We start from the raw sequence: 55565 nt of genomic DNA, 5'->3' as shown, positions 1-55565 counted from the left end.
CAGTCCCTGAACCTCATCGAGGAGGAGAAGCCGGACTACGTGGTGGTGGTCGGTGCGGACCACGTGTACCGCATGGACTTCTCGCAGATGGTCGATGCCCACATCGCCTCCGGGAAGGCCTGCACCGTCGCCGCGATCCGCCAGCCCCTCGAGGAGTCGGACCAGTTCGGCGTGATCGAGACCGATCCGGCCTCGCCCGAGGTCATCTCCCGCTTCGTCGAGAAGCCGAAGGAGACCGCCGGGCTCGCCGACGACCCCAGCCAGGTCCTGGCCTCCATGGGCAACTACGTCTTCACGGCCGATGCGCTCGTCGAGGCCGTGACCAAGGACTCGGAGAACCCCGATTCGGCCCATGACATGGGCGGGGACATCGTCCCCTACTTCGTCGACCAGGGCGAGGCGGGCGTCTACGACTTCATCCGCAACGACGTGCCCGGCTCGACCGACCGCGACCGCGACTACTGGCGCGACGTCGGCACGCTCGACGCCTTCTACGAGGCCCACATGGACCTCATCTCGATCCACCCGGTCTTCAACCTCTACAACGAGAAGTGGGCGACCTTCGCGGGCACGCGCAACGTGCCGCCGGCCAAGTTCGTGCACGCCGGACCGGGCCGCGTGGGCTCGGCCGTCGACTCGATCGTCTCGCCCGGGGTGGTCGTCTCCGGTGCCCAGGTCTCGAACTCGGTGCTCTCCCCCGGGGTGCGCCTGCACTCGTGGTCGAGCGTCTCCGACTCGGTGCTCATGGACGGCGTCTCGGTGGGCAGGCACTGCCAGGTCCACCGGGCGATCATCGACAAGAATGTGGTGATCCCGCCCCGCACGCAGATCGGGCTGGACGCCGAGAAAGACCGCGCCCGCGGCTTCCACGTCACCGAGTCCGGTCTCACCGTGATCGGCAAGGGAGTCGTCATCACCCCGTCGTGATCCTGACGGTCCGCGCCGAGCGCCGGCCGGGGTCGCGTGGAGCGGCCGACGGCACCGAGCCCGACGAGACCGAGGAGAGCGTTGAACGAGTCCCCCGAGAACCCCGCGACCCCGTCGGCCCCCGCTGACCAGGGCCCTGAGCAGCACGTGCCCGCGCGGGCGCTGCTGGTGAGCGACGTCGACTCGACCTTCCTCACTCAGGAGGTCATCGAGCTGGTGGCCGAGCACGCCGGCACCCGCGCGCAGGTCGAGGAGGTCACCGCGCGCGCGATGCGCGGCGAGATGGACTTCACCCAGTCCCTGCACGCGCGCGTCGCGACGCTCGCCGGGCTCCCCGTGAGCGTGCTCGCCGAGGTCCGCGCCGCGCTCGTGCCCACCCCCGGCGCGCTCGAGCTGGTGGAGCGCTGCCGTGCGGCGGGCGTGGTGACGGCGCTCGTCTCCGGCGGATTCCACGAGGCGATCGACGAGCTCGCCGCCTCGGCCGGGATCGACCACGTGCTCGCGAACCGCTTCGAGATCCGCGACGGCCGCCTCACCGGAGGCGTGAGCGGGCCGATCGTCGACGCGCAGACCAAGCGCCGCACCCTCGAGGAGCTCGCGGCCCGCCACGGCGTCCCGATCGAGCGGACGGTCGCCGTCGGCGACGGCGCGAACGACGCGCCCATGGTGCGCGCCGCCGGCGTCGGCATCGCCTTCCGGGGCAAGCCCGCCCTCGTCGAGGTCTCCGACGTGCACCTGGAGGGTGAGAGCCTGCTCGACGTGTGGCCGCACCTCGAGAGGGTCCTCGAGCGCGCCTGAACGGTCCGGTGCGGCTCCCGGCTCCTCAGCTGCGGACGACGGTATGCAGCGTGAGGGACTCCTCCCCCAGGTCCGACCAGTGCGGGACGCTGCCAGAGAGCACGCAGAGCGCGCCGGTGGGAAGGCCGATCCTCGTCTGGGCGACGGATCCGGGGTCGGAGTCCTCCGCGGCCAGGCCGTGCGTGAGCGAGGCCATGGTCGGCTCGTGGCCGATGACCATCACCACGTGCTCGGCGTCGTCGGTGGCGCGGACGAGGTCCAGCACCTCCGCGGGCCCGCCCTCGTAGATCTCCGGGAGGAAGTCCACGGTGCCGTCGAAGCCGGGCATCGAGGCGAGCACGCACTCCCAGGTCTCCCGCGTGCGGACCGCGTCGGAGACGAGCACGCGCGTGGGCCGCACGCCCTGCGACTCGAGGTACTCGCCGGTCATCCGGGCCTGCGTGCGGCCGCGGTCTGTCAGCTCCCGCTCATGATCCGGATCCTGCGCGCTGTCCGCTTTGCCGTGGCGCATGAGCAGGAGCAGGCGACTGTCGGGGTCGGAGGGCATCGGGTCGAGTCACGCCTTCTGTCTGGGGTGTCCGGTGGCAGGGGTCGCAGGGGCGCCGGACGCACGGTCGCTGCGGGACTCAGTGTCCCATGCCCAGGCCGCCGTCGACAGGCACGACGGCGCCGGAGATGTAGGACGCGTCGTCGCTCGCGAGGAAGGCGGTCACGCGGGCGACCTCGGCGGGCTCGGCGAAGCGCCCGGCGGGGATCTGCGAGAGGTAGTTCTTCTGCAGGTCCTCGGGCAGCGCGTCGGTCATGTCGGTCGCGATGTACCCGGGGGCGACGACGTTCGCCGTGATCCCGCGCGAACCGAGCTCGCGCGTGATCGAGCGGGCGATGCCCAGCAGGCCGGCCTTGGACGCCGCGTAGTTCACCTGTCCCGGCGAGCCGAGCTGGGCGACCACGGAGCTGATGAGGACGATGCGGCCCTTCTTCCTGCGCATCATCGACTTGATGACGCGCTTCACGGTGCGGAAGGAGCCCGTGAGGTTCGTGTCGATGACCTTCTCGAAGGACTCGTCGCTCATGCGCAGCAGCAGCTGGTCGTCGGTCATGCCGGCGTTCGCCACGAGCACCTCGATGGGGCCGTGCTCGGCCTCGGCCTGCTTCACGGCGGCGTCGAGCGAGTCGCCGTCGGTGATGTCCGCGGTCACGGTGAGCGTGCCCTCGGGGCCCTCCTGGCCCGAGCGCGAGGTGATCGCCACGCGGTCTCCGCGGCGCACGAACTCCTCGGCGATCGCGCGGCCGATGCCGCGGTTCCCGCCGGTGATGAGGACGCTGCGGGGTTCCGTGCTCTCGAGGGACATGCGTGGTGCTCCTTGCTGTGCTGGGATGCTCTGCGGATGCGCGGGGCGGCCGAGGACGGCCGGTGCTCTAGCATACGTAGGGACCAGTGCACGGGGATCCGCCACACGCGGTCCCGGCAGGACGTACAGCATCCCTTCCGGAAGGTTCCTCCCTGATGGCTTACCGCTTCAACCCCCCGCCGAACTGGCCGATCGACGAGGAGGGCTGGACGCCGCCGCCGGGATGGCAGCCCGACCCCGCCTGGGGGCCGGCTCCCGAGGGCTGGAACTTCTGGGTCGCCGACGATGCGCCGCAGACCCCGACCGGTGAGGACGCCCCGGAGCAGTCCGCGCTCGACGACGACGCGACGCGGGTCTCGGGCACGTCGTCCGCGTCGGACCTCTCGACGGAGCGGGGCGCGGATCCGGAGCAGGGCGCCGTACCGGAGCAGGATGCTGCCCCGGAGCAGGGCGCCGACAGGACTGCGGGCACGGAGCCCGAGGCCGCGTCGTCCCCCGAGACCGCCGTGTACACGGGTCCGAGCGAGGAGGAGACCTCGGCCGCGCTCGCCAGCTCGGCGCCGTACGAGAGCGCCGAGCGCGAGAACGACGCGGCTGATCAGGCCCCGGCGGACGCCGGAGAGCCCTTCGCGCCCTCTGTGCCCGGGACTCAGGCCCCCGCCACCGAGCAGTCGGGAGCCGCGGAAGGCCCGCAGCCGCCGGCCGCCCCCGCGTACGGGGAGGCCGTCCAGGACGGGCAGGCCTCCCCGGCGGCGCAGGCCTATGGCGCCCAGGACCCGGCGGATCAGGGGTACGGCCAGGGATCACCTGCGCAGGGCTACGGTCAGGACACGCAGGGATACGGCCAGGCGTCGCCCGCGCAGGGCTACGGTCAGGACCAGCAGGCTCAGGGCTACGGCGCTCAGGGTTATGGCGCTCAGGGTCAGCAGGGCCAGGGGTACGAGGCCCAGGGGTACGGCGAGCAGGGATACGGCTCCCAGGCCGCGCCGGCGTACGACCAGGGCGGCGCGGCTCAGGGCCAGGGGTCGCCGGCCTACGGGCCCGCGTCGGCCGGAACCTACGGATCGCCGGATCCGGGCCCCGCGAGCGATCCGCAGGCCCAGTGGTCCACGGTGCCGAGCGCCGCGGAGCCCGCGAAGAAGGGCGTCATCGCGCGCTTCTGGTGGATCGGCTGCATCGTGCTGGTCGTGCTCGCGATCGTGGTCGTCCTCGCAGGCATCTTCGCGGTCCGCGCGCTCGGCGGCTCGGACGATCCGAGCCCCTCGGCCGGCGCGACCACCAGCCAGGACGCGACCTCCGAGGATCCCTCGCAGTCCGAGTCCGCGAGCGAGGACGCCGAGCCCACCGTCACCCCGTCCGTGCTGCCCACCGTCGACCCGTCGGCGAAGGAGATCGACGTCGTCGGCCCCGAGGGCAAGGGCAAGGTCCAGGTGTCCATGGAGTGGAAGAACGCCGAGGACCTGGACGCGAAGTATGAGATCGATGACGCGAAGTACGGCCCGTACCTCGTGGTGACCACCCATCTCGAGGTCACCGAGGGCACGATGGACTGGGCGAACTGGGACTACTCCGTGGAGACCCCGTACGGCGGGAAGGTCCAGTCCGACTCGAACACCTACTCACTCAAGAACTCCGGGATCGAGGGCAACAGCCCGTACGAGTTCTCCGAAGGGGACGAGTACTCCATGACGATGCTCTTCGCGGTGAAGCGCGCGGGCGGCAACAAGCTCGTCATGGACTCCGGAAGCGACACCTACAGCTGGGACATCAAGAAGTGACCTCGTCCTTCAATCCGCCACCCCACTGGCCGGAGCCGCCCGAGGACGGCTGGCTCCCGCCGGAGGGGTGGCGCCCCGACCCCCGCTGGGGCCGGGTCCCCGCCGGCTGGCGGGTCTGGATGGACCGGACGCGGGCCGGGGGCGCCGAGGACGGCCCTCTGCTCCTGTCCGAGGACGTCCCCGCGAGCGGCTCCCGCGTGCGTCGCCGCATCCCCAGCTACCCCGTGACCGTCATGAACCCCGGGATCTGGTCGGAGAACCAGCTCGAGCACGAGGACTACGGCTTCCCGGAGCCGGCCGAGCGCCGCGCACGGCCCCGCCTGCGCCTGGGCATGACGATCGTGGCGACCGTGGTCGGACTGCTGATCGCCGCCGGCACCGCGGTGCTCTTCGTGCAGCTCATGCAGTACGCGACCGATTCCCTGCCCGCGACGTCCCTGCCTGCGTCGTCCCTGTCCGCCGCGCCGGCCGCCCCCACGGCCCCGACGTCCCTCGCCGAGGTCACGACCGCCGCATGAGAATGGCCCTGAAGATCCTGCGTCGCCTCTGCACCCGCGACGCCCTGGGCGCCGTGCTCGGCGTCGTCCTCGCCGCCGCCGTCTGCATCGGCCTCGGCTTCTGGCAGTGGCACCGCTTCGAGGGCAAGCGCGAGAACGCCGACGTCATCGAGACCAACTACAGCGCCTCGCCCGTGGGTCTGGACCAGGTGCTCCCCTCCCCCGGCACGCCGCTGGCCTCCTCCGACCGCTGGAAGCAGGTCGAGCTGACCGGCAAGTACTGCACCGAGCCCGACTGCCTGCTGTGGGTGCGCAACCGCCCGCTCTCGGACTCCGTGGGCTTCTGGCAGCTCGTCCCCTTCACGACCGACCAGGGCACGCTGCTCGTCGTGCGCGGGTGGGTGGACGGGGCCGAGACCTCGTCCACGCCCGCGAGCCAACCGCCCGTGCCCGAGGGCCGCACCACCATCGTGGTGCGCATGCGCGTGGTCGAGCCGACCCTGGCGAACCGGCGGAATCCCCCGGGCCAGGTCCAGACCGTCACCCCCAGCGCGATCGCGCCCGAGCTCCCCGATCTCGGCGGCAGCGTCTACACGGGGGCCTTCGGCGAGCTGGTCTCGGAGGACCCGTCGGTCAGCCCGATGCCGCACGTCCTCGAGGAGCCCGACACGAGCCTCGGCCCGCACCTCTCCTACGCCGTGCAGTGGTGGCTGTTCGCGGCCTTCTTCCCCATCGCACTCGTGGTGCGCACGCGCCGCCAGATCCTCGACGAGGACGGCGGGGAGGCCGACGACGAGGCGACGGACGGGACCCGGAGCGGGAGTGCGGAGACGACACGGGAGGCCGCGCCCGTCGCCCCGCGCGCCGCCTCCGCCGAGCTGCGCAGGGCGCGCCCGCGCACACAGGACGAGGAGGAAGAGGATGAGCTCCTGGACCACGGACGCCGCTGAGCACGGACGGTTCCTGCCCGGGCCGCGGCCGCGGCGCATCGCCCACCGCGGGCTCGCGCTCGACGGCGCGGAGAACACGCTGCGCGCGTTCTCCGACGCGCTCGACGCCGGCGCCGACATGCTCGAGACCGACACCCGGGCCACGGCCGACGGGCTCGCCCTCGCCGTGCACGACGCCGACCTCACGCGCATCGCGGGCGACCCCCGGAGCATCGATGCCCTGCACGAGAGCGACCTCGAGGGCATCCGGGTGGCCGGGGAGGAGCCGCTCGCCCGCCTCGAGGACGTGCTCGGGAGCTTCCCGGACGTCCCGGTGAACATCGACGTCAAGGACGAGGCGGCCGTCGGCCCCGCGGTCGAGGCGATCGCCCGCACCGGCGCCGCGGGGCGCGTGTGCGTGACGAGCTTCCGCGACTCCGTCGCCTCGCACGCCGTGCGCGCGGTGCGGGGCGCGACCGGGGTGACTCCTGTGCGCAGCCCGTCGCGGGAGGTGATCGCGGGCTTCGTCCTCGCCCGGGCGCTCGAGCTGCCGGATCCCGCGCTGCGCGCCCTGCTGCGCCCCTACGGCGCCCTGCAGGTGCCCGTCTCCCAGTCGGTGCTGCGCATCGTCACCCCCGCGAACGTCGCCGCCGCCCACCGCGCCGGCTGCGAGGTGCAGGTGTGGACGATCGACGGGACTGCGCAGATGCGGGACCTGCTCGCGATCGGCGTCGACGGCATCATCACCAACCGCGTCGATCGCCTGAGCGCCCTGCTCGACGGGACGGAGCCGCCGGCCGGCGACGTGATGTGACCCACGCCGCGGCTCGGGAATGTTCCGTGCGCACGGGACGTTCTGGTCACTGTCGCGCCGCAGTGCGCGCACGACCGCCGCCCCCGGAACCGTCAGGAAGGCACCATCGGATGAACAGCCGCAGCCTGCGAGGAACCCGCCTCGGATCCTTCAGCATGGAGACCGACGAGAACGTCCTCGCCGCCCCGCGCCAGGAGGCCGTCTACGACTGCCCCAACGGCCACACGATCATCCTCCCCTTCTCCGTCGAGGCCGACGTCCCGGCGATCTGGGAGTGCCGCTGCGGCAACACCGCCGTCCTGCGCGACCACGAGAAGCCCGAGGAGAAGCCGGGCAAGCCCCAGCGCACCCACTGGGACATGCTCCTCGAGCGCCGCAGCGAGGAGGACCTGCAGGTGCTCCTCGACCAGCGCCTCGACCTCCTGCACGCCGGCAAGCTGCACCAGCGCCGGAACCTCTGACCCACGGGCCTGCGCGCCCGGCGGCTGCGACCGCCCAGCCGGCACCGCATGAGAAGGGCCCCGCGACCGTCATCGACGGCTGCGGGGCCCTTCTCCTGTGCGGTGCGGCGCTGCGGCACCTCAGTCCTGGGTGATCAGCGGCGGGCCGTCCGGTGACTGGCCCGACGAGGAGCCGCCGGAGGGCTTCTGCGGCGTCACCACGATCTCGCCGTCGATCACCCCTCCCGAGCTGCGCCGGAAGAGGACGCGATGCGCGGCGTCGCCGCCGCCGGAGAGGCCCAGCCCCTCGACCGTGCGGCGCTGGACGGGCGTCAGCAGAAGGATGATCCCGACGATGTCCGTGAGGATGCCCGGGAAGAAGAAGCAGGCGGCGGCCAGCACCGTGAACGCCGGGCGGCTGAGGTGCTTCTGCACGTCCCCCGTGCCGCGCAGGGCCCGCCACAGGGAGCGTGCGCGGGAGAAGGACTGCTGGCCCGCCGCGATCAGCAGGGCGACGCCCACGATCCAGCCGACGACGATGATGAGCAGCGACCACCACAGCGAGGACTTCACGCCGATGAGGATCAGCAGCGCGATCTCCACGATGCCCAGCGCGAGCGCCGCGTAGGGCAGCAGCGGGGCGAGCCGGGAGCGCCGGCCCGACGGCGGACGGCCCTGCGATGCGCCGGTCGACGAGCCGGCGGACGAGGCCTCGCTGGACGAGCGGCCGCTGGACGAGGAACTGCTGGGAGACGAGAAGGTGGAGCTCATGGGATCACCTGCCGGACGGGAGCGAACTCTCACGTGATGCGTGGCGTCCAGGGTATCGGAGCAGGGTGAGGAGCTGCTGGGAGCGTCGCTGCACTCCCCACCAGGTGACCCGCACGAGCGCCTCGCGCACGATCGCCGAGCTCATCTTGCTGGCGCCCTCGGTGCGCTCGTCGAAGTCGATCGGGACCTCGCGGACGACGGCCCCGCGCGCGGCGGAGCGCCGCGTCATGTCGACCTGGAAGCAGTAGCCCTGGGACGCCGGCCCGGCGTCGACCAGGACCCGCGCGAGCGGGGCGCGATAGGCGCGGAAGCCCGCGGTGGCGTCGTGCACCCGCAGACCCAGGGCGAGGCGCGCGTAGACGTTCGCGGCGCGCGAGAGCAGCAGGCGCCGCAGCGGCCAGTCGTGGACGCGTCCGCCCGGCACCCAGCGCGAGCCGATCGCGAGGTCCGCCCCGCCCTCGACCGCGTCGAGGAGGCGCGGGAGCTGCTCGGGACGGTGGGAGGCGTCGGCGTCCATCTCCACGAGCACCTCGGTGCCGCGCTCGAGCCCCCAGCGGAAGCCCGCGAGGTAGGCGGGGCCGAGGCCCTCCTTGCCCGCGCGGTGGAGGACGTCGACCTGCGGATCGTCCTGCGCGAGGGACTCGGCGAGCTCGCCGGTGCCGTCCGGGGAGGCGTCGTCGACCACGAGCACGTGCGCGTCCGGGACCGCCGCGCGCAGGCGCGCGAGGGTCGAGGGGAGCGTCTCGCGCTCGTCGTAGGTCGGGATGACGACGAGGACGCGGGGGCTCATCGGGAGCCCCCGCCGCGGGCGGCGGCCCGGTCCCGCCGACGGACCGCGGGGGCGACGGCCCGGCGTCCGCCGGCGCCCGCGAACAGGAGCCCGGCGACCGCGAGGGCGGAGAGCACGATCTCGGGCCAGCGGCCGGCCGCGACGGCGGGCGTGATCCCGGTGCGCAGCGGCACCTCGCCGATCACCGATCCCTGCGTCCAGTGGTCCTGGTAGTCCAGGGTGCGGCCCTCGGGGGTGAAGATCGCGCTCTGGCCGACGGTCGAGACGTGCACGACGCTGCGGCCGCTGACGACCGCGAACACCTTCGCCTCGGCGACCTGCTGGATCGCCTCGTCGGAGTCGCCGAACAGGGCGTTGTTGGACTGCACGACGATCATCTGGGCGCCGTCGTCCACGACGTCGTCCACGAGGTTCTGGTAGGCGATCTCGAAGCAGATGAGCACGCCCACGCCGTGGCCGTCGACGTCGAAGACGCCCGGCTGCGTGCCCGCCTTCATGTCGGAGGAGACGAGGTCGACCTTGTCGCTCAGGGTGCGGAAGAACGAGCGGTAGGGGATGTACTCGCCGAAGGGCACGGGATGGCGCTTGGCGTAGACGCCGGCGACGGTGCCGTCCGTGGTCCACAGCAGGGAATTGTTGTACCGGCCGCCGTCGTCCGTGGGGGTCTGGGTGCCGACGATGATCGGCGCCTGGGCGTCCTGCGCGGCGGCGGTGATCGCCTGGCCGCGGGAGGCGTCCGCGCGCGGGTCCCAGCCGGTGGAGTCCTCGGGCCAGACCACGAGGTCGAGCTGCCCGCCGTCCTCGCGCACCTGCCGGACGGCGTCGGACGTCGCCGTGAGCTGGTTCGGGAAGATCTCGGAGGGCATGGCGAGGCTCTCCGGGTCGATGGGAGGCACGTTGCCCTGGACGCCCGCGACGGTCATCGAGCCGTCGTCCGACGGGGCGGGGTTCTTGGGCAGCGGGACCACCATGGTGCCGATGACGACGCCGACGACGGTCGCCATCGGCCACACCCCGCTGAGCCCTCGCACGCCGCGATGGCGCCGTCCCAGCAGGGCGAGCGCTCCCCCGCACAGGAACTGCCCGAGCAGGGCGACCACGAAGGACAGGCCCGCGGTGCCGATCCACGGGCCGAGGTTCAGCAGCGGCGAGTCGCTGAGGGCGAAGGCGACCGAGCCCCAGGACAGTCCGCCCCAGGGGAAGGTCGAGCGCAGGGTCTCGACGGCCACCCAGAGAGCGGCCAGCACGATCCCGGAGCCGAGGCCGATGCCGCGGCGCACGAGCACGGCGCGCGCGGCGAGCCCGTAGACGACGATGTAGAGGGCCTCGAAGGCGCCGAGGGCGAGCCACGGGGCGGAGCCGGCGTAGGTCTTCGCCCAGATGGTGAGGGGGACGAAGAAGGCCAGGCCCCAGAGCAGGGAGGCCAGGGCCGCGACGTGCCAGCGCCGCGTGAGCACGCACGCGTTCAGGGCCGCGATCGCGAAGGGCAGCAGCATCCACAGGTCGTGGGGCGGGAAGGCGGCGAGGGCGCCGACGCCGCCGAGGACCCCCAGCACGAGCGCCGCGAGCACGGGCGTGGGCGCCACCTGGTCGCGCGGGGTGCGCACTCCGCGCCGCACCGCCGGGTGGGCGCCGCGGGCACCGCTCGTGGTCCGTGTCATCAGCCGAGGGCCCCCGGCACGTCGTGGACGATCTCCCCGCGCACGAGCGTGCGCAGCGCCCGCGGTGCGCCCTCGGTGAGGTCGGGGAGCATGGGGGTGCGCGAGCGGGGGTCGACGGACCACGCATTGGTGCGGATGTCCGAGGAATGGACGGTGAAGTCCCAGGGCTCCCACACCACGAGCGTCGCCTCGACGCCGAGGTTCAGAGCGCCGGGATGGGGCACGTCCAGCAGTCGCAGTCCCGCGCGCGTGGAGGCGAGGAACGCCGCCCGGTCGCTGATGCGCTGGGCGGGATCCCCGCCGTGGGCGGCGGCGCGCACCCAGCTCCACGGGTCCAGGGCGTCCTCGGCCCCGAGCGAGCCGAAGGCGAGCGGGACGCCCTGCGCGCTGAGGTCCTTGAGGGGCAGCGGCTCGGCGACGGGGCTCAGCACGCGCATGCCCTCGCGGATCCCCGCGCTCCCGGGGGCCGCTCCGGTGATGCCGCGGGAGGCCGCGGACGCGCGCCAGGCGTCGTCGACGGCGGCGCCGTCGGCCGTGGGCAGGCAGTCGACGAATCCGGGCGTGAGCAGGCAGCCGGTCGCGTCGATGCGGCGCGCACCGGGGTGGAGTCCCTCGGCGGTCTCCGTCGGCCCGATCCAGGCCACCACTCCCCCGGAGACGAGGACGGCGGAGGCCTCCGGATCCTGCGTGGAGTAGACGACGACGCCGGTGAAGAGCACATCGTCCTGCGCGGAGGTCGACGGGGCATCGGTGCCGGGCGCGGTCATGACCGGGGTCCTCCTTGCGGACGTGGTGAGAGAGGGGTGCTCGTGGTGGTCATCGCTCCATCTCCTGGGCGACGAGTCCGCGGCGCACGCCGACTATGGCATCCCTGGCTGAGAGGGAGACGTGCGGCGAGTCGGTGAGCTGCTCGAGCAGATCCACCACCTGGCGGCAGTGGCGGACGAAGTCCCCCGGGGTGAGATCCGCGTCCTGGAGGGCGGCGGCGAGGTGCTCGCCGCTCGCCCAGCGGTGCATGATCGCGCTGATCGCGGGATCGGGCGCCGCCGTCGGGTCGACGCCGTGGCGCTCCTCGGCGGAGCGCAGGTCCTTCGCCACGCGCTCGGTCGCGGCCAGGGCCGCGTCGAAGCGGGCGCCGGGAGGCAGCTCGGGCGCCTGCGGGGAGTCGCGCCGTGCCTCGTAGGTGCAGGCGGAGACCATCGCCGCGAGCTCCGCCGGGCGCAGGTCGTCCCAGGCGCCGCGCTCGAGGCACTCGGCGACCAGGAGGTCGCGGTCGGAGAACAGTCGGCGCAGGCGCAGACCGCGCTCCGTCGGCCGCAGGGCGCCGTCGGGATCCTCGGCGAGGTGCCCGAGCTCGGTGAGCAGGGCGATCAGGCGATCGAACTGGCGGGCCAGCGACGAGGTGCGGCCCTCGATGCGCCGCTGCACGGAGGCGAGGTCCTTCTCGGCGCGGCCGAGGCGCTGCAGCCACCGCTCGTGGGCCTCGAGCTCGGGGCAGGTGTGGCAGGGGTGGGCGCGCATCCGCTCGCGCAGCTCGATGAGCTCGGGATCCTCGGCGGCGGTCGACGGAGTGCGCCCGGCGAGACGACGGACCTCTGCGCGCGCGTCGTGATCGTGCCCGGCCAGGCGCTCGCGCAGGGCGGCGGCGGTGTCCTTGCGGACCTTCGCCGAGCCCATGCGGTCGGGCCGCGGCAGGCGCAGGGTGTCGATCACGGCAGGAGGGCTGGGCACGTCCCCGGGACGGAGGCTGCGGGCGCGGCCCTCCGTCGTGAGCACGTCGACCTGCGGACCGCCCAGGACCTCGCGGTCCACGTCGAGCACGACCGCGTACCCCTGGCGCCGGCCGCCCGGGAGGGCGATCACCTCTCCGCGCCGCAGCGCGCGCAGCGCCTTCAGGGTGCGATCGCGGTCGCCCGCGGAGCGGCGCTGGGACAGGGTCTTCTCGCGCTCGGTGATGCGGCGACGGATCTCCGCGTACTCGTCCAGGTCGCCGCGCTCGCAGACCGCCGCCTCGCGGTAGGAGGAGACGGTGTCCTCGAGCTCGCGGGCGCGGCGGGCGAGGCCCACGACGCTGCGGTCGCTCTGGAACTGGGCGAAGCTCATCTCGAGGGTCTCGCGGGCCTGCTCGAGATCGAAGCGGCTCAGCAGGTTCACGGCCATGTTCGCCGTCGGGTGGAAGGCCGAGCGCAGCGGGAAGGTGCGCCGGGAGGCGAGGGAGGCCACCGCGGAGGCGTCGAACCCGGGGCCGGCGACGACGATCGCGTGGCCCTCGACGTCGATGCCGCGGCGGCCCGCCCGCCCGGTGAGCTGCGTGAACTCCCCCGGCGTGAGATCGGCGTGCTCGACGCCGTTGAACTTCGTGAGCTTGTCCAGGACGACGGAGCGCGCGGGCATGTTGATGCCGAGCGCGAGCGTCTCGGTGGCGAAGACGACCTTGATCAGGGCCTCCTCGAAGAGGTCCTCGACGCAGGCCTTGAGCAGCGGGAGCATGCCGGCGTGGTGGGCGGCGAAGCCGTTCTCGGCGGCGCGGCGGAACTGGGCCAGGTGCAGGACCTGCTCGTCCTCGGCGCCGATCACGGACAGGCGCTCGTCGAGGAACGCGCGGATGCGCGCCCGCTCGGCGTCGGTGGTCAGGCGCACGCGCGACTGGTCGAGTCGGCGCACGGAGGCGTCGCAGCCGGCGCGCGAGAAGATGAAGAAGATCGCCGGCAGCAGGCCCTCGTCGTCCAGGATCGCGACGATCTCCGACTGCCGGGGCGGCCGCGGCAGGTGCGGGGCGTGGCCTGTCTCGCCGCGGCTGCTGCCGCGGTGCCTGTCCCCGCCATGACGGCCGTCCCCGCCGTGCCGGTCGTGGCCGCGCGGGCGGTGGCGTCCGCGGGTGCCGCGGCGGTCGCTGCGCCCGCGGCCTCCGTGTCCCCTGCCGCCGCGTCCTCCCTGACCGCCGGGGCCGCCGCGTGCTCCCCCGCGCCGACCGTCGATCGGGGCCGAGAGCGAGGACACCTGCTCGAGGTCGGGGTTGATCTCGCTGCGGCCGCGTGCTCCCGGGCCGTGGGAGACCACCCTCTCGCCGTCCTCGTCGACGAAGAGGTCCATGAGCTCGGTCCCCACGAGCACGTGCTGCCACAGCGGCACGGGGCGGGTCTCCGAGACGATGATCGCCGTGCTCCCGCGCACCTCCTGCAACCAGGTCCCGAACTCCTCGGCGTTCGAGACGGTGGCCGAGAGGGCGACGAGCTGCACGGAGCGGTCGAGGTGGATGATGACCTCCTCCCAGACCGGGCCGCGCAGCCGGTCCGCGAGGTAATGGACCTCGTCCATCACGACGAAGCCGAGGCCGTCGAGCAGCGGCGAGCCCGCGTAGAGCATGTTGCGCAGCACCTCGGTGGTCATGACGACCACGTCGGCCTCGGGGTGGAGGCTCACGTCCCCGGTGAGCAGGCCGACCCTCTCGTGGCCGAGCCACGCGCGCAGCTCGTCGTGCTTCTGGTTCGACAGCGCCTTGATCGGCGTCGTGTAGAACACCTTGCGCCCCTGGGAGAGGGCGAGATGGATCGCGAACTCGCCGACGATGGTCTTGCCGGCGCCCGTGGGCGCCGCCACGAGGACGGAGTCGCCGTGCTCGAGGGCCTCGCAGCCGTCGACCTGGAAGGGGTCGAGGGCGAAGTCGAATCGCTCGCGGAAGACGGCGAGCTCGGTCCCCTGGCGCCGCTGCTCCGCGCGGAACCGGGCGTAGGCCTCCGAGGGCGAGGTCATCATTCCCTCCCGTCCATGTGGGAGAGGTCGGCGAGGATGCGCACCGCCCCCGGGAGGACCCGGGCGCGCACGGGGAGCTGGCTGCGCGGCTCGCCGTCCGCGAAGGCGCGCAGGAGCATCGGCTCCCGCAGACCCAGCCGGATCTCGCGGACCTGCCGCACCGAGAAGACGGAGAGGTCCGTGTGGGTGCCGCGGAAGACCCGCGGGAAGAAGCGCACGAGCCCGCCGCGGCCGAGGCCGGAGACGACCGCGAGATCGAGCAGGCCGTCGTCGACGCGGGCGTCGGGCACCAGGCGCATCCCGCCGCCGAAGATCCCCGTGCTGCACAGGGTCACCAGGCTCGCGTCGATCTCCTCCCGGGGGCCTCCGTCGACCTCGATCCAGTACGGGTAGGGCCGGAACGAGGCCAGCTCGCGCATGACGGCGCCCGTGTAGCGCAGGCGCGGCGAGAGCCGCGAGGAGTTCGCGCGCGCGTTGACGAGCGCGTCGAAGCCGAGTGACACGTTGCCCACGGCGATCGACGGGGCGCCGGCCGGATGGCCGTCCTCGACATCGGCCCGCAGCTCGATGGCGTCGATCGTCACCACGGGCCGCGAGAGCGCGTGCAGGAGGTTGCGCACGGACGCCTCGACGTCGGTCTCATCGAGACCCAGGGCGCGTGCGAAGTCGTTGCCGCTCCCCGCGGGGACGACGCCGAGGCGCACCGCGGTGTTCGCGACGATCTGGGCCCCGAGAGCGACCGTGCCGTCCCCGCCCACGACCACGAGCGCCGTGAGGGTCTCGCGGATCTCCATGGCGCGGGCGCGGGCGACGGCCGCGCTGGACGCGGTGAGCTCGACGACGGAGATGCCGGCGATCCGCAGGAGGTGGGCGACCTGGCGCCCCGTGCGCTGGGCGGCGCCGTGGGCGGCGGACGGATTCGTCAGCAATCCGATCCGCAGGCGGCTCACCGGTCGTCGTCCTCGTCGAGGGACGACGGCCCGTCGATCGCCTCGGGGGCGTCGTCGATGCTGCTCGCCTGCTCGTCGTCGAGCTCGGCGCCCTCGGCCTTCCGGCGGCGTCTGTCGTTCCAGAAGCTGACGGCGACGGCGGCGAAGTAGAGGGCCACCATCGGCAGGGTCATCCCGATCATCGTGAACGGATCGGGCGTGGGCACCATGACAGCGGTGAAGGCGAAGCACAGGAAGACCACCCAGCGCCAGGCCTTGAGCATGCTGCGGCCCGAGAGGATCCCGAGGAAGTTCAGCAGCACGAGGACGACGGGCAGGTCGAAGGCGACGCCGAAGGCCAGCATCGTCTTGATGAACAGCTTGAGGTAGTCGCCGAAGTTCAGGTTGGCGGTGACGGCCTCGCTGTTCGGGGCGAAGCTCAGGAGGATCGGGATCGCCTTGTCCATGATCCAGTAGCCGGCCACGCAGCCGATGAAGAACAGCGGGATCGCGGAGCCGAAGAAGCCGATCGCGTAGCGGCGCTCCGTCTTGTGCAGACCCGGGACCAGGAACATCCAGATCTCGTAGATCACCACGGGGGCGGAGAGGATCAGGCCGATGTACGCCGAGATCTGGAGCTTCGTGCTCAGGAAGTCGCCGGCCTTCGTGTAGCTGATCCGCGCGTCGAGGTTCGGGTTCAGCACCTTCGCCGCGTTGAACGGCCGCTGCAGGAACGAATACACGAAATCGAAGGCGAACCAGCCGACGACGGAGAGGAGCAGGATCGCGACCGCGCAGACCACCAGCCGGTTGCGCAGCTCGATGAGGTGCTCGTTGAGGGCCATGCGGCCCTCGGGATCGCGACGACGCCTCTTCTTCGTCGACGACTTCGACGAGCCGCGGCCCCGGCGAGCCTTCGCGGGCTCGGCGGCCTCGTCGGAGGTCTGGTTCTGCGCCACGGGCGATTCGTCCTTCCGGCATCGAGGGTCCGGGCGCCTGGGACGCCCGGACCCGTCAGATCATGCGGGCTCGCGCACTGGGGACGGGAGCCGCGGGAGACAGCGAGGAGAGCAGGAGCTCAGTCGCGACGGTAATCGTCCTCGGGCCGGTCCTGCGCGCGCACGGTGTCGCGATCGCGCTCGTCGCGCGGATCGTAGGCGCGGTCATCGCGGCCGGAGCGCTCGTCCCGCCCGTCGCGGGTGTCGCGAGCATCCCGCTCGTCCCGACGATCGCGGCTCGAGCGGTCGCGGCGGTCGCGGGGCTCCTCGTCCTGCTCGTCCTCGGACTCGTCCCCGCGCAGCTCGTCGACCTCGCTCTTGAAGATGCGCATCGACTTGCCCACGTTGCGGGCCAGGCTCGGGAGCTTGCCCGCACCGAACAGAAGCAGCACCACCAGGACGAGGATGATGATGTGCCAGGGCTTGATCGCACCCATGGTCTTTCCTTTCGTCGGGGCCGCGGCGGGAGGCGGCCTCAGTATCGTCCCACAGCGGGACTGTATGGAGTCCGTGGAGCGGGGACGCGCAGTCCGCGGCGACGCCGCCGGGGGCGCTGCGCACGCTCGAGGGATCAGCCTACCGACTGCCCGTCGGCGTGACGCTCAGCACCGCCCCAGGAAATGGTCACGATCTCATCTCTCACCTCGCGCGGCGAGAGCACCTCGGCGGCGCCGGCCGCCTCGATGACCGCGTCCACGAGGGCCGCCCGCACGGGGTGACCGAGCCGGGCGTAGACGCTGCCCCCGTCGAGGTCCCGGATCTCGTCGGCCTCGAAGGCCTCCGCGATCCAGAGGCCGCCGGCCTCCACGCGCAGCCAGACGCCTCCGTCGACCCGGCCGCTGCCCGTGGCGGGGACCGCGGAGGGGGCGGGATCCTGGGCCGTGCTCGCGGTCCGGGGCACGGAGAGGGGCGCGTCCTCGTCGAGGATCTCCACGATCCGATCGAGGCGGAAGCGGCGCTCCTGTCCCGCGAGCTCGCAGTCGGCGCGCACGTAGGTGCGGGAGCCGACGGTGAGCAGCTCGAGGGGATGGACGCGGCGCACTGTCGTGCCGGGCGCGGCGGGAGGCGAGTAGCGGATGACCAGGGGCTCCTGCGCGCCGATCGCGTCCTGCACGGCATCGAGCACCGCGGTGCGACGGTCGGCCCCGGGGGCGGAGGGATCCTGCGGCGGGGCGGGGACGGCGGGCACGCCGGAGGCGTCGGGTCCGACGGGGGCGTCGTCCGGGATCCCGTCGCCCTCCCCCAGGTGGGCCGAGAGCTTGCGGCGAGCCGACTCGACGAGCGCCGCCTCCGAACCGGCGGCGGGATCGAGGGTCGCCAGGCCCGCGAGCAGGGCGGTGGTCTCGGGAACGCTGAGCTGCAGCGGCCGGCGCAGGGCGTCGGCGTTGCGCACGCGCACGACTCCGGAGTCCCATTCGGCCTCGATGAGGTCCTCCCAGCCGGTGCCGAGGTCCCCGCACACGAACAGCACCTGGAGGTCCTCGATGATCTGCTCGGTCGAGACGGCGAACTCCTCGGCGACCTGCTCGAGCTCGACCTCGCCGCGGCTGAGCACGTAGGAGGCCTCCCCGATGAGCCGCGAGAGGTGGTCGGTGCCGCTCGCGCTCACGCGGATGCGCGGACCGGTGCGCACCTTCGCGCGCTCCAGGGCGTCCAGATCTGGTGCCCCCTCGTGGCTGCGGGCGATCTGCGTGAAGATCCCTGCGAGCTCGCGGCGCCAGGACGCGGGCTCCCTCAGGGCGATCCAGCGGGACTCGGCGAGGACGAGGCGCCGCACCTGGGTGCGGGCGGCCTCGGGCAGCACGAGCTCGGGCGCGTCGAGCGGTGCGCCGAGGCGGTCGCGCAGCGCGAGCGCCTTGAAGGGCTCGACCGCCAGGCGGGCCGCAGACTGCTCGCTCGCGGAGTCGGAGCGGTGCAGGGCCTCCTCGATCGAGGTGTGGGCGGGCCGCTCTGCGCTCGCCCGGCCCTTCACCCGGGGATAGGTCTCGATGCGGGAGGCGCGGAACAGCCGCGGGGCGTCCCGGTCCGTGTCGTGGCCCCACAGGTACCAGCGCCCCTCGTGAACCGCGACGACCCACGGCTCCACCGTGCGCTCGGCCAGGCGCCCGTCGGCCGTGCGGTAGGAGAAGACGACCCGTCGGCGCTGGGTGACGGCCTCGAGCAGCGGCGTGAGCACGGGCAGCGATTCGAGCGCTCCGCGGGGCGTGCGGCGCAGCAGGTCGGGATCGGCCTCGATGCCCAGGCTCAGCAGCTTCGCGCGCACGCGGCGCGCCGCTCCCCCGGCGGCGGCGTCGTCCCAGGCGCGGCTCGCGGCCAGGAGCACCGTGTACTCCTCGGGCGTCACGTCCAGGGCGCCGCCCTCGCCGCCGGCGATCCGATAGAGCACGCGCGACTCGTCCCACGGGTCCCGCTCCGAGACCAGGGGCAGCCCGAGCTCGAGGATCGCGGCCTTGTCGCGCTCGAACATCTTCTCCGCCGCGTCCGCGCTCTCGGCGTTCGCGTAGTCGGGGATGACGTCGAACAGCTGGGCACGGTCGATCCGGGACCGTGACCCGATGGTCATGATGACGTTGAGCAGTCGTTCCACACCTCGCGCAGCCACCGCACCACCGTATCCGCACACTCGCTACGCTGGCCGCATGCTGCAGTGGGAGCGAGGGCGTGTCCTCGAGGTGAGCGCGCCCTGGCGGGGCGTCCAGATGCTCCGGGTCGCCCGGACCGATGGGCCGGAGGGACCGGAGGGCCGCGAGGGAGGGACGTCGACGGACGGGCCGAGCACCGTGCCGGCGCTGTCCTATCCCGAGCTCGTGGGAGAGATCGCCGAGGGCGAGGACGTGCTGCTGAACGCCAACGCGCTGCGGCGCGGGCTCGGCACCGGCGGGCAGGCGCTCGTGGTCGCCCGCGCCGGCGAGCTCCCGCAGGCGCAGCAGCCGATCGGTCACATGGTCAAGGCCCGCTACACCCCGATGCAGACCCTCGTCGACGCGCTCGACGATCCCGGCTCGCCGCACCGCGCGGCCCTCGAGGGCACGGACGACCTGGGCGGCATGCCCGTGGTGCTCGCGGACCTCCACTCCGCCCTGCCCGCGATCGTCGCCGGTGTGCGCGCGGAGGCGCCGGAGGCCCGGATCGTCTACGTGATGAGCGACGGCGCGGCGCTCCCCGCCGCCTATTCGCGCACGGTCGCACGCCTGCGCGAGACCGGGGACCTCGTCGCCTGCATTAGCGCCGGCCAGGCCTTCGGCGGAGATCTCGAGGCCGTGACCGTGCACACCGCCCTGCTCGGCGCGAAGGCCGTCTGCGAGGCCGACGTGGTGGTGCTCGCGCAGGGTCCGGGGAACCTCGGGACCGGCACCGCCTGGGGCTTCTCCGGGATCCAGGCCGCCGAGGGGCTCCATGCCACCTCGGTGCTGGGCGGTCGGCCCGTCGCCGCGCTTCGGGTCTCCGGGGCCGACGCCCGCTCCCGCCACCACGGCGTCTCCCATCACAGTCTGACTCTGCTGGGGCGGGCAGCGCTGGCCGCGGCCGACGTCCCTGTGCTCGCCGCGGAAGCCGGCCCTGACCCTGATCGCGAGGACAGTGCTTTCACGCAGTACGTGAGGCAACAGCTGGAAAGGAGTGTGGTTGAGCCCGCTCTCTCGCGAGGGGTCGGGCACCGGATCGTGGACGTCCCGCGGGCGGGCCTGCGCGAGGCGCTCGACGACTCCCCCGTCGGCCTGCGGACGATGGGACGCGGGATGGAGGAGGACCCGTGGCCCTTCCTCTTCGCGGCCGCCGCCGGCCGCCACGCGGCCCGGCTCGCGGACCCCGCTGGCCGCTGAGGCGATGCCGCCGGCGCGCCGGAGCGCGCGGTCGGGCGCGCCGGGAGGATCAGGCGTTCGCGGAGCCCTCGGCCCCCGAGCGCTCGGCGATCATGCCGGCGAGGCGGCGCGCCGCCGTCATCCCGCGGTCGCCGTCGGTGCGCTGCACGGCCATCACCGAGAGCGTGTCGCCGTCGGCCAGATCGAGCTTCGCCCAGGGGTCCCCGGGAGGGAAGACCACGCCGATGATCTCCGCCCACTCGAGCTCGCGGGTGGCCATGAGGTTCCGGACCACGAGGCGATCGGCGTGCGCGGTCGCGCGCACGGAGCCCTCCCGGTGGCAGAACCAGAGCACGGCCAGGCCGAAGGCGAGGAAGCCGACGGTGTCCGCGAAGCCGAAGTGGGTGAGCAGGGAGAGGGCGATCGCGGCGAGCATCACCACGGAGCCGATCACGTAGGCGACGACGCGGGTCACCCGCGGCCGCAGGACGACCGTGCCGCCGGGCCCGTCGGGCGCGCTGATGCTCATGCGCTCACATCCGGCAGGCCTGGATCGCGGTGACGAGGATCGCGCGAGCGCCCGCCTCGTACAGCGCGTCCATGACCTGGTTGGTCTCGGAGACCGCGACCATCGAGCGCACGGCGGACCATCCGCTGCGGTGCAGCTCGGACACCGTGGGCGCCTCGAAGCCCGGGGTGACAGCGACCGCGCCCTCGAGCTTCTCGGTGGGGATGTCGTAGTCGATGAGCACGTACTCCCGCGCGACGAGGACGCCGCGGACCCGGCGCACGAGCACCTCGAGGGTGTGCGCGGCGTCGTCGTCCAGCGTGAGCTCGGGACGGGAGAAGAGCACGGCCTGGCTGGTCATGATGGGGTCGCCGAAGACGGAGAGCCCGGCCTGTCGCAGCGTGGTCCCGGTCTCGACCACGTCCGCGATGACGTCGGCGACGCCCAGGCGGATCGAGCTCTCCACGGCGCCGTCGAGGTGGACGACCGTGGCCTCCACGCCGTGCTCGGCGAGGTGGTCCTCGACGAGGTTCTCGTACGAGGTCGCGATGCGCGCGCCCGCGAGTCCCCCGAGGTCGCGCTCCTCGCCCGCCTGGGCGGCGAAGCGGAAGGTGGAGTGCGCGAAGCCCAGGGGCAGGATGACCTCGGCCGCGGTGCGGGAGTCGGCGAGCATGTCCTGCCCGGTGATGCCGACGTCCACCGTCCCCGATCCGACGTACACCGCGATGTCGCGGGGGCGCAGGAAGAACAGCTCGACGTTGTTGGGCTCGTCGACCAGGACGAGCTCCTTGGCGGTGCCGCGGCGGCGGTAGCCCGCCTCGGAGAGCAGGGCGGCGGCGGGTTCGGACAGGGCGCCCTTGTTGGGCACGGCGATGCGGAGCACGGGATTCCCTTCGGCGGAGGGGCGGCGGGAGGACGGGACGGTCTGCGGGACGGATCAGCGGGGGCAGACCCTCACAGATGTCGGTAGACGTCCTCGAGCGTGATGTCCTTGGCGATCATCATCACCTGGAGGTGGTAGAGGAGCTGGGAGATCTCCTCGGCGGCGGCCTCGTGCGACTCGTGCTCGCAGGCCATCCAGACCTCGGCGGCCTCCTCGACGATCTTCTTGCCGATGGCATGCACGCCGGCGTCCAGCTCGGCGACCGTGCCGGACCCCTCGGGGCGATCGGCGGCCTTCTGGGTCAGCTCGGCGTGCAGCGACTCGAAATCCTTCACGGGACCAGGGTATCGGTCGTCGGCCGAGTCGGGGCGCGCCATCTCAGCGGAGGCGGGGTGCGGTCACGGGTGTGTGGTCATGGACGGGGACGTCGGCCGACGGTCGGATCCAGGTGCGCGGTCTCGACGGTCACGGCGCGGTCCTCCCGGGTCCGCACCCGCCACCAGACGAAGAACCCGGTGAGCGTGAACAGCCCGTAGAAGACGTACATGAGCCCGCTCGCGTAGTAGCCGGCGGAGAACAGCAGGGGCACGCCCACCACGTCGACCGCGACCCAGATCAGCCAGAACTCGACCCAGCCCTTGGCCATGCCGAAGGTCGCCAGGAGGCTGCCCATGAAGATCCAGGCGTCGGCCCAGACGGGCTCGTAGGACCCGAGCGCGCGGAACAGCGGGGTGAGGGCGGCGGTGCCGCCGACGAGGACCACGACGAGCAGGGCGCGGGTGCCCCATCCGGCCCAGCGGGGCTCGACGGCGGTGCCCCCGCCGGTGCGCGCGGAGTGCCAGCGCCACCAGCCGTAGATGCTGGTGACGATGAACATCACCTGTCTGCCGGCCTGGCCCAGGAGGTCGACGGGGTTCGGTGTGCCGAACACGGTGCCGAGGAACACGGTGAGCAGCAGCAGGTTGCCGATGATGCCGATGGGCCACGCCCAGACCTTGCGGCGCATGCCGCCGAGGGCGCTGAGGAGGCCGAACACGTTGCCCACGACCTCGCGCCAGAGCAGGAACTGCCCTCCGGCGAATTCGATCTTCGCGTTGAAGAGCCACTCGATGACTCCCATGACCACTGCCTTCCGCTCGGGGCGACGAGCGCGGGGAGCGGAGTCCGGCAGCCGGGCGCGCGCCCGGATGCGCCGGGCCGCGGCATGCAGGACGTGCGCCTCTCATCCAGGCTGTGACTGTCGGTGCCGGAGTTCCACCGGCTCCACCGTCCTGCGCGGGCAGGACGGGTCGCGGACTATGACCGCCGGCTCGGATTTCCACCGACCCCGGAGCACGTCACCGTGGTGACGAGGAGACTCTAGCCCGTTCGCAGGTCACGACGGGTTCCGGTGTGGCCCGGAGGACATCCGCGTTCACGCGTCGGCGTCGGAACGCCGGGTGCGCAGCGACGTGCGGAGCTCAGTGGGCGTGGCCGCTCGCCAGCGTGCGCAGCGCGTCGATCTCGGCGGCCGCGTCCTGGGCGCGGTAGATGGCGGAGCCGGCGACGAAGACGTTGGCCCCCGCCTCCGCGCAGCGCTCGATCGTCTCGCGGTTCACTCCCCCGTCGACCTGGATCGAGACCTCCAGGTGCGCATCGCTGATCGCCGTCCGGGCACGGCGGATCTTCGCGAGCATGGTCTCCAGGAAGCTCTGGCCGCCGAAGCCGGGCTCGACGGTCATCAGCAGGAGCATGTCGAACTCGCCGATGATGTCCAGCAGCGGCTCGACGGGAGTCGCCGGGCGCAGGGCGACCCCGGCGCGGGCGCTCTTCGCCCGCAGCTCGCGGGCCAGGCGGATGGGGGCGCTCGCGGCCTCGAGGTGGAAGGTCACCGAATCGGCTCCGGCCTCGGCGTAGGCGGGGGCTTCGCGGTCGGCGTCCTCGATCATGAGGTGGGCGTCCACCGGGATCGGGCCGTGGCGGACGATCTGGGAGACCATGTCCACGCCGAAGGTGATGTTGGGGACGAAGTGGCCGTCCATGATGTCGACGTGCACGCTGTCGGCGCTCGCGATGCGATCGAGCTCCTCGCCGATGCGCATGAAGTCGGCGTTGAGGATGCTGGGGTGGATGAAGGCGGAATCGGTCGAGTAGGTCACGGGGGCGTCCTCTCCTCGGGGGTGACGGCGGGCTCAGTGGTCAGGCGGGCTCAGGGGTCTGGGCCGACTCAGAGGTCTCGGGCAGGCGGCGCAGGAGGGCGAGGAACATCGCGTCGGTGCCGTGCACGTGCGGCCACAGCTGCACGCTCGGGCCCTCGCCGAGCTCCGTCCCCTCGAGCGCCTCGGGCAGCAGCCCCGCGCGGACGGCGGGGCGGGCGTCGAGCTGCTCGACGTCGTCGCGGCGGCGCAGCACGTCCTTGACCACGAGCAGGGTCTCGGCGACGTGCGGCGAGCAGGTCACGTAGGCGATCACTCCCCCGGGCCCGGCCGCGTCCAGGGCGCTGGACAGCAGGTCCCGCTGCGTCCGGCCCATCGCGCCGACGTCCCCGGGGCTGCGGCGCCAGCGGGACTCCGGCCGACGGCGGAGCGCTCCCATGCCGGTGCACGGCACGTCGGCCAGCACGCGCGAGAAGCGACCGGGCATCTCGGCGCCGATCCTCGTGCCGTCGCCCTCGCGGACCTCGGTCTCGGCCCCGGCCGCGACGAGCGTCGAGATCGCGCGGCGCACGAGGTCGACGCGGTGGGGCTGCAGCTCGATGGCGAGGAGGTCGGCGTCGCGCTCGAGGGCGAGCCCCGCGAGCAGGGCCGTCTTGCCGCCGGGTCCCGAGCAGAGATCGAGCCAGTGGTGGTCGGGCCCCTCCACGAGGTCGTCGGCGCCGAGTCCGAGGGCGAGGGCCATCAGCTGGGAGCCCTCGTCCTGCACGGCGGCGCGCCCCTCGGCGACCGGCGCGGCCCCGCCCGGGTCGCCGCCCGGCCAGGAGGCGGCGAAGACGCTGAGGCGGCCGGGCTCGGCGCCCGCGGCGGCGAGCTCCTCGGGGTCGGTGAGGCCCGGGCGCATGACGAGGGAGACCGAGGGCGCGGCGTTCTGCGCGGCGAGCAGGTCGTCGATCTCCGAGCGGTCGCGGCCGTGGGCGGCCAGGGCGTCGGAGAGGGCGCGCACCATCCATGCGGGATGCGAATGGGCGACGGCCAGGTGCCCGATCTCGTCCTGCTCACGGTCCGGGGCGGCCTCGGCGACCCAGGTCGGCAGGTCCTTCTCCCCCACCCGGCGCAGCACGGCGTTGACGAAGCTCGCGGCGCCCGCGCCCACCCGGGAGCGGGCGAGGGCCACGGTCTCGGAGGTCGCGGCGTGCGGGGCGACGCCCATGTCCAGCAGCTGGTACGCGCCGAGCCGCAGCACGTCGCGCACCGCCTCCTCGACGTCGTCGAGAGGACGGTCGATGCACAGCGCGAGGATCGCGTCCAGGCGGCCCTGAGCGCGCAGGGTGCCGTAGAACAGCTCGGTCGTGAACGCGGCGTCGCGGCCGTGCAGGCGGGCGCGGCGCAGCTGATGCGGGAGGGTGAGGTTCGCGTAGGCGTCGTCCTCGTGGACGGCGCGCAGGGCGTCGTAGGCGACGGTGCGGGAGCTCGTGGTGCTGCGACGGCGCTCGGACGGGCGCTCCTGGGACCACCCGCGGCGCGGGCCTCCCCGACCGCGGGACCCGGAGCGCTCGCGGCCCTTGGCGTCGCGGCCGGCACCGTGTCGGCCCTCGCGACGGTCATCCCTGCGATCGCCGTGGTCACGCCGGTCGCGATGGTCGGGCCGGCCCCGTCCCTGGTCCTGGTGCGCGTTCATCGGGTGGTCTCCTGCTCGTCGGCGGGACGGTCTGCGGGGCTGTCGGCGGGATCGTCGGCGCAGCGGTCGGCGGCGCCGAAGGAGGAGTCCTCGGTGAGGCCGGCGCCGCGGGCCCAGTCGGCCGCGCGCATGGGGCGCCGGCCGGCGGGCGCGATCCGGGCGAGGGCGAGGGGTTCGCTGCCGGTGCCGATCAGCAGCTGCGTGCGCGTGGCGTGCAGGCGGCCGGGGGGCAGGGGCGGGGCCTCGGAGCGCACGGGCTCGACGCCCAACACCTTCATCCGCTGCCCCTCCCAGGTGGTCCACGCGCCGGGGTGCGGGCTCATCCCGCGGATGCGGGCGGAGACCTCGGGAGCGGGCAGGCCGAGGTCGAGCTCCGCCTCGGCGGGCGTGAGCTTCGCCGCCCGGGTCGCGCCCTCGTCGTCCTGCGGGACCGGGCGCGCGGTGCCGTCGGCGAGGGCGTCGAGGGTCTCCAGCAGGAGCGGAGCGCCGTCGACCGCCATCCGGTCCAGGAGGGATCCGGCGGTCTCGAAGGGGTCGATGGCGACGTCCCGGGTTGCGAGCACGGGGCCGGTGTCCATGCCCTTCTCGAGCAGGAAGGTGGTCATGCCGGTGCTCTCCTGCCCGGCGAGCACCGCGCGCTGGGCGGGGGCTGCTCCGCGCCAGGCGGGGAGGAGCGAGAAGTGCAGGTTCACCCAGCCGTGCGGAGGGATCGCGAGCGCGGCAGGGGGGACCAGGTTCCCGTAGGCGACGACCGCCGCCGCCTCGACGTCCAGGGAGCGCAGCTGCGAGAGGACGTCCTCCCCGCGCAGCGAGTCCGGGGTGAGGACGGGGACGCCCTCCTCCTCGGCGAGGACGCGGACGGGGCTCGGCCGCAGGGCCCGGCCGCGCCCCGAGCGGGCGTCGGGGCGGGTGAGCACGGCGACGACCTCGTGGGGCGAGTCGAGGAGCGCGCGGAACGAGGGGACGGCGACCTCAGGGGTGCCGGCGAAGAGGATGCGCATGATCAGCCATTCTACGGGCGGGGGCTCAGAACACGTCGGGCGGATCGAGGCGCACGCGCAGGGAGCCGGGGTCCTTGTGCGCGCTGCGGGCGGCGATGCCGGCGCGGAGGGCGTCGGCGAGCTCGCGCGAGCGCTCGACGGGGAGTCGCAGCACCGCGCGCGAGCGGATGCGGTCGTCCTCCTCGGGGACGTCGACCGGTCCGAAGACGTCCGTGGCGTCGGGCAGCGTGGCCTGGCCCAGGAAGGAGCGCACGGCGGGCCGGTCGCCGACGACCTCGGCGACCTTCGAGATCGGCGGGAGGTCCAGGGCGCGGCGGTCCTCCATGACCCGGTCGAGGAAGACGCGCGAGCGGTGGGCGACGAGATCGCGGATCGCGGGCAGGGTCGCGGTGCCGACGATCAGCACGCGCCCTCCCTCCGCCTGGGGTCGCACGAGGGCGATCGCGTTGGACCAGCGGCGCACGGCCTCGACGTCGGCGTCGTAGGCGGCGCGGGCGAGCATCGCGTCGGCGTCGAGCAGCAGGGCGGCCGCGAACCCGCCGGACGGTGCGGGCTCGGCCCCGGGGGTCGCGACGACGATCGCCCCGTCGGGCACGTCGTCGTCGGGGACCGGGCCCTGGGCCCCGCCGGCGACGCGGAAGGGGGCGTCGGGGAAGGCGCGCCGCAGCTCCTCGGCGGTGCGGGCCGAGCCGACGACGAGGGCCTTCACCTGCGTGCGCGAGCACTCCGGGCAGCGGTAGGCGTCCTCGCGCCGACCGCACACGGTGCACTGGAGGCCGCCGGCGCGCCCGCGCAGCACGAGCGGCGCGGCGCACTGGGGACAGCGGCAGCGGGTCCCGCAGAACGTGCAGGCGACCGCGGGGACGTAGCCGGAGCGCGGCACCTGCACGAGCACGGGACCGCGCGCCATCCCCTCGCGCAGGACCCGCATGGCCTGCTGGGGCATGCGGGAGCGGCCGCTGGGCCCTTCCCTCTCGCGCAGGTACTCGTCCATGGCCTCGATGTGCGGGCGCACCGCGGTGAGCGGCGCGGGCACGGGCGGCAGCAGGTGCAGGTAGCCGCTCTCGGCGAGGAACAGGGTCTGCGGGTCCAGGGAGCGGCTGACCAGGAGCAGGGCGCAGTGCTCCTGGGCGGATCGGGACTGCAGGATCGTGCGCAGGTGCGGGTACGGCGCACGCGGCTCGACGAGCAGGTCGTCGGCCGGATCGAGGCAGATCGCCAGGGCGAGGTCCGCGACGGGGGCGAAGGCGGCCGAGCGGTTCCCGATCACCACCCGCGAGGCGCCGCGCAGGATCCGGCGGAAGGCGCGGTAGCGCTTCTCGGGCCCGTCGGCGCTCGTGAGCACCTCATGGGCGATCCCATGCGCCTCGAGGCAGCGATGCAGACGCTGCACATCGCGCTGATCGGGCGCGATGACGAGCGCTCCGGCCCCGTCCGGGAGCGCCCCGATCGCCTGGGCCGTCAGCTCGTCCCAGGAGTGCGCGGGCTCCAGGACGACGGCGGCGCGCGGCACGGGGCCCTGCGGGGCGCCGGCGCGGGAGAGCAGCGCGGGGAGTCCCGCGTAGGCGGTGAGGAGGGCATCGGCGGGAGCGGCCGGCGCCTCGTCCTCCGCGGCGGATCCGTCGTCGGCCCCGGACTCCCCCGCAGGCGCGGACTCCCCCGCCGACTCGGGCTCCTCTGCGGGCTCGGGCCGCTCCGTGCGCTCCTTCTCCTCGGCCGCGCGATCGGCCTTCTCGGCGCGGGCGTGGCGCGGGGGGATCGCCAGACGCAGCACGTCCCCGACGCTCCCGGCGCACCTCTCGGCGACCTCCTCGCACACGCGCAGCATGTCCGGGGAGATCACCACGTCCTCGGAGACGAGGCGGGCCAGGGGCGCGAGCGGGCGGTCCGTGCTCGCCCGCGCGCTGCGTGCGAGCACGATGCCGTCGTGCTCGCGTCCCGAGAAGCGGACCTTCACGCGCATGCCCGGGCCCGCCGCGTCCAGGGTCGCCGGCACCGCGTAGTCGAAGGGACGGTCCAGATGGGGCAGGACGCCGATCAGCCGCACCGAGGCGACGGGATCGTGCGCGGCGACCTCGAACCCTGCCGTGGTGCGCGGGCGCGACGACGAGGCCGGGGCGGGTCCGGGGACGGGTGCGGGCGCCTCGAACAGGCCCTCCTGGGCGTCACGGGTCACAGGGGCGTCAGCGCGAGTGGACGGCCACCAGGTCGCACACGAAGATCAGCGCCTCGCCGGGGGCGATCACGGGCGGCGCGCCGCGGTCGCCGTAGGCGAGCGAGGCGGGGATCTCGAGGCGGCGACGGCCGCCCACGCGCATCCCCTGCACGCCCTGGTCCCAGCCGCTGATGACCTGGCCCACGCCGAGCTGGAAGCGCAGCGGCTCGCCGCGGTTCCAGGAGGCGTCGAACTCGTCGCCGGTCCCGTGGGAGACGCCCACGTAGTGCACGTCGACGACGTCGCCGGCCTTCGCCTCGGGGCCCTCGCCCTCGATCTCGTCGACGATCACCAGCTCGGTGGGCGCCTCGGTGCCGGGGAACTCGATCTCGGGCTTGCTGCGGTCCATGGTGTCCTCCTGGTCGGTGGGAACGGCGGGGTCGGGATGTGCTCGTCGGTGTCGGGAGAGCGGCGCGATGCGGAGCGCGCGCTCAGGAGTTCTTCTGCGTGGGCGCCGCGTCGAGGATGTCGATGACGAACACGAGGGTCTTGCCGGCGAGCTCGCCGCCGGACTTCTCGTCGGTGCCGTAGGCGTCCTTGGGCGGGATCACGAGCATCACCTGGCTGCCGATGGGCAGTCCGGTGAGGTGCTCGTCCCAGCCGGTGATGACGTCGCCCTGGCCCTGGGTGAAGCCGAACGGCACCTTCCGCTCCCACGAGGAGTCGAACTGCTTGCCGTCGTCCCAGGTCCACCCGGTGTACTGCATCACCAGGTGGTCGCCCTTCTGCGTCTTGTCCCCCTCGCCCTCGATGAGCACCTCGCGGGTGGTCTTCGACGGCGGATCGCCCTCGGGCTTGCCCTCGAGCGACGGGGCGCCGTCCTTGCCGAGCTTCACGGCGGGCAGGTCGCCCGAGGTCTTCTGGACCTTGCCCTTCGCGCGCAGCGGGGAGACGACGCGGTCGATGTCGGCCACCTGGATCAGCGAGATCATCGAGCCGCTCGCGTCCTGCTGCCAGCCGGCGAGGGCGACGCGCGAGCCCACGGTCGCCGTGACCAGGAAGTCCGCGGCCTTCTCGCCGATCTGGTCGGTGGTGACGGTGACGCTGCCCGCGGGGCCGCCCTCCCACCAGGACTGCTTGGTCTTGCCGCTGCTCGCGTCCACGTACAGGGGGCGCCAGATGACCGTGTCGCCCTCGGCGATCTGCGCGCCCTTGCCGGCGACGATCGTGCGGGCGTCCGGCTGGTCGATGCTCAGCGGGGCCTTGAACTCGACCTTCGGCGCCTTCTTCAGGTCCTTGCTGATGGTGACTCCGTCGAGCGCGGGGGTCGCGCTGTCGGACGCGCCGCCGCCGTCCGAGGAGCCCGAGCCGTCCTGGTCGTCGGAGCAGGCGGCGAGGCCGATCGCGGCGGACGCCGCGAGGGCGGAGCTGAGCAGGGAGCGGCGAGAGATCACCAGGGGGCCTTTCGTGTCGGGGAGGCCGCGGCGGCGGCCGATGCCCTCAGAGTACGGGGTCGAGGTGGGGCCGGGCTGGAAGGCGACCGCGCCGATCGGCCCGGCGGGAGGCGGCCCAGAGGGGCTCAGGCGGGCGGCGCCCCGTCCGCGGATCCGAGCGCCCGCACCTGGGCGATGAGCGAGTCCACCTGCTCCGACTCCGTCTGGAACGGGTCCATGATGCTCACGGGCATGGCGCCCTGGCGCACGAGCCGCATCGTCGTCCAGTCGGCGACGTGGTCCACGTGCGCCTCCTCGGACGCGGTGACGAAGCGGCCGCGCAGGTGGGCGCGGGTCGTCGCGGGCGCCGTCGCGCACGCGGACCCGATCGCGGTCTCGGACAGCACGGCGGGCGCCTGACCTCGCCGGCGCAGCGAGCTCGCGAGGCCCTTCTCCGGGTCGATGTCGTGGTAGGCGAGGTCGAGGCGCTCGATGCGCGGATCCCCCAGGTCCAGACCGTGGCGGGCGGCGACCTGGGTGAACAGTCTCTCCTTGATCGCCCAGTCCAGCGTGCGCGAGGCCCAGGACCGGTCGCCGGTGAGGACCGCGTCCAGGGCGCGCTGCCAGGTCTCCAGGACGTCGTGCTCGTCCTCGCGGGCGAGAGGCGCGACGAGGTCCAGATAGCGCTGCTGGATCTGCAGGGCGCTCGAGGTGCGACCGCTCGCGAGCGGAAGCGGCTCGGTGCCGGGGAGGTCGCGAGCGACGACGCGGATCGCGGAGATCGTGTCCTCGAGCTCGGGGACGTCGACCGCGCGGCCGGACTCGATGAGCCGCAGCACGAGATCGGTGGTCGCGAAGCGCAGCCACGTCGAGACCTCGGACATGGTCGAATCGCCCACGATCACGTGCGGTCGGCGGAAGCGCGAGGGGTCCCCGTGGGGCTCGTCGCGCGTGTTGATCAGGGGCCGGGTGCGCGTGGTCGCCGAGGACACGGCCTCCCACATGTGGTCGCTGCGCCGGGAGAAGACGAAACGGGAGCCGCCGTCCTCCTCGGTGACCACGCCGCCCGCACCGGTGACGATCTGGCGGGTGGCGAGGAAGGGCAGCAGGATCCGGGGCAGGCGGGTGAACTCGCCGCGACGGTCCACGAGGTAGTTCTCGTGGCTGCCGAAGGAGTTCCCCTCGTGGTCCACGTTGTTCTTGAACAGGTGGATGCGGGCGTCCTCGCCGTGCTCGGCGAGGGCCGCGTTCGCGCGCGCCATGAGGTCGGCGAGGATCCGCTCCCCCGCCTTGTCCTGCGCGACGAGCTCCCACCAGTCGTCGCACTCCGCCGTCGCGTACTCGGGGTGCGAGCCGACGTCGAGGTACAGCCGGGCGGCATTGCGCAGGAACACGTTCGAGGAGCGGCCCTGGGCGACGACGGGCCGGAACAGCTCGCGCGCGGCCGCCTCGGGCTCGAGGGCGCGCGTGCCGTCGGACCGCACGCACACGAGCCCGAACTCGGTCTCCAGTCCCCCGATGCGGCGCTCCATCAGCTCACTGACCGCCCTTCTGGACGAAGGAGCGCACGAACTCCTCGGAGTTCGACTCGAGAACGGAGTCGATCTCGTCCAGGAGGTCGTCCGCGCCCTGCGCGGAGGCGAAGACCTGGCCGCCGGCCAGGGTCTCGTCGTCGTTCTGCTCGTCGTCCGACGGGCCGGAACCGCTGAGGCTCTGCTGTGTCATCTCGTCTCCTCCGTGGGGGTGGGTGCTGGGGTCGGGTCCGACGGTGCGTCGGCCGCGCGCGCGAGGGCCTCGAGCACCTCGGGCAGCGGCGCGGCGGGATCGAGATCGCGCGCCTCGCACCAGGCCCGGGATCCGGCGCGGGGATCGGCGAGCCGCACGCGCGAGGTCGTCGAGGCGTCGGAGCCGGACGCCTCGCCCGCGAGCGTGATCACGTCCCATCCCGCCGACGGCACCTGCGCCTGGTGGTGGCGCACGAGGCCGCCGCGCAGATGGGCGCGCGTGGAGGCGGGCGGGGCGAGGACGGCGTCAAGCACCTCCTGCTCGCCGACGAGGGTGCGCACGCGGCCTGCCGCGCGCAGCTTCGCGAAGAGGCCGCGCTCCGGGCGCAGATCGGTGAACTGGAGGTCGATAGCGCGCAGGCGCGCGTCGTCCCAGGCGAGCCCCCCGCGGGCGCGGTAGCTCTCGAGCAGCTGGTGCTTGGCCACCCACTCGATGCGGTCCGCGGCGCGCGCAGGGTCGGTCTCCAGGGCGTCCAGGAGGTCGCGCCACAGGTCCAGGACCTCGGCGGTCTCGCGGTCGGCGCGGTCGGCGCGCTCCGAGATCGCCTCGAGGTACGCGCGCTGGATCTGCAGCGCCGTGACCTCGTCGCCCTCGGCCGTCATCACCGTGGTGCGCAGGGAGGGGTCGTGGCTGATCGAGCGCAGCGCCTGCACAGGGTCCGCGAGCGCGATCTCGGGCAGGAGCCTCTCGCCGCTCGCGTGCTCGGCCTCGAGGGCCGCGAGCACGAGGCTCGTCATGCCCATCTTCAGGAAGGTGGAGACCTCGAGCATGTTCGCGTCGCCGATGATCACGTGCAGCCGGCGATGCCGCGAGGCGTCCGCATGGGGCTCGTCGCGCGTGTTGACGATCGGGCGGTCCAGCGTGGTCTCGAGGCCGACCTCCTCCTCGAAGAAGTCGGCGCGCGAGGAGATCTGGAAGCCGGGCTCGCCGCCGCGGGTGCCCAGGCCCACGCGTCCGGCGCCGACGAGGATCTGACGAGTGGCGAAGAACGGCAGCAGCGCCTCGACCACGCGGTCGAAGGGCACGGCCCGCTCCAGCAGGAAGTTCTCGTGGGTGCCGTAGGAGGCGCCCTTGCCGTCGGTGTTGTTCTTGTACAGGGCGACATCCGGGACGCCCTCGGCCGCGCGCAGCACGTCCATGGCGCGCTGGGCGACGATCTCCCCGGCGCGGTCCCAGACCACGGCCTCGCGCGCCGTGGTCACCTCGGGCGACGAGTACTCGGGGTGGGCGTGGTCGACGTAGAGGCGGGCGGCGTTGACGAGCACGCTGTTGCCGATCGAGCGGCGCCCCGCCCAGGCGAGGACCTCCGCGTCCGATCCCTCGGGCGCGACCTCGGGAGCAGGCAGCGGCATGTCGAGGTCGATGCTGGGCAGGTGCGCGTCGTGGACCTGGTCGGTGAGCTGGCTGGGATGCGCGGCGGCGCGGCGGATCTCGAAGCCGCGCGCGTCCTGCAGGGGCGACTCGTCGCCGTAGTCCCAGCGCACGCGCCGGCCCCGTGCGCCCTGGTCCGGGTGCAGGAGGGCATAGGCGCCGACCACGAGATGGCTGAGCGCGATCGAGCTCGAGGCCTCGCCGCTGCGCTCGCCCAGGTCCGCGTGCAGGATGCCGAACTCGGTCTCGATGCCCATCACGCGCTCGGTGACGAGGGGGCGGGCCGCTCCGCTGGGGTCGGTGGCCTCATGCATCGCCGGGCTCCTCCCCCGTCGGCCCGTCGGCCTCGTCCTGCGCGGCAGGCGCCCCGCCCGCGCGCAGCGGCACCACGTGCTCGACGCGGCGGCCGCGGCGACCGGAGATGCGGGCCCAGTCATCGGGGTGCGCACCGGAGGGCAGGTCCTCGTTCTCCGCGAACTCCTGGGCGACGGCGGCGCTGAGATGCGCGCTGCCGATCCCGGGCACGCCCGTCTCCAGGTAGTCCTTGACGGCGTACTTCTTCGCGCGGTCCACGATGTTGCGCAGGGTCGCCCCGGAGACGAAGTCGCGGAAGTGGAGGGTCTCGGCGCTGCCGTCGGAGTACTCCAGGCGCACGAACGCCGTGTGCTCGCCCTCGGCGTAGATCTCGGAGACCGTGAGGTCCAGCAGCGCGTCGCGGTCCTCGCGCAGCGGCACGCCCGCGTCGAGGTACAGGCCGAGGATCTCGCGAGCCGCGTCCGCGTCGGGACGGCGGATGCGGATCTTCACGTCCAGGCGGCCCGGGCGGAGGATCGCCGGGTCGATCATGTCCTCGCGGTTCGAGGCGCCGATGACGATGACGTTCTCGAGGGACTCGACGCCGTCGATCTCGGCGAGCAGCTGGGGGACGATCGTGGTCTCGACGTCGCTCGAGAGCCCCGTGCCGCGGGTGCGGAACAGGGACTCCATCTCGTCGAAGAAGACGACCACGGGATGACCGGACTCGGCGTGCTCGCGAGCGCGCTCGAAGACCAGACGGATCGAGCGCTCGGTCTCCCCCACGTACTTGTTCAGCAGCTCGGGGCCCTTGACGTTGAGGAAGAAGGAGCGCTGCAGCGCCTCCTGGACGCTCACCCCGCGGGCCTCGGCCGAGCGCACGGCGAGCTCGTGGGCGACGGCCTTGGCGATCATCGTCTTGCCGCAGCCGGGAGGGCCGTACAGCAGCACGCCCTTGGGCGGGCGCAGACCGTACTCGCGGTAGAGGTCCTGCTGCAGGAAGGGCAGCTCGACGGCGTCGCGGATCGCCTCGATCTGCTCGCCGAGGCCGCCGATGCGGGAGAAGGAGGTGTCGGGAACCTGCTCGAGGACGAGGTCGGTGATCTCCGCGCGGTCGATGCGCTCGAGGACGAGCTGGGCGCGCAGGTCCGCGAGCACGTGGTCGCCCGCGTCCAGGGCGGTCTCCGCGACGGCGCCCGAGCGCCGGAAGGCGCGCAGGTCGTCGGGTCCGACCTGCACGAGCACGCGGCCGTCGGCGAGGGCCTCCTCGACGACGATCACGCTGCCGGTCTCCTGGGCGTCGACCACCTCGACCACCGCGAGGCCCTCGTTCAGCCGCAGCTCGGCGCCGGGGCGGAGCGCCTCGAGGTCGATGTCCGCGCTGGTCGCCACGCGCAGACGGCGGCCGTTGTGGAGGACGTCGACCGTGGTGCCCTCGGCACGGCGCAGGAAGGTCGCGTACGAGTTCGGCGGTTCGCCCACGCGCTCCAGGTCGCTCTTGAGGTCGACGATCTGGGCGCGCGCGGAGCGCAGGCTCGTCACCAGACGGTCGTTCTGGGCCGCGAAGCGCTCGAGCTCCTCGGTCATCTCCTGGTAGGTCTTCATCCTCACCGGTCCCTGCCCTGGCGGATGTCCCGCAGGGCTCGCTTGATCTTGCGGGGCGCGACGCCGCGCTCCCCCAGGTCCTCGCCGCTCCACTCGGTGGTGGAGCCGCCGAAGCCCTCGTTGTCCGGATGGTTCAGCTCGGCCTCGTCCTGCGAGCCCGGCGCGGGCCGACGCGTGCGCCGCAGGGCCTGGGTGCCGTGCGCCGTGCGGCGGGCCGTGAGCAGGAAGCCCGTGTGGGCGTTCATGCGGTGCTCGGGGCGCACGGCGAGGCCCTCGAGGTGCCACGGCCGCACGAAGCTCTCCCACGCGGAGGGCTCGGTGAACTCGCCGTGGTCGCGCAGCGCCTCCGCGGTGCGCGAGAGCTGGGTGACGGTCGCGACGTACGCGAGGTACACGCCCCCGGAGACGAGCACCTCGGCGGCGGCGTCCACGCACTCCCAGGGGGCGAGCATGTCCAGGACCACGCGGTCCGCGCTCTCCCCCTCGCGGGCCATCTGCGCGGCGACGTCCTGGAAGTCCCCGATCTGCAGGTCCCAGGTCGAGGGCGCGCCGCCGAAGAAGGTCTCGACGTTCTCGCGGGCGACCTGTGCGAACTCCTCGCGGCGCTCGATCGAGCGCAGGCTCCCGTGCTCGCCGATCGCGCGCAGCAGCGCCGTGGTGAGCCCGCCCGATCCCACGCCGGCCTCGAGCACGCGGGCACCGGGGAAGATGTCTCCCCACATGAGGATCTGGGCGGAGTCCTTGGGGTAGATGATCGCGGCGCCGCGCGGCATCGAGAGCATGTAGTCGGAGTACAGCGGGCGCAGGGCCTGGAACGGATTGCCCTGGGAGTCCTCGACGACCACGCCGTCCTCGGCGCCGATCAGGTCGGCGTGGCGCAGCACCCCGCGATGGGTGTGGAACTCGCCGCCCTCGCGCAGGGTGATCGTGTGCAGGCGGTTCTTCGCATCGGCGAGCTGCACCTTGTCGCCGAGGACGAAGGGCCCCGTGCGGTCCAGCCCCGGCCGCTCCGCCCGCGGGGCGGGCTGCGGGGACTGCGGCTGCGGGGTGCTCTGCGCAGTCTCCTGCGGGGCCCCGTGCAGGGGGGTCTCATCGGCGGCTGAGGTCATGCACACCAGTCTAGGCGTCAGCCCTGCTGGAGGGCGCGATCGATCATCGCCGTGGTGACGACGCCGACGATCTCTCCGCCCTCCCCCGTCACCAGGTGCACGGCCCGGCGCTGGGTCTGCACCGCCTCCACGAGATCCTCCCCCGCGAGGTCCTCGGCGAGGCGTCCGGGGGCGCCGAGCCAGGTGGTCACCGCCCCCACGGGGACGGCGGGTCGCTGCGTCCCGGGCACGGAGGCGAGAGCCTCCTCGTCGAGGACGCCGACGCCGTGCGACGGGTCCAGCACGAGCAGCCGCGGGACTCCGCGGCCGTCGGGCCCTGCGGTGTCCGCGGCTCCGGGAGTGCACTGGGATCCGGGAGCGTCCTCGGTTCCGGAGGGCAGCGTGGTCAGCGGCGCATCGGCCCGCACGAGGGGGATGCGGACCATGAGGTCCCCGGCGCGCAGGGCGAGCACGCGCTCGCGCAGGCCCGCCTCGCGCAGGGCGTCGCCGGCTCCGCGCCAGAGCATCATCCCGATCATCACGCCCCACAGCACGAGGATCACGCTCGTGCTCCCGGGGAACCGGAGCGCTGCGAGCAGCGGTCCGGCGACGACCACGATCGCGATGACCCGCCCGATCCAGGCGGTGATGCGGGTGGCCGTGCGGGGGCTGCGCAGGAGCGCGCCGAGCAGGGACTCGAGCGCCCGACCGCCGTCCATCGGCAGCCCGGGCAGCACGTTGAACACCGCGAGAGCCCAGTTCAGGCTCGAGATCATCGTGAGCAGGTGGGAGCTGCCGGCACCGGGGGCCGCGCGCTCGGCCAGCGCCGCCGCGACCGCGATGACGAGGTTCACGGCGGGACCGGCGAGGGAGATGAGCACCGAGGGCAGAGCGCCCACCCGTCGGGCCCGGTAGGTGGTGTGCCCTCCCCACAGGGTGAGCGCGATGTGGTCGACGTGCGCGCCGGAGGCGCGCGCCACGATCGCATGGCCGATCTCGTGCAGGGCCACGGAGACGACGAGGGAGACGCCGACGGCGAGGGAGAGCACGAGCACGCCGGCCGAGGTCATGCCGGGGATGATGCGGAAGCCCGGGGCGACGAGCAGGGTGATCACCGCGACCATCACCAGGGTCGCGCCGGAGATCCGGATCGGCGGCAGTCCGGGCAGGCGCAGGCTGGGCGCGGGCATCGATCCTCCGGCGTGGTCGCATTCGGGCGGCGGACGGGCCGCGCGGGCGACCGGCATCCGGGTGGCGTCGCAGGTGACGGCCACGTCACCGCACCCTACGCGGGCGACCTGGAGGGTCCTAGACTGCGGGGATGACCCGCATCGCGATCTGTGCCTTCAGCGGCTGGAACGACGCCGGCGAAGCGGCGACCGGGGCCATCGAGCACCTGCTGTCGGCCTGGCCCTCCCGCACCATCGCCCGGATCCCGGCCGAGGAGTACGTCGACTTCCAGGTGCACCGCCCCGAGCTGCGGCTGGACGCCGACGGCCGCAAGGTCATCGACTGGCCGGACACCCGGATCGAGCTGGTGACCCCTCCCCGCGGACCCGAGCTGCTGCTCGTCCACGGCGCCGAGCCGTCCATGCGCTGGGGCGCGTTCTGCCGCCAGGTGCTCGACCGCCTGCTGGGGGCCGACGCCACCCGGCTGATCTCCCTGGGCGCGCTCCTGGCCGACGCCCCGCACACGCGGCCGCTGCCGGTGAGCGACCAGATCGAGCCGGGCACCGCCGAGCAGGCCGACGCCGAGTCCTACGAGGGCCCGATCGGCATCCCCACCGTGCTCGCTCGCGCGGCCGTGAGCCTGGGTGTGCGGACCTCGAGCATCTGGGTCCAGGTCCCCCACTACGTCTCGCAGAACGCCTCGCCCAAGGCGGTGCTCGCCCTGGTGCGGGCGCTCCAGGACCATGTGAGCGCACCCGTCCCGATGCAGGAGCTCGAGGAGGACGCCGAGGCCTGGGAGCGCGGGGTCGAGGAGCTCTCGCGCAACGACCCGGACATCTCCGAGTACGTCGCGCGGCTCGAGGAGGCGCAGGACGCCGAGGACCTCCCGGAGGCCTCGGGCGACGCGATCGCCAAGGAGTTCGAGCGCTTCCTTCGTCGCCGCGAGGGCGAGGACTGAGGGCTCCGGGAGATCAGTCCAGGACGATCCCGAACAGCGCGTCGAGCGCCGCGGGGACGTCGGACGGCTGCTCGGGTGCTCGTCCGCCCTGGTCCGCGGAGCGCGCCGGGGCGGCCTCGGCGTCCTCGGCCGGCGCGGTGAGGCGGGATGCGAGCGCGCGGTCCGCGGCCCAGTCGTCGAGCACCGAGAGCGCGGTCGGGGTGTCGAGGTCCTCGCGCAGCGCGCGGCGCAGCGCGGCGACGATCTCCGCACCGGTCGATCCGGCGGAGCCGGCCCGGTCGGCGTCGCGGGTCGCGGCGGCGCGATAGGCGGCCAGGCGCTCCTCGGCCGCGGCCAGCTCGGCGTCGGTCCACTCCCAGTCGGAGCGGTAGTGGTGGGCCATGAGGACCAGGCGGATCGCCATCGGGTCCGTGCCCGCCTCGACGAGCTTGGAGACGAAGACGAGGTTGCCCAGCGACTTGCTCATCTTCTCGCCCTCGTAGGCGACCATCCCGGTGTGCGGGTAGACGCCCGCGAAGGGGCGGCCGAGCGCCGTGGCGTGGGCCGCGCACATGTCGTGGTGGGGGAAGACGAGATCGCGTCCGCCGGTCTGCACGTCGAAGGGAAGGCCCAGGGCGTCGCGGGAGATGCACACGCACTCCACGTGCCAGCCGGGCCGGCCGCGGCCCAGCTCGCCGGCGTCCCAGGCGGGCTCGCCCTCGCGCTCCGCGCGCCACAGCAGCGGGTCGAAGACGCCACGCTTGCCGGGCCGCTCGGGGTCTCCCCCGCGGTCGGCGAAGACCTCGAGCATCTGCTCCTCGCTCCAGCCGCTGACGGCGCCGAGGGAGCCGTCCATCGCCAGGTCGAGGTACCAGTCCTCGCCCTCGGCGTCGGGCGTGGGGACCTGGTAGGCGCGGCCGGCGCGTCGGATCTCGTCGACGAGGCCGATGATCCCGTCCATCGACTCGCTCACCGAGCGGTAGGTCTGCGGGGCGAGGATGCGCAGGTGCGCCATGTCCTCGCGGAAGAGGTCGGTCTCGCGCTGGGCGAGGTCGCGCCAGTCGATGCCGTCGCGGTCGGCGCGCTCGAGCAGCGGGTCGTCGACGTCGGTGACGTTCTGGGCGAGCTCGACCTCGAGGCCCTGGTCGAGGAAGGCGCGACGCATGAGGTCCGCCGCGTGGTAGGTGGCGGCATGGCCCAGGTGGGTCGCGTCGTACGGGGTGATGCCGCAGACGTACAGGCGCGCGCGGCCCGGCGTCAGCACGGGCACGGGCCCGACGCGGCCGGTGCGGGAGTCGTGCAGCCGCGGCGGGAGCCCGGAGGCGGGAAGCGGGCTGATCAGGGGCGAGTTCCAGGAGCGCACCCGACGATCATACGGACCTCGTCCCCCGGCCCGGCGGGGCGGGAGGGATGGACCACACGGCGCGCCCGGGACGCGGACGACGGCCGATGGGAGCCGCGGTGCGTCAGGCGGTCGATCCCGCGAGCGGGTCGAGCACGCCCGTGGTCAGCAGCACCAGCAGCAGCACGCCGGCGGCGATGCGGTAGGCCACGAACGGCAGGTAGGAGCGGTTCTCGATGAGCTTCATGAACCAGACGATCACCGCATAGCCGATGCCGAAGGCGACCACGGTGGCGATGATGATCGCGAGCAGCGAGGGCTGTCCCGCGGCGGCCGCTGCGGCGCGGCCGTCGGCGCTCAACAGCGGCGGCACCTCCTTCGCGGCCTTGTAGAGGCCCGAGGCGAAGACCGCGGGCACCGCGAGCAGGAAGGCGTAGCGCGCGGAGGCCTTGCGGGTGTAGCCCATGGCGAGGCCCGCGGTGATGGTGCCGCCCGAGCGGGAGACGCCGGGGATCAGCGCGAGCGCCTGGGCGAGGCCGAAGAGGATGCCGTCCCTCCAGCTGAGCTCGGTGAGCTGCTTGCGCTGGGGACCGAGGCGGTCCGCGGCGGCGAGGAGCACGCCGAACAGGATCAGCATCGCGGCTGTGATGTACAGGTTCCGCAGGCCGCTGTCGATCTGCTCCTCGAAGGCCAGGCCAAGCACGCCGATCGGGATCGAGCCGATGATCACCAGCCAGCCCATGCGCACGTCGGGGTCCGACTGCGGCAGCCGGCCGACCAGGGCGCGGAACCAGCGGCCGATGATCCGCGTGATGTCCTTCCAGAAGTACAGCAGGACGGCGGTCTCGGTGCCGAGCTGCACGATCGCGGTGAAGGCGGCGCCGGGATCCTGGCCGGGCATGAGCAGCTCGCCGACCACGCGCAGGTGCGCGCTCGAGGAGACGGGCAGGAACTCGGTGAGCCCCTGGACGATGCCGAGGATGATCGCATCGAGGATGGACACGCGTTCTCCTGCAGTGCTCGGGGACGGAGGCCGGGCGCTCAGCGCCCCGCACACAGTACGCGGCGCCCGCCTGTGGGGCGGGCGCCGCGCGCCGTGGGTGGCGAAGGAGTAGGGAACGTCTCCCCGTCAGCCGGTGGGGGACGTGCTCTCAGCGCTCCAGATCCTGGGCACCGTCGAACTCGCCCTCGCCGTCGGGACCCTCCTCGCCGTCCTCGTCGTCCTCGAAGCCGTCGTCGTCCAGATCGTCGTCATCGAGGTCGTCGTAGTCGTCGTCGTCCTCGTAGTCGTCGTCCTCGTCGTCCCCGTCGAAGACGATGAGCGGCGTCGCCACGTCGTAGGCGTCGAACAGGGCATCGTCGTACGCGTCGAAGGCCGTGGTCAGGCCCTCCGTTGCCGCCTCGAGGGCGGGGTCGTCGTCGCCGCGCGAGGAGGCGGCGGCCTCGTAGTGTCGTTCCAGAGCGGCGATGAGTGCGGCGAGGGCCGAACGCGGGTCCGTGTTCATGGTTGGACGGTACCCCGTCGCCGGGCAGAATGGACAGTCCCCGTCGACACCGGACGGCGCTCGGACGCGACCTCGCGCCCCGTCGCTCGGCGCCGCGCCGATCCGCATCCCGTGAGGAGAGTGCTCGTGCCCCGTCCGCAGGGTCCCCCGCCGTTCCGCCGCCTGCCCGCGCCCCCGCCGCGCGGCGCCCGCGATCTTCCCGTCGAGAAGGGCCGGTCCCCCGAGGACTACGAGTTCCAGGTGCTCGCCGTCCCGCGCGGGACCTCGATCCGGAGCGTGCGCACGGCGCTCGCGGCCGAGTCGGAGTACGGGCGCTGGGACCTCGTGCGCACGCGCCATTACTACGGCGGCGAGAAGCGGGTGTGGATGCGACGCCGCATCATCCGCGTCTCCTCGACGCTCCCCGCCGCCGCGGGCTGACGCCTCCGTTGGGAGGGGAGGACAGGTCCTCCCCACGGGCGCACCGTCCACAACGCGCCGACGGGCCCGTGCCCGCGCACCGCGCATCTGCTGGAATGAGCGCGTGAGCCCCGTCCCCGAGATCCTCCTGGTCCCGCTGCTCGCGGTGTACCTCCCCCACGCCGTCGTGCTGAGCGCGATCGACGGCGCCCAGCACCGCCTGCCCAACCGCTGGGTCGCCTCGCTCACGCTCCTGCTCGCGCTCGTCCTGGGCGTGCTCGCGCTTCTCGAGCCGGCTCTGCGTCCCCTGCTCGGTGCGGCCGCGGTCCTCGCCCTCGTCGCGGCCGCGGCGGGGATCGGGGTCGCCCTGCTCGCACCGCAGCTGATCGGCATGGGCGACGCGAAGACCGCCCCGGCCGTCGTGCTCATGAGCACGGCGCTCGGGCCCGACGTCCTCGTGGCGGGCGCGCTCGGCACCGCCCTGCTGGGCGGGATCATCGGGATCGCGGTGATGATCGCGACCGGTTCGGGCGGATCGCGCTTCGCCTTCGGCCCCGTGCTGCTCGCCGGCCCCTTCCTGGGGCTGCTGGGCGCGCCGCTCGTGCGGTCCGCGCTCGGGATGTGAGCCGCCTGCGACCGTGCGGATCAGGCGCCGCCGGGATACCCCTGCTGGCGCCACGCCTCGTAGACCGCGATGGACGCGGCGGCGGCGAGGTTGAGCGAGCGCCGGGCGGGGAGCATGGGGATGCGCACCTGACCGGTGATGCGCGGATGGGCCAGGACCTCCTCGGGCAGGCCCGTCGGCTCCGCGCCGAACAGCAGCACGTCCTCGTCCCGGTACTCGACGTCGGCGAAGGAATGCTCGGTATGGGAGGTGAAGGCGAAGACGCGCGACTCCGGGAGCGCGGCGAAAGCCTCCTCGATGTCGGGGTGCACCGTCGTCGTGGCGAGATCGTGGTAGTCGAGGCCGGCGCGACGCAGCTTGGAGTCCTCGAGGTCGAAGCCGAGGGGCTCGATGAGATGCAGAGGGGCGCCGGTGACCGCGGAGAGCCGGATCGCGCTGCCCGTGTTGCCCGCGATGCGCGGCTCGTGGAAGAAGACATGGACCATGGGGAGGATCCTTCCACCCCTGCGCACCCGTTGCGGCCACGCGCCCGACCCTCGTCCCACCCCGTGACCCACTCATGGACTTCCCAGTAAAGGATGAGTAAAGTTCTGTCCTGGTGGCGATGCCCGACGTCCGCCGCAGCGCCCCGCACAGGGGCCGGCGGACAGCAGGCACACCGAGGACCCACATGGAGGTGGACATGTCCGCGATCGCGACGACCCACGAGGGCTCGTTCCGACCCGTCGCCCCTGCCCCCGCTGAGCACGACGTGCTCGACGACGGCGATCTGCTGCCCGGGGATCCGGGCATCGAGGCCCCTGAGCTCGCCGCGGTGCGCGGGATCTCCGCCACGCAGCCTTCGCCGCCCACCCCCGCCATCGCCGCCGCGGACGCCGTCGCAGACGTCGAGGCCGACCCCGCGCTCGTCTCCCGGCCCCGCCCCGCGCGGTCCGACGAGCTGCTGCGCCGCTGCGCGTCGCTCGCGGCACGTGCCCGCGTCGACGCGATCACGGATCTCGAGGCGACGAGCCTGCACGAGCTGCGCGAGGTGCTCGCCGAGATCCATGTCGCCGTGGCCTCCGGGGAGACGCCTCCGCGCGCTCCGCTCCCCTGCCTGGCCGCGGCGGCGCTCGAGGACCTCCGGCACCAGCTCGACCAGCAGTCCGAGGACCCGTCGGCCGCTCGGGCGCTCGGCGAGATCGACCGTGCGCTCGGCCTTCTCCAGGGCATCGGCACGGCTGCCGAGTGACTCTGTTCACGAACCGGCCGAATGGGCGTATGCGGAGGTGGCACGGCCCTTTCCCCGTGCTAGAGTCTCCATGTCGCCGACACGGTGACCACCTGTCCGGGTGGCGGAATTGGTAGACGCGCTAGCTTGAGGTGCTAGTGGCCGTATTAGGTCGTGGGGGTTCAAGTCCCCCCTCGGACACCCACCGAAGGCCCCTGATCTGCACTGCAGATCGGGGGCCTTCGCCGTGCGCGGGGTCGGATCCTCGAGGGCCGTCGAGCGTCCGCGGCGACCTGCGTCGGATCCGGACTGCTCAGGACTGCGCGGGACCTGCCTGCTGTGCGAGCGCGTTCCGCGCGGCCTCGCGCATCGCCTCCAGAGGCGCTCCGGGGATCCCCAGCATCGAGCGCAGCTGCATGTCCGCCTGGTGCACGAGCATCTCGAGCCCGCTGGCGACCTCTCCCCCGTGCTCGGCCACGACCGCGGCGAGCGGAGCCGGCCAGGGGTCGTAGAGCGCGTCGAGGAACACCGGCGGCACGGAGTCGACGCCCTGCCTCCGCCAGTCCTCGGCGACGCGCCGGGCGCCGTCGATCGCGAGGGCGCTGATCGCCGCATCGGCTCCGAGCACCTCCCTGCTGCGGGAGAAGGGCACCTCACGGCTGTCCATGCCGAGGTCGCGGGCGAGGGCGCGCAGCGGCGCGAGCTTCTCGGGGCTGCGGGCCGTGAGCAGCACCTCGGAGGCGCCGAGGCGGGAGGCCGCCGCGAGCGCCGAGACGGCCGTCGCCCCGGATCCCAGGACGCCCACCGTGCGGCAGGCGCTCAGGGAGTGGTCACCGAGGGCCGCGACGATCCCGTGGACGTCGTGGTTCTCCGCTCGCCACGCGCCGGCCGGGGTGCGCACGAGCGTGTTCGCGATCCCCAGCATCCGGGCCGTGGTGTCGCGCGAGGACGCGAGATCGTGCGCCTCGACCTTGCCGGGCATGGTCACGCTCAGCCCCTGCAGGCGCGCGCCCTCCTCGGTGCTCAGGAAGGCCTGCAGCTGCCCGGAGGGGACCTCGAAGCGGCCGTACTGCGCGTCCTCGATGCCCAGCGCGCGGTAGGCGGCCGTGTGGAGCACCGGCGAGAGCGAGTGAGCGATCGGCGAGCCGACCACGGCGAAGCGTCGGGGCCCGTGCTCGGGCGCGCTCATCCGTCCGCGTCCTTCGTCGCCGCCCGCTTCTTCCACTCGGCCACGTTCTTCTCGTGCTCGGCGTAGGTGTCGGCGAACTTCGTCTCGCCCGTGCTGGTGTCGACGGTCACCCAGTACAGCCACTCGCCCTGGGGCGGATCGGCCGCCGCCTCGAGGGTCGCCTTCCCGGGGTTCGAGATCGGGCCGACCGGCAGTCCCTCGTGCAGGTAGGTGTTGTACGGACTGTCGGTCTCGCGCTGCTTGGGGGTCGTGGAGATCGAATCGCTGCCCGAGAAGTAGGCGACCGTCGAGTCGAGCTGCAGCTTCATGGGCTTGCCATGGGCATCGCCCGCCCCGTCGAGGCGGTTCTCGAGAGTGCGCACCACACGGCCGTAGTCGTCGGGGTCGCGCGCCTCCTTCTCGGCGATCGACGCGAGGGTGAGCACCTTCTCGCGGTCCTCGGGGGCGACGCCGAGGTCGTCGAGCTCGGTCTCCATCCGCTCCCACATCATGGTGAGGACGTCGCCCGCGGAGGCGTCCTCGGGGATGTCGTAGCGACCCGGCCACAGGTATCCCTCGGGGCTGTTCGCCCTGTTCTTCGGGATCCCGTAATCGGTGTAGTTCTTGGCGGCCTTCTCGAAGTCCTTCTCCGGGATGCCGGTGGTCTTGGAGATCCGCTCGAAGATGTCCTTCATGCGCATCCCCTCGGGGATGGTGACGCGCAGGCCGGTCTGGCTGGACGGGTCCAGGAGCGCCTCGAGCGCCGAGGCCGAGGACATCTTCGTGTTCACCCGGTACGAGCCCGGCTGGATCTTGCTGGCCTCCTGGCTGGTGCCGAACAGGCGCACGAAGGGCGGTGCGGACTTGATGACTCCCTTGTCCACGAGGGTCGAGGCGATGTCGGACCCGGTGTCGCCCTCGGCGATCTCGATGACGACCTCCTCGTCGCTTCCCGTGCCCGTGTAGTCGTCGTCCTGCGCCTGGTCCACGTTCACGTTCCCGCGCAGCCAGGAGTAGCCGTACACCGCGCCGGCTCCCACGGCCAGGACGACCACGAGCACCAGCAGGATCGGCAGGATGTGCAGGGGCGAGCGGCGCTTCTGCTCGTGCTCGAAGCCGGCGAAGGGGTGGGCATCGTCCTCGTCGTCGCGCTCGTCGTCGACGACCTCCTCGTCGTCCTCGCGGATGGCGTCGACGCGCTCGTGGTCGTCGTGGTCGTCGACCTCGTCGACCACGTCGGTTCGGGCCCCGTGCACTGCGGGGTGGAAGGACTCGGGGTGGGGCTCGGTCTCGGCCTCGGGCTCGGGCCGGTGGTCGGCACTCTCGTGCGCGTCCGCGGGCCCCAGCTCCTGCGGCTGCGGCGCGGGCGGCGGCTCGGGCGCGGGCTCGGATCCCGACTGGGGGACGGCTGCGCGATGGGTGCGCGGGAGGTCGGTGTCGGCCGGGGTCGAGGACCCGGCCTCGGCGGGGGCGGCCGGGGCTGTGTCCTCGCCCCGGCGCACGCGGAGCGCGTGACGGGCCTCCTCGAGCGCGCGCCGCTGTTCGTCCGATCGCGCCGGGACGGCGCCGGCGCTCGGGGCGCCGGGCTCGGCGGCGGGATCCGCACCCGGCTCGGCGGCGGGATCGATCCGGCGGGCGCGCCGACCATGAGGGCGCGGCCGACGCACGTGCCGTGAGCCCGAGGGCTGGTCCGGCGCCTCGCGGTCGTCCTCGCTCATCGGCCCTCTCCCTCGGTGTCCGGCGCGGTCTCGAGCAGCTCGCCGGGGGCGCGCCCCGTGCTGCGCTCGACCTCCAGCGCCTGCTGCAGGATCATCACCGCCGCCACCTGATCCACGACGGACCTGTGCCGGCGGCCCTTCCGTCCGGAGCGATGGAGAGCCTGGTGCGCCGTGACCGTCGTCAGACGCTCGTCGACGAAGCGGATCTCGGCCTCGACGCCCTGCGCCTGCAGGGCATCGGCGAGCTCGTCCGCGAAAGCGCGCGCCTTCGCGGCGGCCGGCCCCTCCTGCCCGCTCAGCGAGCGCGGAAGCCCGACCATGATGGCACGGGCCTCGAGCTCGCGGGCCTGCGACACGACGCTCGCGACCGCGCCGTCCCGCGGCAGGGTCTCGACGGGCGTGGCGAGCAGCCCGTCCAGATCGCTCCGGGCGAGGCCCACCCGCACGTCTCCGACGTCGACCCCGAGCCGGACGAACCGCCGGGGGGTCTCCTGCGGATCCTCGGGCATCAGGCGTCGGCGCCCAGCGCGGCGGCGATCGCGTCCAGAGCCTGCGAGGTGCGCTGCGGATCGCCGCCCCCGCCCTGGGCCATGTCGTCCTTGCCGCCGCCGCGGCCGCCCATCGCCTCCGCGCCGGCCTTCAGCAGCGCTCCGGCGCGTCGTCCGGCCTCGCGCGCGGCGGCGTTCGTCGCGACCACGAGCGCGGCCTTCGCCCCGTCGGCCCCGACGACCGCGACCACGGCCGGGGAGTCCTCGCCGAGGCGGTTGCGCAGATCCTGGACCAGGGTGCGCAGGTCGCCCGCGGCGATGCCCTCCCCCGCGTCGTGCAGGAGCACGCGGGTGCCGCCGATGGTGCGGGCGCTCTCCACGAGCCGCCCGGCCTCGGCCTGCAGCTGGGCGCCGCGCATGGCGGCGAGCTGCTTCTCGGTCTCCCGCAGGCGCTGGGTCAGCGAGCGGACGCGCTCGGGCAGGTCGTCGGCGCCGACGTTCATGATCTCCGAGAGCTGGGAGACCAGCGCCTTCTCCTTGGCCTGGTGTCGGTAGGCGTTCAGGCCCACGAGCGCGTCCACGCGGCGCACGCCCGAGCCGATCGAGGACTCCCCGACCAGGTTCACGGAGCCCAGGGCACCGGTCGTGGGCACGTGCGTGCCGCCGCAGAGCTCTCGCGACCAGTCGCCGCCGATCGAGACCACGCGCACGATGTCGCCGTACTTCTCGCCGAACAGGGCCTGGGCGCCCAGCGCCTTCGCCTCGTCGATGGGCATCTGGGCGTCGGTGACCTCGAGCTCCTGCTGCAGCAGAGTGTTCACGCGGCCCTCGACCTCCTCGAGGCTGGACTTCGGCACGGCCTGGCCGAAGCGGAAGTCGAAGCGCATCCGCCCGGGCGAGTTCTCGGAGCCGGCCTGGGTCGCGCCCTCGCCGAGCTCCTCACGCAGCGCCTGGTGGACCATGTGCGTCGCGGTGTGCGCGCGGGCGATCGCCCCGCGGCGCTCGAGGTCGATCGTCGCGATCGCGCTCTCCCCGGGGTGCGCCTCGCCCTCGACGAGGCGGCCGCGGTGCACGGGCAGGCCCTTGACGGGCGCCTGCACGTCGTCGACCTCGATGATGCCGCCGCCGGTGAGGGCGATGCGTCCCTGATCGGCGAGCTGGCCGCCCATCTCCGCGTAGAACGGCGTGGAGGCGAGCACGACCTCGACGTCGGCCGGGGCCTGGACGGTGTCGACGAGCGCCCCGTCGACCAGGACGGACTCGAGGGTGGTCGCGACCGAGGACTCGGTGTACCCGAGGAAGGGCACGGCCTCGCCGCGCTGGCCGAGGAGCCGGTTGTAGAGCGCGGTGTCGGTGTGGCCGGTCTTCTTCGCCGCGGCGTCGGCGCGGGCGCGCTCGCGCTGCTCGGACATGGCCGAGCGGAAGCCCTCCTCATCCACGTTGAGGCCCACCTCCTGCGCCATCTCGAGCGTCAGGTCGATGGGGAAGCCGAAGGTGTCGTGCAGGCGGAAGGCGTCCTCGCCCGCGATGCTGCGGCCGCCCTGCTCGCGGACCCCGCCCACCAGCTGATCGAAGATCGTGGTGCCCGAGGCGAGGGTGCGGCGGAACGCCTCCTCCTCCGCGTAGACGACGTCGCTGATGCGCGAGAAGTCGCTCTCCAGCTGCGGGTAGGACTCCTTCATGACCTCCTTGGAGACCGGCAGCAGAGCCGGCATCGAGGGGTCGTCGTACCCGAGCAGGCGCATCGAGCGGACCGCGCGGCGGATGAGGCGGCGCAGCACGTAGCCGCGGCCCTCGTTGCCGGGCTTCACGCCGTCGGCCACGAGCATGAGGGCGCTGCGCACGTGGTCGGCGACCACGCGCAGGCGCACGTCGTCCTCGTCGTCCGCGCCGTAGACGCGCCCCGAGAGCTCCTGCGCCTTCTCGATGACGGGGAAGACCTGATCGATCTCGTACATGTTGTTCCTGCCCTGCAGGATGTACGCGAGGCGCTCGACGCCGAGCCCCGTGTCGATCGACTTCTGGTCGAGCTCGCCCAGCAGCGGGTAGTCCTTGCCCTTGCCCTCGCCGCGCAGGAACTGGTCGAAGACCAGGTTCCAGATCTCGATGTAGCGGTCCTCGGCCTCCGGGGATCCGGGCCACTCGGGCAGGACGCCGTGCGGCGCGTCGGGGCCGAACTCGGGGCCGCGATCGTAGTGCCACTCCCCCGTGGATCCCGCCGGGCCGGGCTGTCCGGTGTCCCAGCAGCTCTCCTCCCACGGCAGGCGCACGATGCGCTCGGCGGGGAAGCCGATGACCTCCACCAGGTGGTCGAAGGACTCCTGGTCCTCCTCCCAGAGGGTGATCCACAGGCGCTCGGGATCCAGCCCGTACCCGCCCTCGTCCTGCGCGCCGGTCAGCAGCTCCCAGGAGAAGTCGATCGCGCCCTTCTTGAAGTAGTCGCCGAAGGAGAAGTTCCCGGCCATCTGGAAGAAGGTGCCGTGGCGGGTGGTGCGCCCGACGTTCTCGATGTCGTTGGTGCGGATGCACTTCTGCACGCTCACGGCCCGCGCGTACGGGGCCTTCTCGGTCCCGACGATGTACGGGATGAAGGGGACCATGCCGGCGATCGTGAAGAGGATCGACGGGTCGGAGGAGACCAGCGATGCGCTGGGCACGACCTCGTGCTGCTTCTTCGCGAAGAAGTCGAGCCAGCGGCGATGGATCTCGGAGGTGCGCATGGAGGTCGGGGTCCTTCCTGGGCCGCCGCGGGGGCGGGATGGGCGTGGGGCGCGGGATGTCGCGCGGGCAGGATCGTCGGGAGTCTGCCCGAGGACGACGAAGCCCCGGTCAGGGTACGTGAAGCACACCTGCCGGGGCACGTTCCGGACGGGCCTGGGCCCGCCCGGGACGACGTCGTCGCGAAGGGTCAGCGAGCGTAGTACTCGACGACCATCTGGACCTCGCAGGTCACGGGGACCTCGGAGCGCTTGGGGCGCGCCACGAGCTTCGACTTGAGCTGGTCCAGCTCGACCGACAGGTAGGAGGGCGTGGTGGCGAGGACGTCGCTGTTGCCCCCCTCGGCGGCGATCTGGAAGCCCTCGACGGCCTGCGAGCGCGGCTTGACCTGGATGGTCTGCCCGACCTTCACGCGGTAGGAGGGGCGGTCCACGATCTTGCCGTCCACGAGGATGTGGCGGTGGGTGACTGCCTGGCGGGCCTGCAGGATGGTGCGGGCGAAGCCGGAGCGCAGGACGAGCGCGTCCAGGCGCATCTCGAGCAGCTCGACCATGCTCTCACCGGTCAGGCCGGCCTCCTTGCGCGCATCGAGGTAGATGCGGTGCAGCTGCTTCTCGCGCAGCGCGTACTGAGCGCGCAGACGCTGCTTCTCCTTCAGACGCACCGCGTAGTCGGACTCGGTGCGGCGGCGAGCACGGCCGTGCTCGCCCGGGGGGTACGGGCGCTTCTCGAAGTACTTGACGGACTTCGGGGTCAGCGGGAGCCCGAGGGCTCGGGACAGGCGCGCCTGGCGACGCGCGCGGGTGACGTTGGTCACGAGGTATACCTCTGTTCGCGTGGTGTGAATCCAGTAAGGCAGCCGCGGATTCAGCAGCCGAGTCTATCCGCGCCCCGACCCGCCCTCAACTCACCTGCGCCGATGTCACGCCCTGAGAGCTGTGGAGTCGGTCACGAGGAGGGCTCCTCGCCGCGCACGATGCGTCGCAGCTCGGGGAGGCTGCGGGCGATCTGGCCCTCCGCCCCGCGCGCGGTCGGCTCGTAGTAGTGGGCGTCGGCCAGGTCGTCGGGCAGGTACTGCTGACGCGCCACGCCGTGCGGGGCGTCGTGCGCGTACCGGTAGCCCTCGCCGTGGCCCAGCGACTTCGCTCCCCCGTAGTGGGCGTCGCGCAGGTGCGCGGGGACCGAGGCGCCCTTCCCCGCCCGCACGTCGGCGATCGCGGCGTCGAGCGCCTGGTAGGAGCGGTTGGACTTCGGAGCGGTCGCGATGTGCACGACGGCCTGGGCGAGGGGGATGCGTCCCTCGGGCATGCCGAGCATCTGGACCGCCTGCATCGCCGCGACGGCGACCTGCAGGGCCTGGGGGTCGGCCATGCCGACCTCCTCGCTCGCGGCGATCACGACCCGCCGGGCGATGAAGCGGGGGTCCTCACCCGCCTCGATCATCCGCGCCAGGTAGTGCAGCGCGGCGTCGGGGTCCGAGCCGCGCATGGACTTGATGAAGGCGCTGGTGACGTCGTAGTGCTGGTCGCCGTCGCGGTCGTAGCGCAGGGCGGCGCGATCGACCGCCTGGGCGAGGGTGTCGGCGTCGACCTCGTGGGCGCCCTTCATGAGGGCCGCCCCGGCCGCCGCCTCCAGGGAGGTGAGGATCTTGCGGGCGTCGCCCCCGCCCAGGCGGAGCAGGGCCGAGCGGGCCTCGTCGGTCAGCGTGATCTCGCCGCCGAGCCCGCGCTCGTCGGTGAGGGCGCGCTCGACGAGCTCCTCGAGGTCCTCCGTCGCGAGCGACTCGAGGGTCAGCACGATCGAGCGGGACAGCAGCGGCGAGATCACGGAGAAGAAGGGATTCTCCGTGGTCGCGGCGATGAGGGTGACCCAGCGGTTCTCGACGCTCGGCAGCAGGGCGTCCTGCTGGGACTTCGAGAAGCGGTGCACCTCGTCGACGAACAGGACGGTCTCGCGTCCCGTGGTGCGCAGGCGCGAGCGCGCCCGGTCGATCACCTCACGGAGTTCTTTGACGCCCGCGAGCACGGCGCTGACCTCGACGAACTCGCGGTCGCCGGAGGTCGCGACGACGTAGGCGAGGGTGGTCTTGCCGGTGCCGGGCGGCCCCCAGAGGATCACCGAGGCGGGGGCGGTGCGGGCGTCGTCGGCCGCGACGAGCCGCCGAAGCGGACTGCCGGGATCGAGCACCTTGTGCTGTCCCACGACCTCCTCGAGGCTGCGCGGGCGCATGCGCACGGCGAGTGGTGCACGGTGGTCCCGGTTGCCCTCGGAGAGCGTGCGCGGTGCGGGCGCATCGCCCGAGAGCGTGAAGAGGTCCTCCTCCATCGCTCCGCTCCCTTCTCTCCAGGATGCTGGTCTGCTCCGCGCTGCAGGGCTTCGGCCGTCGAGCGCCGAGGGGTCAGGCGCGGCGGCCCCGGCGCCCGCGTCCGAGTGCGCGGCCGATCCGCCCGGGCCAGGCCGGGCCCTCGTAGATGAGGGACGTGTAGCCCTGGACCAGGTCGGCGCCGGCGTCGAGCCGCTCCTGGACATCCTCGGCGGTGACGACGCCTCCGCAGCTGATGATCGTCATCTCCTCGGGCAGCTGCTCGCGGAGGATCGCGAGGACCTCCCGCGAGCGGTGGGCGAGGACGGGCCCCGAGAGCCCCCCGGCGCCGATGCGCTCGATCCGGTGACGGGCCGTGCGCAGGTCCCGAGGCCGGTCGATGGTCGTGTTGGTCGCGATCACGCCCGCGAGGCCAAGGTCCCGCGCGAGGGCGGCGACGGCGCGCACGTCCTCGTCGTGCAGATCGGGGGCGATCTTCACGAGCACGGGCACGTCCCGGCCGAGCCGCGAGCCCACGGCGCCGGCCTCCTCGAGCACCGCGGCGAGGATCGGGCGCAGCGCATCGGTCGACTGCAGGTCGCGCAGCCCCGGCGTGTTGGGGCTGGACACGTTGATCGCGAGGTACGAGGCGTAGGGCGCGAGGGTGCGGGCGCTGAAGCGGTAGTCCTCTGCCGCGTCGGCGAGCAGCGTCGCCTTGGTCTTGCCGATGTTCACGCCGATCACGGCGCGCTGCCCGCGCTCCGTGCGGCGCACCAGGGCGAGGCGCTTGGCGGCGGCTGCCGCCCCGTGGTTGTTGAATCCCATGCGGTTGACCAGCGCGCGGTCCGCGAGCAGGCGGAAGGAGCGCGGGCGCGGATTGCCCGGCTGCGGCTTCGCCGTGACGGTGCCGACCTCGACGTGTCCGAAGCCCAGGTCCAGCAGGCCGAGCGGGACCTCGGCATCCTTGTCGAAGCCCGCGGCGAGCCCGAAGGGCGTCGGGTGCTCGTGGCCGAGCGCGCGCACGGGGGCGTGACCGCGTCCCAGGGGGCGCGGGGTCCCGAACAGGGTGCGCAGCGCGAGATGGCCGCCGGGGATCGCCTGCGCGAGCCGCAGCGCCTGCACGGTGAGGCGGTGCGCGCGCTCGGGGTCCATGCGCGTCAGCACGTGGTCGAAGAGCACCGCGTAGGGGCGCACGGCGCGGGGCGGCGTGCCGGTCGGGACGGGGCGGGCCGACGTGCGGGAGCGGGGGTCCGGGGTCGAGGAGGTCACGCGCTCACCGTACGTCCTGCGTCGGACGTCCCGCGCGCGGCGGCGCGGCGGTGCACGAGCAGGTAGACGATCGCGACCACCGGCAGCAGCAGCGGCACGAACCCGTAGCCCGATCCGAAGTGCGACCAGACCGTCGAGACCTCGAAGAGGCCCGGGGCGAAGGTCGTCAGCGAGCCGACCACGAGGATGCCGACCAGCTCGATCCCGCACACCCAGAGCGCGGCGCGGGAGCGCGCGCCCCGTCGGACCAGAAGCACTGTCACCACGACGTACGTGAGGGCCGAGACCAGCGAGAGGGCGTACGGCAGGGGCGCCTCGGTGAACTTCGTGGCGAGCTCGTAGGTCGCGCGGCCGGTCGCCGCGAGGGCGAGGATCCCGTAGACGACGATGAGCAGCGTCGCGAAGCCCCGTTCGCGCCGGCGCACCGACCCCGTGGGGTCGACGGCGTCCCGGCGGGTCGGGGCTGGGCTCTCCGGTCCCGCGCCGCGCGCGCTGCCGGCGGGGTCGGGGGTGGCGGACGTGGGTCCTGTGGACGTGGGATCGGGACTCATGCGGGGCCTCCGGGCCAGATCTGGGGCAGACGCATCTGCAGGACGAGCTGGGTGATCGCGGCCAGGGCGATCCCGGCGCTGCCCCAGCGGGTGCGCTCGGTCGCTCCCAGCCAGGCGGCCCCCAGCGGCATCACGAGACCGGTCAGCAGGTAGCCGTACAGGGTGATCCGATCCGGCGCGGGGCCGAGAGTCATGTCCCTGTAGGCCCACACCAGACCCTCGATCAGCCAGACGAGCATGATCGCTGCGGGGCCGGCGAGCAGCAGGAAGTCCGCGGCGAGCGACTTGGCGACGTACAGCAGGGCCAGTGCGGCGGTGAGGCCGGAGAGCGCGTACACCGCGACGGCGAGCACGCCCACGCCCACCCCTGTTCCGCGATCGCATGGTGCGCGATCGCCTGCCGCCGACGGATACGAGGTCCGGGCGCCGACCGGTCGAAGGGCCGCGGACCTCCGCATACGATAGAGGAATGGTCTCCATCACCACATCCCCCAGCACAGTTCAGTCCGTCACGGCCGACGTCCTGATCCTCCCCGTCCTCTCGGGCGAGGAGGGCGCGGGCCCTGCCGTCCTCGGTCTCCCCGAGCTCTCCCCCGTGCTCGCCGCCGTCGGCGCCTCCGGCGCGCAGGACGAGCTCACCCGACTTCCCGCCCCCGAGGGCGTCGCCGCCTCCACGGTGCTCCTCGCGGGCCTGGGCCGGGGGAGCCTCGATGACGCCGACGCCGTGGACCTGCGGCGCGCCCTCGGCGGCGCGACCCGCTCGCTGACCGGCGTGGGCAGCGCGGCCGTGGCCGTGCCGGGCGGGACGGGCGAGCAGCTCGCCGCCGCTGCCGAGGGAGCGGCCCTCGGCGCGTACTCCTTCACCGCGCACAAGTCGGACGCGTCCTCGGCGACCGCGCCCCTGCAGGAGATCGTGCTCGTCGCCGACGAGAGCACGGCCGGCGACGGCGCGGCGGCCGCCTCCGAGCGCGCCGGGATCCTCGCCGACGTGGTCAACGTGACCCGCGACCTCGTCAACACTCCCCCGAACCTGCTCTACCCCGAGTCCTTCGCGCGGCGGGTGGGCGAGATCGCCGAGGGGCTCCCGCTCGAGGTCACGGTGCTCGACGAGGAGCAGCTCGCCGACGGCGGCTACGGCGGGATCGTCGGCGTGGGCCAGGGCTCGGCCCGCCCGCCGCGGCTCGTGCGCGTCCGGTACGCACCCGAGGGGGCGACGGGCCACGTGGCGCTCGTGGGCAAGGGCATCACCTTCGACACCGGCGGCATCTCGCTGAAGCCCGGTCCCGGGATGGACGACATGACGTCCGACATGACCGGCGCGGCGACCGTCCTCGCCGCCGCCGTCGGCGCGGCGCGCCTGAACCTGCCCGTGAAGGTCACGGCCTTCCTCGCCATCGCCGAGAACATGCCCGGCGGCGGCGCCCAGCGTCCCGGCGACGTGGTGACCATGCGCAACGGCCGCACCGTCGAGGTCCTCAACACCGACGCCGAGGGCCGCATGGTGATGGCCGACGCCCTCGTCGACGCCGTCGCCGAGCAGCCCGACCTGGTGATGGACGTCGCCACCCTCACGGGCGCGGCCGTGGTCGCGCTCGGCGACCGCACCGCCGCCGTCATGGGCACGGACGAGGCGCGCACGGAGGTGCTCGCCGCCGCCGACGCCGCCGGCGAGCCGTTCTGGCCGCTGCCCTTCCCCGAGGAGCTGCGAGCGGGGATCGACGGCCGCGTCGCGGACCTCCGAAACATCGGTGCCGGCCGCGCCGGCGGCGCGCTCACCGCGGGCATCTTCCTGCGCGAGTTCGTGGGCGGCACGCCGTGGGCCCACCTGGACATCGCCGGCCCCGGCTTCGCCGACTCCCCGCAGGGGTACATGGGCAAGGGTGCGACCGGCATGAGCGTGCGGACCGTGCTCGCGGTGCTCGAGGCGCGCGCCCGCTGATCCCCGCCCCGGCTGACGCCGCCCGGCTGACCCCGCCCCGGCGAATCCGGC

General features: G+C 73.3%; 53 protein-coding genes, 1 tRNA gene and 1 riboswitch (1 of these 55 running past the window's edge). Of the genes, 14 read left to right on the top strand and 40 right to left on the bottom strand.

The features are described 5' to 3' along the window. Together glgC and serB are read left to right on the top strand one after the other, a co-directional pair. A protein-coding gene (gene glgC, locus MHY49_RS06530; RefSeq protein ID WP_239203247.1) for a glucose-1-phosphate adenylyltransferase crosses the window boundary here: on the top strand, positions 1 to 927 show its 3' portion. 312 nt of this gene lie to the left of the window's left edge; only the last 927 of its 1239 coding nucleotides appear in the window; its start codon lies beyond the left edge, outside the window; the stop codon is at positions 925 to 927. Positions 928 to 1074: 147 nt separating this feature from the next. Further along, complete coding sequence (gene serB / locus MHY49_RS06525; RefSeq protein WP_239203265.1) at positions 1075 to 1725, top strand: phosphoserine phosphatase SerB; 651 nt, start codon at positions 1075 to 1077, stop codon at positions 1723 to 1725. Between the two features lie 25 nt (positions 1726 to 1750). Here the strand turns inward: serB and MHY49_RS06520 are convergent, their stop codons facing one another. Together MHY49_RS06520 and MHY49_RS06515 are read right to left on the bottom strand one after the other, a co-directional pair. Then, on the bottom strand, positions 1751 to 2272 hold the full coding sequence (locus MHY49_RS06520; protein ID WP_200500696.1) for a histidine phosphatase family protein: 522 nt from the start codon (positions 2270 to 2272) through the stop codon (positions 1751 to 1753). Positions 2273 to 2351: 79 nt separating this feature from the next. After that, complete coding sequence (locus tag MHY49_RS06515) at positions 2352 to 3077, bottom strand: beta-ketoacyl-ACP reductase (protein WP_239203246.1); 726 nt, start codon at positions 3075 to 3077, stop codon at positions 2352 to 2354. A 155-nt stretch (positions 3078 to 3232) separates the two neighbouring features. Between MHY49_RS06515 and MHY49_RS06510 the strand changes: the two genes are divergently transcribed. The 5 genes from MHY49_RS06510 (at position 3233) to MHY49_RS06490 (ending at position 7556) form a co-directional block, all read left to right on the top strand. Then, the gene (locus MHY49_RS06510; RefSeq protein WP_239203245.1) at positions 3233 to 4855 is read left to right on the top strand and encodes a hypothetical protein; all 1623 of its coding nucleotides are present in this window, start codon (positions 3233 to 3235) and stop codon (positions 4853 to 4855) included. Then, entirely contained in the window at positions 4852 to 5373 is a 522-nt protein-coding gene (locus MHY49_RS06505) for a hypothetical protein (RefSeq protein WP_239203244.1), read from the top strand. The genes MHY49_RS06510 and MHY49_RS06505 overlap by 4 nt, the downstream gene beginning before the upstream one ends. Continuing rightward, complete coding sequence (locus MHY49_RS06500) at positions 5370 to 6302, top strand: SURF1 family protein (protein ID WP_228358446.1); 933 nt, start codon at positions 5370 to 5372, stop codon at positions 6300 to 6302. Before MHY49_RS06505 ends, MHY49_RS06500 begins: the two co-directional genes overlap by 4 nt. Beyond that, positions 6274 to 7095, top strand: coding sequence for a glycerophosphodiester phosphodiesterase family protein (locus tag MHY49_RS06495; protein WP_239203243.1), 822 nt, complete (start codon positions 6274 to 6276; stop codon positions 7093 to 7095). The genes MHY49_RS06500 and MHY49_RS06495 overlap by 29 nt, the downstream gene beginning before the upstream one ends. A 110-nt stretch (positions 7096 to 7205) precedes the next feature. Beyond that, positions 7206 to 7556 (top strand): RNA polymerase-binding protein RbpA, encoded by a 351-nt coding sequence (locus MHY49_RS06490; RefSeq protein ID WP_200500702.1) that lies wholly within the window; start codon positions 7206 to 7208, stop codon positions 7554 to 7556. A gap of 120 nt (positions 7557 to 7676) precedes the next feature. Here the strand turns inward: MHY49_RS06490 and MHY49_RS06485 are convergent, their stop codons facing one another. From MHY49_RS06485 to MHY49_RS06445, 9 genes are all read right to left on the bottom strand, one after another. Then, the gene (locus tag MHY49_RS06485) at positions 7677 to 8306 is read right to left on the bottom strand and encodes an FxsA family protein (RefSeq protein ID WP_239203242.1); all 630 of its coding nucleotides are present in this window, start codon (positions 8304 to 8306) and stop codon (positions 7677 to 7679) included. Positions 8307 to 8310: 4 nt separating this feature from the next. Beyond that, on the bottom strand, positions 8311 to 9096 hold the full coding sequence (locus MHY49_RS06480; RefSeq protein WP_239203241.1) for a polyprenol monophosphomannose synthase: 786 nt from the start codon (positions 9094 to 9096) through the stop codon (positions 8311 to 8313). Continuing rightward, positions 9093 to 10757, bottom strand: a complete 1665-nt coding sequence (lnt, locus tag MHY49_RS06475; RefSeq protein ID WP_239203240.1) for an apolipoprotein N-acyltransferase — start codon at positions 10755 to 10757, stop codon at positions 9093 to 9095. The genes MHY49_RS06480 and lnt overlap by 4 nt, the downstream gene beginning before the upstream one ends. Then, positions 10757 to 11524 carry a hypothetical protein gene (locus MHY49_RS06470; protein ID WP_239203239.1) on the bottom strand — a complete coding sequence of 256 codons (768 nt, stop codon included), beginning with the start codon at positions 11522 to 11524 and terminating at the stop codon, positions 10757 to 10759. Before MHY49_RS06470 ends, lnt begins: the two co-directional genes overlap by 1 nt. Before the next feature lie 49 nt (positions 11525 to 11573). Continuing rightward, entirely contained in the window at positions 11574 to 14510 is a 2937-nt protein-coding gene (locus tag MHY49_RS06465; protein ID WP_239203238.1) for an RNA helicase, read from the bottom strand. Beyond that, positions 14510 to 15460, bottom strand: a complete 951-nt coding sequence (locus tag MHY49_RS06460; protein WP_239203237.1) for a diacylglycerol kinase family protein — start codon at positions 15458 to 15460, stop codon at positions 14510 to 14512. The genes MHY49_RS06465 and MHY49_RS06460 overlap by 1 nt, the downstream gene beginning before the upstream one ends. After that, complete coding sequence (gene tatC, locus MHY49_RS06455) at positions 15457 to 16398, bottom strand: twin-arginine translocase subunit TatC (RefSeq protein ID WP_228358437.1); 942 nt, start codon at positions 16396 to 16398, stop codon at positions 15457 to 15459. Before tatC ends, MHY49_RS06460 begins: the two co-directional genes overlap by 4 nt. Positions 16399 to 16517: 119 nt before the next feature. Beyond that, positions 16518 to 16874 (bottom strand): Sec-independent protein translocase subunit TatA, encoded by a 357-nt coding sequence (gene tatA / locus MHY49_RS06450; RefSeq protein ID WP_239203236.1) that lies wholly within the window; start codon positions 16872 to 16874, stop codon positions 16518 to 16520. A gap of 134 nt (positions 16875 to 17008) precedes the next feature. Continuing rightward, positions 17009 to 19039 (bottom strand): WYL domain-containing protein, encoded by a 2031-nt coding sequence (locus MHY49_RS06445; RefSeq protein WP_239203235.1) that lies wholly within the window; start codon positions 19037 to 19039, stop codon positions 17009 to 17011. 37 nt (positions 19040 to 19076) lie between these two features. Between MHY49_RS06445 and MHY49_RS06440 the strand changes: the two genes are divergently transcribed. Then, complete coding sequence (locus MHY49_RS06440) at positions 19077 to 20258, top strand: DUF3866 family protein (protein ID WP_239203234.1); 1182 nt, start codon at positions 19077 to 19079, stop codon at positions 20256 to 20258. A 49-nt stretch (positions 20259 to 20307) separates the two neighbouring features. On the opposite strand, the gene MHY49_RS06435 is transcribed toward MHY49_RS06440, so the two are convergent. The 16 genes from MHY49_RS06435 to MHY49_RS06360 all read right to left on the bottom strand — a co-directional run bounded on the left by MHY49_RS06435 (position 20308) and on the right by MHY49_RS06360 (position 37363). Then, positions 20308 to 20766 (bottom strand): PH domain-containing protein, encoded by a 459-nt coding sequence (locus MHY49_RS06435; RefSeq protein WP_239203232.1) that lies wholly within the window; start codon positions 20764 to 20766, stop codon positions 20308 to 20310. 4 nt (positions 20767 to 20770) lie between these two features. Next, positions 20771 to 21628, bottom strand: a complete 858-nt coding sequence (hisG, locus tag MHY49_RS06430; RefSeq protein ID WP_200500712.1) for an ATP phosphoribosyltransferase — start codon at positions 21626 to 21628, stop codon at positions 20771 to 20773. Between the two features lie 71 nt (positions 21629 to 21699). Further along, positions 21700 to 21963, bottom strand: coding sequence for a phosphoribosyl-ATP diphosphatase (locus MHY49_RS06425; RefSeq protein ID WP_152352942.1), 264 nt, complete (start codon positions 21961 to 21963; stop codon positions 21700 to 21702). A 77-nt stretch (positions 21964 to 22040) separates the two neighbouring features. Further along, entirely contained in the window at positions 22041 to 22748 is a 708-nt protein-coding gene (pnuC, locus tag MHY49_RS06420; RefSeq protein ID WP_228358433.1) for a nicotinamide riboside transporter PnuC, read from the bottom strand. Between the two features lie 90 nt (positions 22749 to 22838). Further along, positions 22839 to 22967: riboswitch (FMN riboswitch) on the bottom strand. Positions 22968 to 23088: 121 nt separating this feature from the next. Next, the gene (gene rpe, locus MHY49_RS06415; RefSeq protein ID WP_370646014.1) at positions 23089 to 23766 is read right to left on the bottom strand and encodes a ribulose-phosphate 3-epimerase; all 678 of its coding nucleotides are present in this window, start codon (positions 23764 to 23766) and stop codon (positions 23089 to 23091) included. A gap of 40 nt (positions 23767 to 23806) precedes the next feature. After that, the gene (locus tag MHY49_RS06410; RefSeq protein ID WP_239203230.1) at positions 23807 to 25441 is read right to left on the bottom strand and encodes an RsmB/NOP family class I SAM-dependent RNA methyltransferase; all 1635 of its coding nucleotides are present in this window, start codon (positions 25439 to 25441) and stop codon (positions 23807 to 23809) included. Then, positions 25438 to 26442 carry a methionyl-tRNA formyltransferase gene (fmt, locus tag MHY49_RS06405; RefSeq protein WP_239203229.1) on the bottom strand — a complete coding sequence of 335 codons (1005 nt, stop codon included), beginning with the start codon at positions 26440 to 26442 and terminating at the stop codon, positions 25438 to 25440. Before fmt ends, MHY49_RS06410 begins: the two co-directional genes overlap by 4 nt. A gap of 25 nt (positions 26443 to 26467) precedes the next feature. Next, entirely contained in the window at positions 26468 to 28618 is a 2151-nt protein-coding gene (locus tag MHY49_RS06400) for a primosomal protein N' (RefSeq protein WP_239203228.1), read from the bottom strand. 7 nt (positions 28619 to 28625) lie between these two features. Further along, a complete protein-coding gene (locus MHY49_RS06395) occupies positions 28626 to 29006 on the bottom strand; it encodes an FKBP-type peptidyl-prolyl cis-trans isomerase (RefSeq protein WP_239203227.1) in 381 nt (126 codons plus the stop codon). Between the two features lie 82 nt (positions 29007 to 29088). Beyond that, entirely contained in the window at positions 29089 to 30051 is a 963-nt protein-coding gene (locus MHY49_RS06390; RefSeq protein WP_239203226.1) for an FKBP-type peptidyl-prolyl cis-trans isomerase, read from the bottom strand. 125 nt (positions 30052 to 30176) lie between these two features. After that, positions 30177 to 31562 carry a Pup--protein ligase gene (gene pafA / locus MHY49_RS06385; RefSeq protein WP_239203225.1) on the bottom strand — a complete coding sequence of 462 codons (1386 nt, stop codon included), beginning with the start codon at positions 31560 to 31562 and terminating at the stop codon, positions 30177 to 30179. A gap of 4 nt (positions 31563 to 31566) precedes the next feature. Further along, complete coding sequence (locus MHY49_RS06380; RefSeq protein ID WP_200500719.1) at positions 31567 to 31755, bottom strand: ubiquitin-like protein Pup; 189 nt, start codon at positions 31753 to 31755, stop codon at positions 31567 to 31569. Further along, on the bottom strand, positions 31752 to 33500 hold the full coding sequence (gene dop, locus MHY49_RS06375; protein ID WP_239203224.1) for a depupylase/deamidase Dop: 1749 nt from the start codon (positions 33498 to 33500) through the stop codon (positions 31752 to 31754). The genes MHY49_RS06380 and dop overlap by 4 nt, the downstream gene beginning before the upstream one ends. Beyond that, entirely contained in the window at positions 33493 to 35085 is a 1593-nt protein-coding gene (gene arc, locus MHY49_RS06370) for a proteasome ATPase (RefSeq protein ID WP_239203223.1), read from the bottom strand. Before arc ends, dop begins: the two co-directional genes overlap by 8 nt. 2 nt (positions 35086 to 35087) lie before the next feature. After that, the gene (locus MHY49_RS06365) at positions 35088 to 36194 is read right to left on the bottom strand and encodes a tRNA (adenine-N1)-methyltransferase (RefSeq protein WP_239203222.1); all 1107 of its coding nucleotides are present in this window, start codon (positions 36192 to 36194) and stop codon (positions 35088 to 35090) included. A gap of 17 nt (positions 36195 to 36211) precedes the next feature. Further along, on the bottom strand, positions 36212 to 37363 hold the full coding sequence (locus tag MHY49_RS06360) for a site-2 protease family protein (RefSeq protein WP_239203221.1): 1152 nt from the start codon (positions 37361 to 37363) through the stop codon (positions 36212 to 36214). A 131-nt stretch (positions 37364 to 37494) separates the two neighbouring features. Between MHY49_RS06360 and MHY49_RS06355 the strand changes: the two genes are divergently transcribed. Then, positions 37495 to 38301, top strand: coding sequence for a PAC2 family protein (locus MHY49_RS06355; protein ID WP_239203220.1), 807 nt, complete (start codon positions 37495 to 37497; stop codon positions 38299 to 38301). A 13-nt stretch (positions 38302 to 38314) separates the two neighbouring features. Here the strand turns inward: MHY49_RS06355 and mshC are convergent, their stop codons facing one another. The 3 genes from mshC to MHY49_RS06340 all read right to left on the bottom strand — a co-directional run bounded on the left by mshC (position 38315) and on the right by MHY49_RS06340 (position 41127). After that, the gene (gene mshC, locus MHY49_RS06350; protein ID WP_239203219.1) at positions 38315 to 39643 is read right to left on the bottom strand and encodes a cysteine--1-D-myo-inosityl 2-amino-2-deoxy-alpha-D-glucopyranoside ligase; all 1329 of its coding nucleotides are present in this window, start codon (positions 39641 to 39643) and stop codon (positions 38315 to 38317) included. 103 nt (positions 39644 to 39746) lie between these two features. Continuing rightward, a complete protein-coding gene (locus MHY49_RS06345) occupies positions 39747 to 40625 on the bottom strand; it encodes an undecaprenyl-diphosphate phosphatase (protein ID WP_239203218.1) in 879 nt (292 codons plus the stop codon). A 148-nt stretch (positions 40626 to 40773) separates the two neighbouring features. Further along, complete coding sequence (locus MHY49_RS06340; protein ID WP_200500726.1) at positions 40774 to 41127, bottom strand: DNA primase; 354 nt, start codon at positions 41125 to 41127, stop codon at positions 40774 to 40776. A gap of 126 nt (positions 41128 to 41253) precedes the next feature. Here MHY49_RS06340 and MHY49_RS06335 point away from each other — a divergent pair, with 126 nt between their 5' ends. Beyond that, positions 41254 to 41547 (top strand): DUF5703 family protein, encoded by a 294-nt coding sequence (locus MHY49_RS06335; RefSeq protein ID WP_200500727.1) that lies wholly within the window; start codon positions 41254 to 41256, stop codon positions 41545 to 41547. A gap of 103 nt (positions 41548 to 41650) precedes the next feature. Further along, on the top strand, positions 41651 to 42151 hold the full coding sequence (locus MHY49_RS06330) for a prepilin peptidase (RefSeq protein ID WP_239203217.1): 501 nt from the start codon (positions 41651 to 41653) through the stop codon (positions 42149 to 42151). Positions 42152 to 42171: 20 nt separating this feature from the next. Here the strand turns inward: MHY49_RS06330 and MHY49_RS06325 are convergent, their stop codons facing one another. Further along, the gene (locus MHY49_RS06325) at positions 42172 to 42636 is read right to left on the bottom strand and encodes a tRNA (cytidine(34)-2'-O)-methyltransferase (RefSeq protein WP_228358418.1); all 465 of its coding nucleotides are present in this window, start codon (positions 42634 to 42636) and stop codon (positions 42172 to 42174) included. Positions 42637 to 42833: 197 nt separating this feature from the next. Here MHY49_RS06325 and MHY49_RS06320 point away from each other — a divergent pair, with 197 nt between their 5' ends. After that, positions 42834 to 43382, top strand: a complete 549-nt coding sequence (locus MHY49_RS06320) for a hypothetical protein (RefSeq protein WP_239203216.1) — start codon at positions 42834 to 42836, stop codon at positions 43380 to 43382. A gap of 94 nt (positions 43383 to 43476) precedes the next feature. Beyond that, positions 43477 to 43562 (top strand) — tRNA-Leu (locus tag MHY49_RS06315). 112 nt (positions 43563 to 43674) lie between these two features. On the opposite strand, the gene MHY49_RS06310 is transcribed toward MHY49_RS06315, so the two are convergent. The 9 genes from MHY49_RS06310 to MHY49_RS06270 all read right to left on the bottom strand — a co-directional run bounded on the left by MHY49_RS06310 (position 43675) and on the right by MHY49_RS06270 (position 53934). Continuing rightward, on the bottom strand, positions 43675 to 44550 hold the full coding sequence (locus MHY49_RS06310) for a shikimate dehydrogenase (RefSeq protein WP_239203215.1): 876 nt from the start codon (positions 44548 to 44550) through the stop codon (positions 43675 to 43677). Continuing rightward, positions 44547 to 46247 (bottom strand): endolytic transglycosylase MltG, encoded by a 1701-nt coding sequence (mltG, locus tag MHY49_RS06305; protein ID WP_239203214.1) that lies wholly within the window; start codon positions 46245 to 46247, stop codon positions 44547 to 44549. Before mltG ends, MHY49_RS06310 begins: the two co-directional genes overlap by 4 nt. Continuing rightward, positions 46244 to 46756, bottom strand: coding sequence for a Holliday junction resolvase RuvX (gene ruvX, locus MHY49_RS06300; RefSeq protein ID WP_239203213.1), 513 nt, complete (start codon positions 46754 to 46756; stop codon positions 46244 to 46246). Before ruvX ends, mltG begins: the two co-directional genes overlap by 4 nt. Beyond that, positions 46756 to 49455, bottom strand: a complete 2700-nt coding sequence (alaS, locus tag MHY49_RS06295; RefSeq protein WP_239203212.1) for an alanine--tRNA ligase — start codon at positions 49453 to 49455, stop codon at positions 46756 to 46758. Before alaS ends, ruvX begins: the two co-directional genes overlap by 1 nt. Before the next feature lie 188 nt (positions 49456 to 49643). Then, the gene (rpsD, locus tag MHY49_RS06290) at positions 49644 to 50270 is read right to left on the bottom strand and encodes a 30S ribosomal protein S4 (RefSeq protein WP_228358412.1); all 627 of its coding nucleotides are present in this window, start codon (positions 50268 to 50270) and stop codon (positions 49644 to 49646) included. Positions 50271 to 50401: 131 nt separating this feature from the next. Then, positions 50402 to 51778: a replication-associated recombination protein A gene (locus tag MHY49_RS06285; protein WP_228358411.1), complete on the bottom strand. Its 1377-nt coding sequence runs from the start codon at positions 51776 to 51778 to the stop codon at positions 50402 to 50404. Between the two features lie 73 nt (positions 51779 to 51851). Beyond that, positions 51852 to 52949: a quinone-dependent dihydroorotate dehydrogenase gene (locus MHY49_RS06280; RefSeq protein ID WP_370646019.1), complete on the bottom strand. Its 1098-nt coding sequence runs from the start codon at positions 52947 to 52949 to the stop codon at positions 51852 to 51854. 71 nt (positions 52950 to 53020) lie between these two features. Then, positions 53021 to 53575, bottom strand: a complete 555-nt coding sequence (locus MHY49_RS06275; protein ID WP_239203211.1) for a hypothetical protein — start codon at positions 53573 to 53575, stop codon at positions 53021 to 53023. Continuing rightward, positions 53572 to 53934, bottom strand: a complete 363-nt coding sequence (locus MHY49_RS06270; RefSeq protein WP_239203210.1) for a hypothetical protein — start codon at positions 53932 to 53934, stop codon at positions 53572 to 53574. The genes MHY49_RS06275 and MHY49_RS06270 overlap by 4 nt, the downstream gene beginning before the upstream one ends. Positions 53935 to 54044: 110 nt before the next feature. On the opposite strand from MHY49_RS06270, the gene MHY49_RS06265 reads away from it, so the two are divergent. Beyond that, on the top strand, positions 54045 to 55514 hold the full coding sequence (locus MHY49_RS06265; protein WP_239203209.1) for a leucyl aminopeptidase: 1470 nt from the start codon (positions 54045 to 54047) through the stop codon (positions 55512 to 55514). Positions 55515 to 55565: the final 51 nt, after the last annotated feature.

The organism is Brachybacterium sp. ACRRE (assembly GCF_022346485.1).
GTDB lineage: Bacteria > Actinomycetota > Actinomycetes > Actinomycetales > Dermabacteraceae > Brachybacterium > Brachybacterium halotolerans.
Note: the sequence above shows the minus strand (reverse complement) of the source record. Positions and strands in the feature narration are given on the sequence as shown.

What these genes read in the sequence shown, in the direction of transcription:
- MHY49_RS06310 (WP_239203215.1), bottom strand. Translation starts at nt 44,550, where the DNA reads ATGAGCGCGCCCGAGCACGGGCCCCGACGCTTCGCCGTGGTCGGCTCG.
- MHY49_RS06340 (WP_200500726.1), bottom strand. Translation starts at nt 41,127, where the DNA reads ATGAACACGGACCCGCGTTCGGCCCTCGCCGCACTCATCGCCGCTCTG.
- tatA (WP_239203236.1), bottom strand. Translation starts at nt 16,874, where the DNA reads ATGGGTGCGATCAAGCCCTGGCACATCATCATCCTCGTCCTGGTGGTG.
- MHY49_RS06435 (WP_239203232.1), bottom strand. Translation starts at nt 20,766, where the DNA reads ATGAGCATCAGCGCGCCCGACGGGCCCGGCGGCACGGTCGTCCTGCGG.
- mltG (WP_239203214.1), bottom strand. Translation starts at nt 46,247, where the DNA reads ATGAGCGAGGACGACCGCGAGGCGCCGGACCAGCCCTCGGGCTCACGG.
- MHY49_RS06320 (WP_239203216.1), top strand. Translation starts at nt 42,834, where the DNA reads ATGTCCGCGATCGCGACGACCCACGAGGGCTCGTTCCGACCCGTCGCC.
- MHY49_RS06510 (WP_239203245.1), top strand. Translation starts at nt 3,233, where the DNA reads ATGGCTTACCGCTTCAACCCCCCGCCGAACTGGCCGATCGACGAGGAG.
- MHY49_RS06325 (WP_228358418.1), bottom strand. Translation starts at nt 42,636, where the DNA reads ATGGTCCATGTCTTCTTCCACGAGCCGCGCATCGCGGGCAACACGGGC.
- fmt (WP_239203229.1), bottom strand. Translation starts at nt 26,442, where the DNA reads ATGCGCATCCTCTTCGCCGGCACCCCTGAGGTCGCCGTCCCCTCGTTC.
- MHY49_RS06285 (WP_228358411.1), bottom strand. Translation starts at nt 51,778, where the DNA reads ATGGAGGAGGACCTCTTCACGCTCTCGGGCGATGCGCCCGCACCGCGC.
- MHY49_RS06355 (WP_239203220.1), top strand. Translation starts at nt 37,495, where the DNA reads ATGACCCGCATCGCGATCTGTGCCTTCAGCGGCTGGAACGACGCCGGC.
- MHY49_RS06500 (WP_228358446.1), top strand. Translation starts at nt 5,370, where the DNA reads ATGAGAATGGCCCTGAAGATCCTGCGTCGCCTCTGCACCCGCGACGCC.
- MHY49_RS06470 (WP_239203239.1), bottom strand. Translation starts at nt 11,524, where the DNA reads ATGACCGCGCCCGGCACCGATGCCCCGTCGACCTCCGCGCAGGACGAT.
- alaS (WP_239203212.1), bottom strand. Translation starts at nt 49,455, where the DNA reads ATGCGCACCTCCGAGATCCATCGCCGCTGGCTCGACTTCTTCGCGAAG.
- MHY49_RS06480 (WP_239203241.1), bottom strand. Translation starts at nt 9,096, where the DNA reads ATGAGCCCCCGCGTCCTCGTCGTCATCCCGACCTACGACGAGCGCGAG.
- pafA (WP_239203225.1), bottom strand. Translation starts at nt 31,562, where the DNA reads ATGGAGCGCCGCATCGGGGGACTGGAGACCGAGTTCGGGCTCGTGTGC.
- lnt (WP_239203240.1), bottom strand. Translation starts at nt 10,757, where the DNA reads ATGACACGGACCACGAGCGGTGCCCGCGGCGCCCACCCGGCGGTGCGG.
- MHY49_RS06365 (WP_239203222.1), bottom strand. Translation starts at nt 36,194, where the DNA reads ATGACCTCAGCCGCCGATGAGACCCCCCTGCACGGGGCCCCGCAGGAG.
- MHY49_RS06520 (WP_200500696.1), bottom strand. Translation starts at nt 2,272, where the DNA reads ATGCCCTCCGACCCCGACAGTCGCCTGCTCCTGCTCATGCGCCACGGC.
- dop (WP_239203224.1), bottom strand. Translation starts at nt 33,500, where the DNA reads ATGCATGAGGCCACCGACCCCAGCGGAGCGGCCCGCCCCCTCGTCACC.
- arc (WP_239203223.1), bottom strand. Translation starts at nt 35,085, where the DNA reads ATGAAGACCTACCAGGAGATGACCGAGGAGCTCGAGCGCTTCGCGGCC.
- MHY49_RS06410 (WP_239203230.1), bottom strand. Translation starts at nt 25,441, where the DNA reads ATGAACGCGCACCAGGACCAGGGACGGGGCCGGCCCGACCATCGCGAC.
- MHY49_RS06495 (WP_239203243.1), top strand. Translation starts at nt 6,274, where the DNA reads ATGAGCTCCTGGACCACGGACGCCGCTGAGCACGGACGGTTCCTGCCC.
- MHY49_RS06360 (WP_239203221.1), bottom strand. Translation starts at nt 37,363, where the DNA reads ATGCCCGCGCCCAGCCTGCGCCTGCCCGGACTGCCGCCGATCCGGATC.
- MHY49_RS06485 (WP_239203242.1), bottom strand. Translation starts at nt 8,306, where the DNA reads ATGAGCTCCACCTTCTCGTCTCCCAGCAGTTCCTCGTCCAGCGGCCGC.
- MHY49_RS06515 (WP_239203246.1), bottom strand. Translation starts at nt 3,077, where the DNA reads ATGTCCCTCGAGAGCACGGAACCCCGCAGCGTCCTCATCACCGGCGGG.
- pnuC (WP_228358433.1), bottom strand. Translation starts at nt 22,748, where the DNA reads ATGGGAGTCATCGAGTGGCTCTTCAACGCGAAGATCGAATTCGCCGGA.
- ruvX (WP_239203213.1), bottom strand. Translation starts at nt 46,756, where the DNA reads ATGCCCGAGGATCCGCAGGAGACCCCCCGGCGGTTCGTCCGGCTCGGG.
- MHY49_RS06395 (WP_239203227.1), bottom strand. Translation starts at nt 29,006, where the DNA reads ATGGACCGCAGCAAGCCCGAGATCGAGTTCCCCGGCACCGAGGCGCCC.
- MHY49_RS06440 (WP_239203234.1), top strand. Translation starts at nt 19,077, where the DNA reads ATGCTGCAGTGGGAGCGAGGGCGTGTCCTCGAGGTGAGCGCGCCCTGG.
- MHY49_RS06275 (WP_239203211.1), bottom strand. Translation starts at nt 53,575, where the DNA reads ATGAGTCCCGATCCCACGTCCACAGGACCCACGTCCGCCACCCCCGAC.
- MHY49_RS06265 (WP_239203209.1), top strand. Translation starts at nt 54,045, where the DNA reads ATGGTCTCCATCACCACATCCCCCAGCACAGTTCAGTCCGTCACGGCC.
- MHY49_RS06465 (WP_239203238.1), bottom strand. Translation starts at nt 14,510, where the DNA reads ATGACCTCGCCCTCGGAGGCCTACGCCCGGTTCCGCGCGGAGCAGCGG.
- MHY49_RS06380 (WP_200500719.1), bottom strand. Translation starts at nt 31,755, where the DNA reads ATGACACAGCAGAGCCTCAGCGGTTCCGGCCCGTCGGACGACGAGCAG.
- MHY49_RS06490 (WP_200500702.1), top strand. Translation starts at nt 7,206, where the DNA reads ATGAACAGCCGCAGCCTGCGAGGAACCCGCCTCGGATCCTTCAGCATG.